We start from the raw sequence: 57,671 nt of genomic DNA, 5'->3' as shown, positions 1-57,671 counted from the left end.
GGCTCACTCATTAAATCCGGTACCTTGTATTTTTGTTTCAGAAAAAGAAGGAGTTAAACTGGATAACGGGATTTTGGCCGATGTGGCTCCAACGCTATTGAATGTGATGGGATTGGAGGTGCCTGCAGATATGACAGGTAAAAATCTTATTAAGTAAGAATAACACCTGATAAAGAATAATAAATGAAGAGCAAGAGGCTTTATTAAAAGGTTCTTGCTCTTGCTTTAAAAAAAAACTTTTTTTGTGTTGCTGTGATTGAGATTGGAAGAACAATAGTAAGTCGCGATGTTTTTGAAAAACATTTTCTTTGCGATATCCTAAAATGTAAGGGAGCGTGCTGTATTGAAGGAGATTCCGGAGCACCTTTGACAGATAGAGAGGCCATGCTTATTGAATCGGAGTACAGCCATTTTGAAAATCTATTGCCTGAAAAACACAAAAAAGAAGTAGAAAAGCAAGGGCACTCGGTAATCGATAGCGATGGTGATCTGGTAACACCACTTGTTGACGACCGTCAGTGTGTTTACTCCTACTACAACAAACAGGGGATATTAAAATGTGCCATTGAGAAAGCCTTTTTTGATGGCAAGACAAAATTTAGAAAACCTATTTCTTGTCATTTATTCCCCATACGAATAACCGAATACAAACGCTTTGATGCCGTAAACTACCAGGAACTGGATATTTGTAAACCGGGCCGAAAATGCGGAGCCGCAGAGAAACTTCCGCTTTATAAATTTTTAAAGGAGCCTTTAATTGCCAAGTATGGTGCCGAATGGTACCAGGAGTTGGAAATAGCAGCAGATTATATCCTTTCGGATAAATAAAACCTCTCTGAACTACTTCAGATTTACTCTACTTTTTTGCTGTCCCAAAATATGTACTTTGTCCCAAGTGTCAAAATAATGTCCCATATAGAGATTGTGTAAATTTGTGGCACGAGTCTTAATTGGCTGTAAATCAATTGCCAAGATGTTTTGGCATTTGTGTTGTTTATGAAAAAGCGTATCCGACCCTAAAGGGTACAAAAGCTTTTTGAAGAAATTACAAACAAATAAACAACACAACATCATGAAAAAAGTAACATTATTTTTAGCAACAATTTTCGTTTTCGGAGTTAGTACTTCAGTTTTGGCACAGGGAGGTGATACAGACAAAGCCAATCACCTGGTAAAAATTACTGTACCTACCGTAAATCTGGTAGATATTGAAAACGCCGAAGGAGAAAATGCCGGTTTGGCAGAGTGGATCTGGACGGAAGACCTGTTTGGGTCGGAAGCCGGTGATTTTAATACAGACCCGCTGGTAATTGAAGAAACTTTTTATTTGCAGTACACTAGTATTCGCAATAAAAACAAAACAAACAAAATTACTGCCGGCTTAACCGTAAATGAATTGCCAGAAGCAATGAGCTTACAGGTAAAAGTTGACAAAGACGCCAATGCAAGCAAAAAAGGTACAACAGGTGATGGTAATGCCAAATTTGAAACCATTCCAACAAGTGGTTCAATTGATGTGGTAACAAAAATAAAAACCTGTTTTACCGGTACCGAGGCAACCAATGGTCATAAGCTAAATTATCAGTTAGTAATTGACCCTACGCATAACAGTTTTGGCGATATGGAAGCTGATGTTTATGATGCAACCATTACTTATACAATTATTGAAGATTAGAGGAGAGGAATATATTAGGACAGATTTGAAAGGGCAGGCCAGAGGGTCTGTCTTTTTTTTTTTTTAAAATTAGGAGCAGCATAAAGGTTGAACCCGGCAACGAGACATTTTTATTATGCTTGCAAGCTATTTAAGTTCGATGGAGGTTTTTAACTGCAAAATAGCACAGGCTTAAGGCGAGACCTGTTTTTGTATATTGTTTCCAGGTTTCCTGATATCCAAATTTTTTAAAAAATGAAATTTATTTCGTTTGTTTATTAGGTGAGCAGAGGTGACTTTTAAACTCATTGTTTGTTAAATACAATCAGGCAAATATTGTAGTGTGCTTGTGATACTTTCTAACAGGCTTTTATGTTAATACATCATCTTGTAGATTTCTATCATAGTTTAATCATGTTTTACAACGGATTAAAGAACTTATGTTTTATTGTCCGGTTTGGGTATTCTGTCCCTTATGTACAATAACTGTCCCGGCGCGGGACACAATATTTTTTATGGCACAACTATAAAGTGCAGTAAAACAGGGCTTTATGATTATTGGCACCGGTATTGCTTATAATAAGGCGTATCTGACCCTAAAGGATACAAAAGCTTTTTGAAGAAATTACAAACAAATAAACAACACAACATCATGAAAAAAGTAACATTTTTATTAGTAGGAATTTTTGTTTTCGGGGTAAGTAACTTGGTTAAGGCGCAGGATAACGACAAAGCCAACCATGCAGTAAAAGTAACTGTACCAACCGTAAATCTGGTTGATATTGAAGATGAGAAAGGAGATAACGCAGGTACAGCCGAGTGGGAATGGACCGACGATATGTTTGGAACTGAAGCCGGTGATTTTAACCTGGAGCCACTGGAGGTTGAGGAAACCTTTTATTTGCAGTACACCAGTATCAGAGCGAAAGGCAAAACAAATAAAATTACAGCAGGATTAACCGTGAACGATATTCCGGCAGCAATTAGCCTGCAGGTAAAAGTTGAAAAAAATGCAAGTGCAAGTAAAAAAGGATCAACAGGTGAAGGTAATGCAGCATTTGAAACCATCCCAACAAGCGGTTCAATTAATGTGGTAACAGGAATAAAAACAGGTTACACCGGAACTGACAAAACAAATGGTCATAAATTGAATTACCAGCTGGTTATTGATCCTACACATAACGACTTTGGCGATATGGAAGCGGATGTTTATGATGCAACCATTACTTATACAATCATTGAAGAATAAAAAATAAGGGTTAACAAAAGATTGAGGCTGTCCGGATTAACGGGCAGCCTTTTTTATGCGAATTTTTCTAAACATTCCAAATTGCTGACAATAAAATCATCTCTTTTTACCCGCTAATTAGGTTTTTTGTATTGACCTGATTAACCAGTGTTTAGGTAGCTTTGGCTATGCAATTAAAAGTTACCATAGTTTTGTTCGTTTTTATAGGGCTTGCCACACGTGTTGTTGTGGGGCAAGAGCAGCAAGCAGAGCACCAGGTAAAAATAGAAGTGCCTGAAGTGGCCTTGCTCGGATTAGTTGCGGAAAATAGTACGGATGTAAACTTACAGGTAAATGTTCCGAATGAAGCCGGAGAAATTGTTAACCTAAATGCGGTAAGCAGCGAAAAAATTTGGGTCAACTATACCTCTGTGATATCAAAAGCAGTTCCTGCTCGCAAAGTGGTGGCTTTTGTTGAGGGTGAACTGCCCGATGGGATTCGTTTGCAAGTAGAAGCATCAAGCTGCAAAGGTTCCGGTAAAGGGCGCATGGGGACTTCTGCCGGTATGGTAACACTCAGCAATCAGCCAACTGACGTTATTGTGGGTATTGGTACCTGTTACACCGGGAAAGGTGCTCAAAACGGTCATTTTTTGAGTTACCGACTGGAGCAAACCGACAACGACAAAGATTTTGCTTTAATCGAAGAACAAAATCTTGCAGTAAATGTGGTTTATACACTTACCGATTACAATTAGTTTTCGTTCATTAATTGCATTTCAATCCAAAGATTAATAATTTTAGCCGACGCTTAAAGTGTGTAAAGCTGCGGTTTGGTTAATAGAAAACCATCAGCAGAGCGCTTAAAAAATTATTAATGGTTTAATTTTGATAAAAACTGAAGTATGAATAAGATCACCCAATTCATTACCTATCTATTCTTTGTTCTCATTTTTTTTGTAACAGAGTCAAATGGATCCATAGTTATATTAAATGGCTTAACCCAAGAGAATAGTGTTGAACCGGGAAGTTCGTATCGGGGAACCATACAACTGCAAAATGTAGGAAAAGCGCAGAAAAATGTAAAAGTATACTTAAAAGATTACTGGTATTCGTATACCGGAGAAAGCAAGCACGATCCGGGAGGAACATTAGCCAGATCCAATGCCAATTGGATTTCCTATAACCCCGAAATTCTAACACTCGACTCGGCAGAGATAGCAACCATTGATTTTGAAGTAACAGTACCGGATAACGATTCGCTAAGGGGTACTTTCTGGAGTGTAATTATGGTTGAAGGAATAGTAGAGGTAGATACCGCTAACCGACAGCAGGGAGTTCGAATTAATACAGCCATCCGTTATGCCATACAGGTTATTTCGAATGTTGGCTCGGAAGGAAACAGCGATTTGCAATTTTTGGGGATGGAATTGGCACGTGAAGATTCAGCCAATATATTAAATGTAGCCATTGAAAATACCGGAGAGTGGATATTGCGACCTGAAATGAGCCTGGAGTTATTTGATGAAACGGGAGCAACGGTGTCGCAAATTAAAGGTGAAAGCCGAAAGACTTTGCCGGGAACCTCGGTAATGTCGTCGTTGGTACTCGAGAATATTCAGGCCGGAAAATATACCGGAGTGCTGGTTGCCGATTGCGGCAACGATCGGTTGTATGGTACAAATCTATCGATCGAAATTGAATAATGTTGGCAAACAGATGGCTTGTTATATTGCTTTTTTTGTTGGTCGTTTTACGAGCGAATACGCATGCACAAACCAATGTTTCATACAGTATAAATATTCTTAAAAAAGAAATAGCTACCCCCCCTGGAAAAGTAGTTAATATTCCATTTTTCATCGTTAATAATTCAAGTGCCGATTCAGAAATCTTACCAAATATTATATTGCCCGAAGGCTGGGAGTTGGTCACAAGTCTGGGACAAGTTCATGTTAAGGCTAAAGAACAAAATTTCCAGATTCTTAGTGTAAAAGTGCCTGCTGCAAGCGTAGTTGGAGATTACAACATTGAAATTGTGGTTGGTGCTGCAAGCCAGGGGAAAGCAGTTGTTCGGGTGCAGGAGGTTGAAAAAATTTCGTTACAATTAATAGAAGCCAAAGAACATGTAATGGCCGGAGAGGAATATCGGGCAGGATTTATTGTTGTAAACGATGGAAACACCGAAAAGACCGTTTTTATTGAAACACAAAAATGCAATGTAGATGGTGAGGTCACAATTAAACTTCAACCGGGCGAGAAAAAACGCTTTGAGGTGGTTGAATTGATATCAAAAGAAATTACCAATACACGAAGAGACTATATTTCGGTTGTGTTGCTTGAAGGGGGCGTTGTAAAAGATCGCATTTTTAAAACCATCATGATTTTTCCGGTAAAAGGTGCTGCCGAGGATTTGTTTTTTCGGTTTCCGGTTAATGCGTCGGTCTCGTATATGGGTGTTAGTCAATATGGTGTTTATCAATCGGCCTATCAATACGAAATTTCAGGAAGTGGTTCGCTTGATCCTGCAGGGAAACATCAACTTGAGTTTGTTGCCCGTGGCCCGGATAATATCGACCTGAGCTATCTGGGTACTTATGATCAGTATTACCTTAATTATTCCAATCAAAACATTGATGTTACGGTAGGTGAAAAAACTTATCAGTTTACCCCCTTAACCGAATCCTCGAGGTATGGGTTCGGGGTGGAGAATAAAATAAATCTGAAAAACGGATTGTTGGCAGGATTTACTTATGTGCGGCCACGTTTTTACGAAGATATTAACTACGAGTTGGCCATTTCTGCCGGTTATGCCAAGCCGGGAATAAGCCGGGTAGAGGGTTTCTTTATCCAGAAGAAAGACAATACCCTGAAAGATATGGTTTGCCTTATGAGTTTAAATACCATGCTAAAGCCTTTTAAAAAAACAACTTTTGAAATGGAGCTCTCGCGTGGTTTTACCGGGGATATTGCCGGGAATGCCTTTCGAGGCAATATCAATTCGCAATTTTCCGTGTTTTCAGTTCGCGGAGAATATTATAATGTTGGGAAAGATTATCCCGGGTATTTTAGTAATTCAAAATTCTATTCGGGTGCCGTTTCTGTTCGGTTAACAAAAAAATTGAATGCCGGGGTTTTTGCCCGCCAGGATTTTACCAATGCGCAATTGGATACTTTTTTTGTAACCGCTCCTTATACACGCTCCTTACAGTATTCGCTTAACTATAATTTGGCACCCAATACAAGTTTGCGAATATATTGGAATGAAAGTGAAAGGAAAGACAGGCTTTCGCAGGAAAAATTCCATTACAACAGCCGTTTGATAAATACGCAGTTTCAACAAAAAATAAATCGTTTTAACTATTCGCTTACAGGCGCTTATGGAAAAACTTCCAACTATTTGCTTTCTGAACTTTCAAGTAAACAAAATACCTATCGCTTTTCTACGGCTTTTGGATTTCAGTTTAACACAAAGTTTTCGGTGCGGGCTTTTGGAAGCTACTCTAATCTAAACAGTATTGTGTCAGAAGATCAGCAGAATTTAATAGCCGGAATTGCCATGAATGGGAAGTTTGCCAATAAGCTAAACGCCAGTTTGTATTTGCAAAACGCCTACGATATTGATGATTATTATCGAAACAGAAACTTGTTACAGTTTAATTTAAGTTACAAGGTAACCCGAAATCACCAGTTGGCCTTTCAAACCTACTACACACTTTTTAGGAATGAAACAGAAAATCCGGAGCTTTATTTATCGGCAAATTACACCTACACTTTTGGTGTGCCTTTAAAACAAGTGACAAAAGCCGGCGATTTAACAGGGCATCTGGTTAATTTAACCGGCGATCCGATGCCCGGAATTCAACTGCAGTTGTTAAATAAAACAGCAATTACCGATAAAAATGGTCGGTTTGCATTTTATGCGGTAGCGCCCGGGGTGCATGTGCTGGGTATCGACCGAGCCAAACTGGAACTTGATGAAATGCCTGACATGCCCGATATAATTCGGGTGGAAATCCTGGAAGATCAGGAAACCGAGCTTGATATTGTTATAACTCGTGGTGTCAAAATTCGGGGAAAAATTCAGCTAATCGATACGCAAAACAATAATTTACCCAGCAAGCAAAATCCCAAACTCGGAAATATTATTGTTGAATTACGTAACGATTTTAAATATTACCGGGTGCTTACCGACGAAAATGGGGTCTTTTCATTCCCTTTGGTTGTGCCGCATTTCTGCACGCTTAAAGTTTACGAAAATTCACTGCCAGAAAATTATGTGCTCCTGAAAAATAATCTGGAAATTAATTTATCGCCCGGAGAGCAAAAAGAGTTCCTGGTTGAGCTTAAGAAAAAAGAACGGAAAATCATCTTTAAATCGCAAGGTTTCTCATTGTCTGGCTCCGGAGCAACAGGCTTCTCAACCATAAAGCCAAAAGAAAAGGAAGTGACTGCACCAAAGTCCAACCCAACAGAGGAAATTTACACCGTGCAGGTAGGAGCATTTTCAAAACAGCTAAGTCCTGATTCGCCATTCTTTAAAGGGCGAGGTTTTGATTTTGAAAAACAAATAGATAACTTTTACAAATATTTTATGGGACGTTTTAAAAACTTAGACGAAGCAAAACGTTTTAAAAAAGAACTGGAAACAGAGTTTCGATCAGCGTATGTTGTAGTGATTAAAGGTGGAAAAGTGTTACAAATTGATGATCATTAAAAAGTAGACCATGAGAGTTTATTGTAAATATATAGTGTTGCTGTTTGTGCTACTGTTGGCAGGCAAGTGGGGGTATGCTCAGTTTCCGAACGAAAAAAAATTAACCGTAAACTATTCGTTTAACCCTATCGCTTTAATCGATATTGAGCCTGATATTAACAATAGTATTCAGTTTGAAGTTATTGCAAATACAAATTCAGGAGGAGAGCCCATAATGACCAACACCAGTTCGGCCTCATTGTGGTTAAATTATACCTCGGTAACAAACAGCGAAACGCGCGATATAAAGGCTCGTATTGAAGGCGGAAATTTACCTGATGGAGTAAAATTATTGCTTTCGGCCTCTGCTTACAAAGGTGCAGGAAAAGGAAAAACCGGGCAGCCGGTTGGCGAAATTGCACTTTCTTCAGAAGACCAGGTTATTATAAGCGGGGTTGGTAATTGTTATACCGGCGATGGAATGCAAAATGGCCATGCGCTTGATTTTGAGTTGGTTTTGGATGACTTTTCTAAACTCTCGGCGGTTAACGAGTCGATTTTGACCATATTGTACACCATTAGCGAGTAAGTTATGACGATGAAGAACAGAATAAAATATTTGGGGATTCTTGCTTTGTTAGTGATAGCCTTGTGCACGAGCGCTCAGGATTTTGAAGTAGAGGTAGTTGGTAATATTGAGTTTAATAACCTGCAGGTAAGTGTTACCGAGGCTGGTTTAAATTATACCTCAGCTGTTGAAAGTACATCCGACGTAATGGTTTCTATTAAAGATGTGGATGCACTTGGGAAAAAAACAAATCCGAATAAAAAGTGGACGCTATCAGTAAGAAAGGAAGAAGCAATTTCTGATGCTTTTACGGTACTGGTTGTTCGAACCGGAAAAGGAAGTAGGGTTGGTAGTAATGGCTCGTCGAATATTAAAGGAGGAGAGGTGTACCAGGAGGTAAGTACTACCAAAACTTATTTTTTCCATGGTATGGGTGAGATTTCCGATATTCCCATACGTTTTAAGCTGGAAGACTTATCAGTGTTATCAGGAGCCGGCAATAACCAATTTGACATAACCATAACCGTTGACGAAGGTTGGAAATAGTAGAAGGAATGATTCGTAAAAACTTGTAGGATAGGTAGTTGTGCGGCAGTAGTTAGTAGCTATAGTTTTTACCGTTTATGATGATTAACTTTATAGATTAAATTGAAGTTCAACCCGTTTGCTGATATGCGAAAAATTATATTCATCTTATTAATCGTAATTGCCAGTGTTGCATGTGAAGATCGAGAGCCGGAGCCCATTGTGGTGCCCAACTGGTTAAAACCACAACTTAGCGAATTGGAAAGCTCTGGCAACTGTGTTGGTTGCAGGGTTCAGCGCTGGACCTACAACGAAGAATATTTCTACCACTTGTATTGCGATTACTGGTCGTGTCTCGACTGCGTGATGTTTCATTACGACGGGACACCCGTTGAATGGGGTGTTACAGTCGATCAGGCTGATTTTTACGACAAAAGACATCGCCCCAAGTTGATTTGGGAATGTGGCGATGAACTTTAAAAATTGCCGCAGATGTGCTTGTTCTTACCAGGCAAAATCAAATTTATAATCATCCGGATTTAGTTCCCATTTCTCAATCAGCCATTTGGCTGCCCGCATGTCGTATTTGTTTCTTGTTTTCGATTCGGCAGTAGCAATCATGTCGATAACTCCTTCCTGAATTTCAGGGCTGTTTTCCTCAATGCAATCAATAACATTCAGAGCATGGCAACGAGCAAACTCATTTTTGTTTTTCAGAACAGCAAGTAGGCCTTCTTTCGCAATTCCTTTTTCACCTAAATTGTAAAGTGCCTCGGCAGCCACGTTAACTACATTAGCCGAGCTGTCTTTTGTGGCCAGCTTTAATTCATCTGTAGCAGAGGCTGCATCTTTGCCCAAAATTAGTAAGCCCGAGGCACCCCAGTAGCGAATTGCTCCATCATCCGATTTTAAGTAGTTTTTAAGTATTTCAATATTTTCAACCTTTCCAAGCGTTGCAATTTCTGCCGCTTCCATAATTTCATCATGGTTAATTTTTCCTGAACGCATAATGTCGAACATGGCAGCTCCCTCTGCTCGTTCTACTCGTTCTGCTTCCGGGATAAATCCTGTGTCCTTAATTCGTGTTACCCATTCTTTATTGGCAGCACGCATCCGCGCCAGCACTTCACTGTAGTTGGGGTCGTTTGCCAGGTTGTTTATTTCCCATGGGTCATTTTCGGTATCATAAAGTTCTTCCACCGGTTTTGTGTTCCAAAATGCACTTTGTGCTTCGTTGCATTGGCCATTTTCAAAAGCTGCTTTCCACGACCGGATTGAAGGTGCCCGAAAAAGGAATTCAAGTCGTTGGCCATAAATGCGATAAGGCATGTAGTTTCGGATGTAACGGAATTTCTGATCGCGCACGGCACGGCACATATCGTACCGTTCGTCCATGCGCCCGCGAAACATGTATGCATACTCAGGGTCGGCTGTTTTTTGTGTTCCCAGAAAAGCGTGTCCTTGCAGGTAGTCGGGTATTGGTGTTCCAATTATGCTTAACAGGGTTGGCACTAAATCAACAAAACTTACCAAACGGTCGATTTTCGAACCTGTATTTTTTTCAGGAAACAGGTGCTTATATTTCTTGGGAATACGAAGGATAAAAGGTACGTGTGTACCGGTTTCGTATACGTACCGTTTGCTTCGGGCCAGCACGCCACCATGGTCGCCATAATAAAAAACAATGGTGTTCTCTGCAAGTCCGGCATCGTCAAGCTCTTGTAGCCATTTGCCAATCTGGGCATCCATATCTTCAACTTTATCGTAATATTGGGCCCAGTCGTGTTTCATTTCCGGAGTTGCCGGATGGTGAGGCGGTATAAAAACATCTTCAGGACTGTGCCGCAGTTCATCATTGGGAATAGACCTGTGGATACTGCTTTCGTGTGAGATTCCTGTGTTAAAAACAGCAAAAAACGGTTGGTCGTTCGGTCGGTTTTTCCAATGGGCTGTTTTGCTGCAATCGTCCCAAATTTCGTTGGGGTTAATGTTGTTTACATTATAATCGGTTTTTGAATTGTTGGTGCAGTAATAACCGGCTTCACGCAAAAAAACCGGGTAGGGTTTTACCACATCTGACTTGGGGTAGTAACTGCGCATGTGTTGATTGCCGTTTGAGCAGGCATACACTCCGGTTAAAATGGTGTTGCGTGCCGGTGCACAAACGGGTGCATTGGCGTAAGCGTGAGTATATAAAAATCCTTCAGAGGCCAGTCTGTCCAGGTTTGGTGTTGTGGCAAAGGTGTCGCCATAACATCCCAGCAGAGGACTGTTGTCTTCGCTGGTAAGCCAAAGTATATTCGGTAGTTCTTCAGGAATAGGGTCAGAACATGAAGAAAAAACGATGCAAATGCCGGAAAATAGAAACAGAGCCCAAAACCGGCTTTGGTAAAAGATTTTCATTTTTGGTTGATTTAGATTAAATCATAAAATTAATGGAAAAGAAGTAACTTTAACAATACAAACTATATTTAAATTGGAAAAGGAATTAATTGTTGCCATATTTTTGGGTGTTGGATTAAGTGCAAGCTGTGGTTTTCGCGTGTTTGTGCCCATGTTGTTGGCCAGCATTGCAGCACGTTTTGGTTATTTGCCTGTAAACGAAAGTTTTGAGTGGTTGTCCAGCGGTTCAGCTATTATTTGTTTTAGCGCTGCCACCGTAGTAGAATTGCTGGCCTATTATATTCCTTTTGTTGATAATTTATTAGATGCCTTAGCAATGCCCTTGGCTATTGGCGCCGGAACTTTGTTAACAGCATCGGTTTTGCCTGTTGAAGAAAATATGCTAAAGTGGGTTCTTGCGCTTATTGTTGGTGGTAGCACAGCTTCTATATTTCAGGGGGCAACATCGGTTTCGCGTTTATCGTCATCTCAGTTTACCGCCGGTTTCGGAAACCCGGTAATTGCAACCGGCGAGAATGCCGTTGCACTCGGCTTGCCTCTGCTGGTAATTGCATTTCCTTTAGCGCTGGGCAGCGTTATATTGTTGGTAATGATTTGGCTTTTACGTAGGTTGTTTATTAAAAAGAAGAAGTATTAAAAAACAGGTGCCGGAACTAAGCCATAATTTCAACCCTGTTTCCATCAGGATCCAATACCACACTTTCATAATAGCCGTCGCCAGTTGTTCGGGGTTCTCCAATAATCTTAAATCCATCTTTTTTCAGGTCCTGCGTAAGGGCATTTACTTTGTCTCTCGTGCCAAGTTTAAAGGCAAAATGCACAAGCCCGGTAAATTGTTTTAAAGGATTATCTTTAGATTTTGGAATTCCCGGCATTTCCATCAATTCAATTCGGCAGTCGCCCTCAAACGACAGGAAATAGGACCGGTATTCTTTGCTGTGGTTGTGGTAAATTTCGCTTGAGGAGGCATCGAAATAATGAATATAAAAACTTCGCATGCCTTCAAGGTTGTATGTCCAGATGGCGATATGTTCTACTTTCATAACAAAATTGTTTTTGGCTGTCGTAAATTTACGAAAGGCAAATGTTAAAAATGCAAACACAAGGCTATTTTTTGCATTCCCATTCTAAAAAAAATTGTGTCAGAAAATCTTCCATGAACAGGTGGCGTTCATTGGCAATTTTTATTGCCGAGTTAGTGTTTAACCGATCTTTTAATAAAAGTAGTTTTTCATAAAAATGATTAATCGTTGGCGCGGTTGTTTTTTTATATTGTTCAAAACTCTCGTGTAATTCTGGCTGAATAGTCGGATCATACAGCAAGCGTCCTTTATTGCCACCATAAGCAAAAGTGCGTGCAATACCTATTGCTCCAATGGCATCCAGTCGGTCGGCATCCTGAACAATTTGCGCTTCAAGCGTATAAGCTTTTGTTTTTTCGCCGGCACCTTTAAACGAAACCTGGTCGATTATTTGCAATATTGTTGTCCCATCACTAGGGTTTATGTTGATTTCATTCAACCATTTTTTCGTTCTTTCATCACTGTTTTTCGATTTTAATTTCCAGTCGTCCAGGTCATGCAGCAATGCTGCCATTTCAATAATAAAAAGGTTGCCTCCTTCGGTTTCCGCCAGGTGCATTGCCATGCTCCGAACCCGGTGAATATGCCACCAATCGTGCCCCGAACTGTCGCCTGCAAAATGTTGTTTTACAAAGCTTTCAGTAGCTTTAATTAGCTTATTTTGTTGAAAATTAGACTCCATAATTCGAATTTTAGTCAGTAAAACTAGGAATATTATTCCTAAAAAACGTTAATTGTTTAGCTGGCTGGTTTTTAAACGCCTGAAAAACAGGTAGATGGTCAATTGGGAAGGATTGACATGGTTACTTATGTCACACTAAAAAATGGAATTTTTACTATTTTTGCCGCGATTGTTTTTAGGGAGGAAAAATTAAAATGATTGACAAAACGAAGTTGACTTTACCCGGATTGTTTTACAGTTCGGTAGAGAAGTTTGCCAATAATACTGCGGTAAAGTTTGTTGGTGAAGAAAACTACACATACCGGCAATTGGGCGAGGAGGTTGAGTTGCTTGCCGAGCTTTTGCTGGAGTTAGGTATTAAGCGAGGAGATAAGGTGGCCATATTGAGTACCAATATGCCAAACTGGGGTAAGGCGTTTTTTGCCACATCGGTTATTGGGGCTATAGCTGTCCCAATTTTACCCGATTTTCATAGCAACGAAATTGAAACAATAATTGAGCACTCGGAGGCAAAACTATTGTTTGTTTCAGAAGGGCTTTATAAATCCATAAATCAAAGAGTTTGTGAGCTTGTAGAGCACATGGTGTTGGTTGATAATCTCGCAATTATCCCCAAGGAAGCTCCATTGGATCATCTGGAACTTTTAACCACATCGGTTCCGCAGGTAAACCGCAAGTTCTTACCCATAAATGTTGATGAAGAAGAATTAGCTTCAATTATTTATACATCGGGAACCACGGGCAGCTCAAAAGGGGTGATGTTAACACATAAAAACCTGGTTTGGACAGCGCGGCAAAGTCGCACTTTGCAGCAAATTAATCCAGATGACAGGTTTCTTTCTATTTTGCCACTGTCGCATACACTCGAAAATACCGTTGGTTTTTTATTGCCAATAATGTACGGAGCTTCTGTTCATTATTTACGCAAGCCGCCTGTTGCTTCTGTTTTAATGCCGGCACTTCAGGAGGTAAAACCTACTGTTTTGCTTTCGGTGCCCTTAATTATTGAAAAAGTTTACCGGGCAAAAATTCAGCCTGAATTTCAAAAAAGTGGCTTAATGAGGGCCTTGTCGGGTTTCGCTCCAACCCGAAAAGTTTTGCATAAGCTGGCAGCAAAAAAACTACATCAATCGTTCGGAGGGGCTTTACGCTTTTTCGGTATTGGCGGTGCAAAACTCGACCCGGCAGTTGAACGATTTTTATATGAAGGTGGATTCCCGTATGCCATTGGTTATGGTTTAACCGAAACAGCCCCATTGCTGGCCGGTGCCGTTGGGAAACATCGAAAAATTGGTTCAACAGGTATTGCCATGAAAGGCGTATCGTTGCGTATTGCCAACCCCGATCCGCAAACAGGAGAAGGTGAAATTCAGGCCAGAGGACTAAATGTAATGAAAGGCTATTACAAAGCACCCGATATAACAAAAGATGTTTTTACCGACGATGGTTGGTTTAGAACCGGCGACAGAGGAATGTTTGATAAAAATAACCTCTTGTACATAAAGGGGCGCATAAAAACAATGATTGTAGGTGCAAGCGGCGAAAATATTTATCCCGAAGAAATAGAATCGGTCATCAACAAAATGCGTTTTGTTTTGGAATCGCTTGTTGTTGAAAAGAAAGGCAAACTGGTGGCAATGATTCACCTGAATATGGAAGAGGTTGAAGAACACTTTAAAAACCTTCGAGCAGAAGCAAAGCATTTTATTTCTGACAAATCGGATGAAGTTTTGCAAGAGATTATGAAGAAGGTAAATCAGGAAGTCAACAAATTCTCGCGAATCAACCAGGTTGTGCTTCATCCAATGCCATTTGAACGTACACCAACAAAGAAAATTAAGCGCTTTTTATACGCGTAACACTAAAATATTTTAAAACAAAGGAAAGGCTTGTAAAGTACTTTCCTTTTTTTGTATGGGTGGGCGGCAAAATGGCACTCAATCTATTAGAAATTGTTACTTTTGTAGCCACAAAAATCACAAAGTAAATGGTAGCGGAATCAAGATATAGCGCGAGGGGCGTTTCGGCGTCGAAAGAAGATGTGCACGAAGCAATTAAGAATGTTGACAAGGGCTTGTTCCCAAAGGCATTCTGCAAAATTGTACCCGACATTTTAGGTGGCGATACAAACTGGTGTAACATTATGCACGCCGATGGTGCCGGAACAAAATCAGCATTAGCCTATATGTATTGGAAAGAAACAGGCGATTTGTCGGTTTGGAAAGGAATTGCACAGGACGCGCTGATTATGAACGTTGACGACCTGCTTTGTGTAGGAGCAACCGATAATATTTTGGTTTCTTCAACCATTGGGCGAAATAAAAATAATATCCCCGGAGAGGTAATTGCTGCCATTATTAATGGAACAGAAGAATTACTGGCCAGTTTGCGCGATATGGGAATAAGTATCTATTCTACAGGAGGCGAAACGGCTGATGTGGGCGATTTGGTACGTACGATTATTGTTGACTCAACAGTTACCTGCCGGATGAAAAAAGAGGATGTGGTTTCGGCCGATAAAATTAGTGCAGGTAATGTTATTGTGGGTTTATCGTCATCGGGTAAAGCCACTTACGAAACCGAGTATAATGGCGGCATGGGCAGCAATGGACTAACCTCGGCCCGACACGATGTTTTTGCCAATTACCTGGCACAAAAATACCCCGAAAGTTTTGATCCTGAAGTGCCGGCAGATTTAGTGTACTCGGGCGGAAAAAAACTTACTGATGCCATTGATGGACTTGATATTGATGCCGGCAAATTGGTGTTGTCGCCAACCCGCACCTACGCTCCGGTAATTAAAAAAGTATTGGATAAATACCGTTCTCAAATCACAGGAATGATCCATTGTTCAGGTGGGGCGCAAACAAAAGTGCTTCATTTTGTCGACGGCGTTCATGTGATTAAGGATAATATGTTCCCGGTTCCTCCGCTGTTTCAGTTAATACAAGAGCAATCCGGAACCGATTGGAAAGAAATGTACAAGGTGTTCAACATGGGGCACCGCTACGAGATTTACTGCAGTGCCGATATTGCCAACGAGATTATTGAAATCTCAAAATCATTCAATATTGATGCACAAATTATTGGGAAAGTTGAACCTTTCGAAGGCAAAAAACTAACAATTAAGTCGGAGAAAGGCGAGTTTATTTATTAAGAAAAGCCATGGCAGAATACGCATTATTAGAAAAATTTGAATCGATAAAACACCGTTTTGAAGAGGTGGAGCAGCAAATAACCGACCCTGAGGTTATTGCTGATATGAAACGCTATGTAAAATTAAACCAGGAATATAAAAACCTGCAAAAGCTGGTGGGTAAATTCCAGGAGTATAAAAATCTGGTTGATAATATTCAAACCGGAAAGGAAATGCTGGCCGAAGAAAGCGATGAGGAAATGCGCGAAATGGCGCGTGAAGAAATCGAGGAGTCGGAGAAACGCATTCCGGAGATTGAACAGCAGGTAAAATTATTGTTGGTACCGGCCGATCCGGAAGATGCCAAAAACGCCGTGCTTGAAATTCGGGCAGGAACAGGAGGCGATGAGGCAAGTATTTTTGCTGGCGATCTTTTTCGCATGTACACTAAATTTTGCGAGAAAAAAGGTTGGCGAATGGAGATTTCTAACGTAAACGAAGGTACTGCCGGCGGTTATAAAGAAATTGTAGCAACAGTATCGGGCGAAGGCGTTTATGGAATTCTGAAATACGAATCCGGAGTTCACCGGGTACAAAGGGTTCCGCAAACCGAAACACAGGGCCGGGTTCATACATCGGCAGCAACAGTTGCGGTATTGCCCGAAGCAGATGAATTTGATGTTGAACTTAAAAACGAAGATATCCGAAGAGATGAATACTGTTCTTCAGGACCAGGTGGGCAGTCGGTAAATACCACCTACTCGGCCATTCGTTTAACACATATTCCAACGGGTATTGTCGTTACTTGTCAGGATCAGAAATCGAAATTAAAAAACCTTGACAAAGCAATGGCGGAACTGCGCACACGTTTGTACAATATGGAATACCAGAAATACATCGACGAAATTTCGTCGAAACGTAAAACTATGGTATCAACCGGCGACCGTTCAGCAAAAATTCGTACCTATAACTGGCCTCAGGGCCGGGTTACCGACCATCGTATAAATTTAACACTCTACAATTTACAAGCAATTATTGGTGGCGAAATCGATGAGGTTATTGAAAAACTAATGATTGAAGAAAACGCTGAAAAATTAAAAGAAGCAGAAATTTAAAAACAACTTTAATGCATGCGTACTTCTTTAAGCAGGTGTCGTATGTATAACTCTTTACCATGAATCAACAACAATTATTTGAGCAAATACAAAAAAAACGCAGTTTCCTTTGCGTTGGTTTAGATACCGATATCCAAAAAATTCCGCAACATCTGCTGGATACATCAGATCCGATTTTCTCGTTCAATAAAGAAATTATTGATGCTACCGCTGAGTTTTCGGTGGCCTACAAGCCCAATCTGGCATTTTATGAAAGCCTGGGCTCAAAAGGCATGGAAAGTCTTGAGAAAACAGTGATGTATGTAAAATCGAAATACCCGGAAATATTTTTAATTGCTGATGCCAAACGCGGAGATATTGGTAACACCTCGAATTTGTATGCACGGGCTTTTTTCGACAAACAGAATTTTGATGCAGTTACCGTTGCCCCCTACATGGGCGAAGATTCAGTAAAGCCATTTATGACTTACCCCGACAAATGGGTAATTCTATTGGCACTTACCTCAAACAAAGGAGCTTTTGATTTTCAATTTCTTAAAAATAAGGAGAGCGGGGATAGGTTGTATGAAACTGTTCTGAAAACTTCGCAGAAATGGGGTACCGAAGAAAATATGATGTATGTGGTTGGGGCAACTAAGGCAGAAAAGCTAAAAGAAATTAGAAAGATTGTACCTAATCATTTTTTATTGGTGCCGGGTGTAGGAGCACAAGGTGGAAGCTTGCAGGAAGTAGCAAAAAATGGAATGAACAGTAAATGTGGCTTATTGGTAAATTCTTCTCGCGGAATTATTTATGCTTCGCAAAATACTGATTTTGCATCGAAGGCGCGTGTTGCCGCCGAAGAAGTTCAGAAAGAAATGGAAACGCTATTGCAGGAAGCCGGATTGATTTAGATCGAAGTTTATGATATAAAAAAAGGGGTGTGATTTTATTTTGGTCACATCCCTTTTTTCTTGAATACTGGTTTTATATCTGCTCCCAGCCGTTACGATAAGTATGCCTGATCCACTCCTCTGCCATTTTTAGTGCCGGTAGTGTTGCGTAATCTTTTTCAAACCTGGGATCCCCATTAACTACATCAAACTGGTCTTTGGTAAGTACACGAATGGTGTCGGATGATCCAATGTTTTTAAAGCGCATATTTGGGCCGTCCCATTCCAGTTTACGTTGCAGGCTTTGCAGGCGCACTGCCAATACGCCCAGCAATACCATTTCGTTCAACGGCCCCGCGTAGGCAAAATTCGACGAAGCCTCAACTCTTGCGTTTTTATCCTCCTTGCAGGCTCTAATCCAATCCTGCTCATGGCCACCATCCATTGCGTTGCTAATTCGCCGAATCATCTTTTTGGGCTGCTGAAAATGCTCCATGTTGGCAGTTGGTAAAAGAGTAGGGTTAGCAGCGTAGGTGCCACACATTATTTTCCCCTGGGTGCCGTAAAAAACACAACCTCCACCATCGTCACCCATTTGCTCTCCATCCTTAAGCTCATCGGGGCGTGGAGGCATAAAACCACCATCGTACCAATGTACGCTTACTTTGGGCATTGCAACTTTTGGAAGGTTGTCGCGTCGGTCAAATTCATATTTTACAAACTCGGCATTAGGCGCCGAATCGTTATTAAACGGTGTTGAACTTCCTTCAACTGATGTGGGGTGTTCAAGCATTAAAGCCTTAAAAACGGGATCAAGAATATGGCATCCCATGTCGCCAAGTGCTCCTGTTCCGAAGTCCCACCAGCCTCTCCAGTTCCACGGATGATAAGTGGGGTGGTATTCGGTAAATTTGGCCGGTCCGATAAATAAATCCCAATCAAGTGTTTTCGGAATACGTTTGCCTTTTTCAGGACGGGTTAAGCCCTGGGGCCAGATTGGCCGATTCGTCCAGGTGTCAACATGGGTAACTTCTCCAATTGTTCCCGACCATATCCATTCACAAATCTGACGTATGCCTTCAGCAGAATTGCCCTGGTTGCCCATTTGTGTTGCTACGCCGTAGCGCTGTGCCGTTTCGCTTAGTATTCGCGATTCGTATACCGAGTGGGTTAATGGTTTTTGCAGAAAAACATGTTTGCCTTCGCGCATGGCCATAAGTGCCGGTAAAGCGTGTGTATGATCAGGTGTTGCAATCATCACCGCATCAATGTCTTTTTGTTCGTCAAACATTACCCTGAAATCTTTGTATTGTTTGGCTCGATACCATCTTTCAAAAGCATTTCTGCCGGCGTAATCCCAGTCAACGTCGCAGAGTGCAACAATGTTCTCCGTTTCCATAAAGCGAAGGTTGGTATAGCCTTTGCCGCCTACGCCAATTCCGGCAATATTTAGTTTGTCGCTGGGGGCTTTATGGCCAAGTCCTGCAATTACATTTGAAGGAACAATTGTAGCCGCGGCCAGGCCTGTAGCTGTTGTCCCAATAAATTTTCTTCGAGATAATTTACCCATATGTTAGCTTTCGTAAAAAGATGTGGCAAAATAGGAAAAATCTAAACCTTAACCTATCATTTTAGCTTTTTGAAGAAAGATTAACAAAATTTTGGGAAACAAAAAAGAAGCGCCTCCGAAGAAACGCTTCCATATATTTTTTCATGGCGTTGTGTGAACTTATATTTATAACTCAATCGGCAGAATTACTGTATCAATTACATGAATAATACCGTTTGATGCTGAGATGTTTACAAAGCCCGGAACCAACATTGCAGTATTTCCCACTGCCCAGATTTTTAAATCTTTATCCACTTTAAAAGTGGCTCCTTCAAGCAATGTTTCAATTGTTTTCGGGTTTTTCTTTGGAACAACACTATTCGCTGCTCTTCGTCCGTCGGTAACATGATACAATAATACGTTTAAAACCACTTCAGCCGGTATATCGCTAATTCCATTCACTTCTGCTCCTAACAAACTTTCAAGTGCTTCGCTGTCATACAAGGCCTGAAATGCATCATTGGTAGGTGCAAAAACGGTATATTGGTCTGTTCCGTTAAGAAACATGTCAACCAACTCTGTTCCTAATTCTTCGTCAACATAAAATAGTGCGCTAACCAGTTCTGTAAAACCTGCTCCAATAGCAATTGCTGCAATTGATTCATCACCCGGAGGAAGAGCTTTTCCTGCTTTCAATGCTGAGTTTTCACTAAATTCATTTTGAGGAATGTAATCATCATTTTCTTTTTCGCAGCTAATAAATGCCATACTTACAATAATTGCTGCAACGAAAGCCAAACTTCTAAAGTTCAACATTTTTTTAAAATTTACTGTTTTCATTTCTGTTGTTTTTAAGTTGTGATTTAAATAACTGTAATGAGAACAGCTTTTCTTGTAATAATGTTTAAATAAAAGACAAAAAAAATAAACAAAATAGAATATAGAGTTTATAGACAAGTGCTAAAGTGCAGTAATATAGGGGATTAAAATCACATGTTAACAAATGTTAAATAATTGTGTGAAGTTTTACCGCCAACAAAAAAGCCGGACAATTATGCCCGGCTTTTTATGGTAATATGATTTTTTTAGCTCGCCTTTAATCTTCTGATTCCGGATTTGTCAATCTGGTTTTCAGCATATTCTTTAGTGATATGGAATTCCGAAATATCCTGAGATGGTGCGTCAAACATAGCATCGTTCATTATGTTTTCGCAAATGGAGCGCAAACCACGTGCTCCAAGTTTAAATTCGATGGCTTTATCAACAATGTATTCCAGCGCATCTTCGTCAAATTTAAGCTCAATTTCATCCAGTTTAAACAGTTTTTTGTACTGTTTAATAACCGAATTTTTAGGTTCAGTGAGTATACTTCTTAAAGTTTCCTTATCCAGCGGGTTTAGGTAGGTAAGCACGGGCAGACGACCAATAATTTCAGGAATTAACCCAAATGATTTTAAATCTTGTGGAGAAACATATTGAAGCAGGTTTTCGCGCTCAATACGGTCGGCGTCTTTTGCCGCACTATAGCCAATTACTTTGGTGTTTAACCGATTGGCAATTTTACGTTCAATTCCGTCGAATGCTCCACCACAAATAAATAGGATGTTCTTGGTGTCAACCGGAATTAACTTTTGTTCCGGATGTTTTCTTCCACCCTGAGGGGGAACGTTAACAATTGATCCTTCCAATAATTTTAATAATCCTTGCTGAACACCTTCACCCGATACGTCTCGTGTAATCGATGGGTTATCGCTTTTGCGTGCAATTTTATCTATTTCATCAACAAAAACAATTCCTCGTTCTGCCGCCTCAACATTGTAGTCGGCTGCCTGAAGCAAACGCGTCAGCAAGCTTTCAATGTCTTCGCCAACATAACCGGCTTCTGTTAAAACGGTGGCATCAACAATGGTAAACGGAACATGCAGCATTTTTGCAATTGTACGTGCCAGCAATGTTTTACCTGTACCTGTTTCGCCAACCAAAATTATATTTGATTTTTCGATTTCGGTTTCATCATCGTCAACGTGTTGTGTTAACCTTTTGTAATGATTGTAAACCGAAACAGAAAGAATGCGTTTGGCTCTGTCCTGTCCAATTACATACTGGTCGAGAAAGTCTTTAATTTCTTTTGGTTTTAACAGTTGCAATCCGTCTAAATCAAAAGAGTTGGTAGTTTTAACTTCTTCCTGGATAATGGAATGAGCCTGCTCGGCACAGCGGTCGCAAATATGCCCGTCAATCCCTGCAATAAGAAGATTTACTTCCTTTTTTTCCCTTCCGCAGAACGAACACTTGTCCATCTTTTCTTTATTTGACATTACTTGTTATTTCGAACTAAAATTTCGTCTATCATGCCGTAATCAACTGCTTCTTTTGCAGTCATCCAGTAATCACGGTCAGAATCTTTTTCGATTTGTTCGAAAGTCTGGCCGGAATGATCTGCTAAGATGGTGTACAGCTCATTTTTAATTTTTTTAATCTCGCGTGCTGTAATTTCGATGTCGGAAGCCTGCCCCTGTGCACCACCCATTGGTTGGTGAATCATAATTCGGGAGTGAGGCAATGCCGAGCGTTTTCCTTTTGCGCCTGCCGTCATTAATACGGCTGCCATTGAGGCTGCCATTCCGGTACAGATGGTCGCCACATCGGCAGAAATGTATTGCATGGTGTCGTAAATTCCCAAACCGGCATAAACCGAGCCTCCGGGCGAATTAAAATAGATTTGAATATCTTTTGTCGGATCAGTCGACTCCAGAAACAGTAATTGTGCCTGAATGATATTGGCTACCGTATCGTCGATTGGTACGCCAAGGAAAATGATACGATCCATCATTAATCTTGAAAATACGTCCATTGATGCTACGTTCAATTGCCGTTCTTCAATAATTGTTGGCGAGATGTAATTGCCGTATACTGATGTGTATTTGTCCATTGTCAGGCTGCTGATTCCGGCATGCCTTGTTGCATATTTTTTAAATTCGTTGTTGTCCATTTTTTTAAGTACTTGTAAAAAAAAACTTTGTAAATACGTGTAATCACGATTTACAAAGTTATAAAAAAGATTTATGCTGATGCACTCAGCAAAATATTTTCGATTAATGTAAGCTTATTGGTTGGCTTGCATTAATTCATTGAATTCTTCTTGAGAAATTTCTTTTTCCTGAAGTGTTACCTTGTCTTTTACAACGGCTACCACTTTATCTTCAAGCAGCTTTTTGAAAATACGGTCTTTTTCTTCCGGCTTCTCCAGCATCATTTTGGCAAACGATTCCAGTTGTTCTTCAGGTACATCGTGAATTCCGTACTGTTGGTATTGTGCCAAAGCCATTTTCTTTGCAAAATCTTCAGCTTCTTCAGCTTCAACTTTTAATTCGTTTTCTTTGGCAATCTGGTCTTTAATCAATTGCCATTTTAAATCAAGAATAAACGCAGGAAATTCATTTTCAATTTGTTCGGCTGTAAGTTCTTTGTTTACAGCAGTAAGCCAGCGTTTCAAGAATTCCTCAGGCAATTCAAGCGCAGTTTTTTCAACCAGGGCATCGCGGGTGTCTAACGAAAATTTATGCTCTGATGAATACTCCAGGTTCTTGGCCAGGTCTTCTTTTATTTTTGCTTTAAAATCTTCAATGGTTTTAATTTCAGTATCCTCACCGTAAAGCTTTTTAAATAAATCTTCATTTAGCTCTGCTTTTTCAAACTGAAGCACTTCGGTAACAGTGTATCTGAATTCGCTTTCCAATGTTTCTGCTTCTTCAGGCTTAATGTTAAGCATGTGAGCAACTTCGTGTTTATTTTCGAAAGCTTTTACCGGATCAAACACAAGAATGTCGTCTTTTTTGCAGCCAACAAATGCGTTTTTAATTTCCTCGTCTTTAATCTTGTCAATGGCCAACAGAACGCCTTCCGGAGCAATTCCTTCTTCAACTTCGCTTCCTTCGGTGTCTAGTTGAACAAAGTTGCCGCGCACTGTGCTGTTGTCTTTAGCTTCTTCGGCAGGTACGTTTTGTCCCAATTGCGAAGCAGCCATATCAACTTGTTGCTGAATCATGTCGTCAGAAACAGCTATGTTGTAATAGTTGTATTTGCTGCGCTTGTCAACCGATACGTTTACTTCGGGTGCCAGTGCAACATCAAAGGCAAACTCAAAAGTTTCATCTTTTTCCCAGTCAATGGGTTTTTGTTTTTCCTCGTTTGGAAGAGGTTCTCCAAGAATAGGAAGTTTTTCATCAATCATGTATTTCGTCAGGTTTTGCGAAATCAGTTTGTTAACTTCTTCCACCAAAACGGCTGTACCAAATCTTTTTTTGATTAATCCTGCCGGAACTTTGCCGGGGCGAAATCCAGGGATTGAAGCTTTTTGACGATAGTCTTTTAAAACATCGGCAACTTGTTTTTCGTAGTCAGTTTTTTCAATGGTAAGATTAATTACCGCATTAACTTGGTCGATGTTTTCTAAATTAATGTTCATGATGATAAATTTTTATAAACCCCTAAAGCAAAAAAACGCCAACCTTTTTGTAAGGTCGGCGGTTTTTTTGAGTGCGGATGAAGGGACTCGAACCCCCACGCCGTATGGCACTAGATCCTAAGTCTAGCGCGTCTACCAATTCCGCCACATCCGCGAATTGCGGCGCAAAGATATATAAAAAATTTATTTTGCAATAGCTTAGCAGAGAAATTTTGAAAATGAAGCTTTAATTAACAGTAAACTTTTCAGTTTTTATGTTTTTTTACCTCCATTCAACAATGGTTCCACGGTTTTCATCCTGCAATTCTTTAGGAACAGATTCTTTCATTTCTCTCCAAAGCAGGTTTATTAATTTGTGTTTTGCAAAATGTCGTGAATACACAAGGCTGACTTCGCGCAGCGGTTTTAGGTTGGTAAAATTCTTTACATTGTACGCCCGCTTTTGCGACATGGTAGCTTTGGCAAGCTCCGGAATAAGTGTCAGGCCTCCTTCCCGGTCAACAATATTCATTAATGTTTCAAGCGAGCCCGCTTCAAAATGAAAGGGGAGCTGGCTATCGGTTGTTCCCAGGTAAGAACAGAGGTTAATTACCTGGTCGCGAAAACAATGCCCATCACTCAGCAACCATATTTCAGGCGTGGCAATGTCTTCAACCGTTATTTTATCCTGTTTATGCAATTTGTGCCCGCTATTGGCATAAATCAGCATCTCTTCGTAAAAAACAGGTTTCTCAATAATTTTTTCTTCATGTAAGGGAGTAACCAAAATTCCTACGTCGATGAGATCTTTCTGCAAAAGCTGAATGATATTTTCGGTAGTGGCCTCAACAACTTTTATAAAAATGTTTGGATACTTTTTTTTGTAATTACCTACAAAAATTGGCAGCAGGTAAGGTGCAAGTGTTGGTATAATGCCAATCCGCAGCATACCGGAAACCTGGTTTTTATGATCTTTTACAATGTTGTTAATTTCATCGGCTTGTTTTAGAACTACCCTGGCCTGCTCTATTATCCGAATACCCACATCGGTGGGAATAAGAGGTTGCTTACTTCTGTCGAAAATAATAATCTCGAGGTCTTCTTCCAGCTTTTTTATTTGCATGGAAAGTGTGGGTTGTGTAATAAAACATGCTTCAGCTGCTTTACCGAAATGACGATACGTGTCAACAGCAGCAATATACTCCAACTGGGTTAGGGTAATCATGGCGTAAGTCGATTTTTGTTTTTAAAGATAGAAAAAATCGATAACTAACGGCGTTTTGCAGGAGTTAATTCTATTTTGTAAAATGTGAGAACAGTGAGAGGTTGTGTTAATGCGCAGTTAGACAGAGGTTTGCTGGCGGTACCATTCAAATGCGGCAACTGCCAATGCATTTGATATATTTAACGATTTGCAGTTGCCCGGCATAGGAATATACACCTTTTTATTGGCCATGGAAATTATTTTTTCGGGTAATCCGTGCGACTCGCTTCCGGCAAGCAAAATGGTTTTTTTAGGTAGTTTTTCGTTAAAAATATTGTTTGCACCGGTGCAGGTTTCTAAAATTGTTAACTTAAACTGTTGGTTTAAAAGTGCTAAAAAATCTCTTTCTGAAATAAAGCGCCAGTTCATTTGGTCGAAAGAAAAGCCGGCTGTTTTTTTGATTTTCGATTCACGGTGATTTTCATTTTCTTTTATGAATAAGGCTTCGGAAGCTCCCAGGTTGTGGGCAAGTCGAATTATTTTTCCAATGTTTTCGGCATTGGCTAAATGCCAGGCTGCCACAATAATTTGCGAACTTTTGGGAAAATTTTCGTTAGCGCGGGAAGTGAAAAATTCTACAGAGTTGGTGTTCATGCTTGTTCAACTACTTTTCTTTGTTCCTATTAAAATACTACTTTTGCACAAAACAATAAAGATGAAGATTTCTGTTCAATACCTGTTCATTTTAGTAATACTATTTTTTGTTTCTTGTGGCCCTTCGGATGAAGATAAGGCACGCATAAAAATTGATATGGCGAAGAACCTGTTACTGAAGAATGATACTGCTGGGGCTATTCGTCAGTTAGATAGTATTCCGAAGTTATTCCCGGAAGCCGTTTATTCGGCCAATGCTGCAAAAAACCTGCTTCAGGAAGTACGTTTTGAACTGATGCAGCGCAAAGAGGCTGAACTCGATTCAGTGAAATTGCAGGTTGCTGAGCTTGAAAAATCGTTTGTAAAAGAAAAGACAGAATTTGACAGGTATACCCAATATATTCATAAACGTCAAACGTTTAAGCGCGCCTGGGACCGGTCGTACATTCAGGTGCATTTAGATGAGCGTGGCGAGTTGTACTTAAGTAGTAATTACCACGGCGAGAACTGGTTAGACCATACCGGGTTGCGTGTTTACGATAGTGGTGATGATGCTAAAACCGAAAAAATTCCGATCGGAACGGTTGATAATCATCGTAGCGATTTTATGGAAGCAAAATGGGAAAAAGTATCGTACCGAAAAGGAAAAGATAATGGAGTAATGGAATTTATTGCTGCCAATGTAGATCGAAATCTTAAAGCTGTTTTTCTGGGAAAAGAGTATTATTATATCCTGCTTGAAACCTACGATAAAGAGGCTGTTCGCGATGCGCTGGCCTTGTCGAAAGCCTTAAAACGGAAAGCAAAACTTGAATCGGAAGTTAAAGCTTTGCAAAAACAACTGGGTATTAGCTAAAGCTGCTAACTTTTCTTTTTAATTTTAAGTTTTTGCCCGATAAATAATCCCCTGTCGTTTTTCAGGTTGTTTAAACGCATAATTTCATCTGCCGAGATTCCGGCATACTTTTGCGCAATATCCCACAGGGTATCACCTTTTCGTACCGTGTAATATTCGTAGGCCGGATCGAGAGGTTTAGTTTCGCGGGCTTTGGTTGGAGTGCTTGATTTGCCTATTGATGCCTGCTTTTGGGCAAAGGTCATGGCGTTAACTTTTTCGTACGTGTCTTTTTCCTTTTCAGGAACATAAATGGCCAGCTTTTGCCCAACACGAATCATGTCGCGATTTATATTATTCCAGTACCTCAGGTCGGATGCCCTTACCTTAAACCACGAAGAGATGTAACCAACATTGTCGCCCGATTTTACGGTGTACACAACTTTTGCTTTTCCTTTAATATCAACTGGAGTAAAATAACTGCTTGTGCTTGTTGTTGGATTTATCAGCGTATTATTCGGGAAATACTTTTCGCGTTCGAAGGCATAAATTGTAGTGTCGAGACCTACAAAATCCAGAATCACATCGTTAGGTAAAACCAATGGATAAGGTTTGCTCTGTTTTGCGGGAATAACATCTCGCCGGTACATTGGATTTAATGCACGAAGCTCTTCTTTTTCAATTTTAACTTTTGCACAAATCTGGTTAAAATGCAGGTAATCGTTAACCATTACCGTATCTGCCGATAGTTCAATCTCGGGGTAGCGTGCAATGAGCTGATGCTCTTTGTGGTATTCAAAAGCATAGGTGGCAGCTATAAATGCCGGCACATAACCTCTTGTTTCCCGGGGCAGTCGGTAATAAATTTCCCAGTAATTGGTTTTCCCGCCCGAGCGACGAATAGCGCGATTAACATTTCCGGGGCCACAGTTGTAGGCCGCAATTGCCAGGTGCCAGTCGCCATAAATATCGTATAGTTTTTGCAGGTACCTTGCTGCGGCGTCAGTTGCTTTTACAGGGTCGCGACGCTCATCAACAAAAGACGTAATTTCCAGTTTCATGTTTTTTGCCGTGACATACATAAATTGCCACAGGCCATTTGCTCCAACACGCGACCGCGCTGTAGGATTGAGTGCGGATTCAATAATGGCCAGGTATTTTATTTCGAGGGGCATGTCGTATTTATCCAGCGTTTCTTCAAAAACAGGAAAGTAGTAGGCCGATAAACCCAGCATCACTTCAACCAGATCGCGGCGTTTTTCGGTATACATTTTTATGTAGTTTTTTACTACCTGGTTGTAGGTGAGGTCAATCACCTGCTCAATATCCTGCAGGCGCTTAAGATATACCGAATCCGGCAAGTTGCGCGGATAGTCAAGTAATTTAACTTCGGATGTGTCAAGATTAAAACGCTTTTGTATATCCCACGATCCCATTAAACTATCCATTTTTTCCGAAAAAATAGCATTCAGTTTGTCGTCGGGTTCCATTGAGAAAAAGTCGGTGGTATCAGCACTGGAAGTAGTGTCGGCACTTACAAACATGGTGTCGGTAACCTGGACAGCTAATGCATCGATATGCTCTTGTGCCCAACTATTGCTGAAAAAAAGTATTGCTGAAAGAGAGAATAGGAATCTGCTTATTTGCTTCATTTTAGAAAGTAAAAGTACAACTTACTCCGTAAACGTACTGGGTTTTATGGTATTGCATTGTAGGTTGCCAGTTAAATGTCAGGTCTTCGCTAATATCAAAATCGAAGAGGTGCGCATCAACACTGGCATCGATAATATTCAGGCCATAAAATCCTACCATGCTTATAATCAGCAGGTCGCGATTTCGCCGGTAGTAACTTTGTTGTTTGCTAAGGCCTGTTTTAAAATTGTTATAATCGGTTGGGTCGTCAAGGTCGTAATATTCAGATGCTTCCAGATCTTCATACGACCGTGTATTCTCATCGCCATCGGTAAGGTCGCTGTAGGCTTGTTTTAGAATTTTGTAATTGTCGTTATTCCAGTGAATAAAGTATCCGATGGTACCAAAGCCCGCGTAAATGATGGGGATTTTCCAGTATTTTTTGTTGTAAGCCTGGCCCATACCGGGCAAAATAGCAGAATAAAGTGTTGCTTTTTTGGGTGAATGTACGTATTCTTCTTCGGCATTTGCCTGAGCCACAACAGCCGAGTCTTGCTCAGTTGTTTGTCCCAGCGCAGCGGTGCCCATAAAAAGCAGAACTGCCGGAATCAATATTTTTAAGAAAAATACGCGTTTAATCACACTAAAAATTTTGCGCAAAAATAGAAAACTCCCTAAGTATTTGTGTGATCCTTAAGTTTTATTTTTGATTTTCAATTATTTTAACAATTCTTTCCAGGTCTTCCTGCGACTTGAACGGAATAGTTATTTTGCCTTTTCCTTTGTCGTTAATGGCAAAATCGATACGTGTATCAAATAGTTTGTCGAGTTGCGTTTTCACCACTTGGTATTCTTTCGGGAATTTTGGCTTTTTCGTGTCGCTTGCTTTCTCACCGTTGGCATTTAAATCGCGTACAAGTTCTTCAACTTTTCGCACCGAGAAACCATGTTTTATAATCTGTTCGAAGATCATAATTTGGGTGTCGGCTTCTTCAATATTAATAATGGCGCGTGCATGGCCCATTGATATTTGTTTGTCGATTAATCCTTTCTGAACGATGGCGGGAAGTTTTAATAAACGCAGGTAATTGGCAATGGTTGAGCGTTTTTTTCCCACACGTCCGCTTAGTTCTTCCTGGGTATATTCCAATTCATCCATCAATCGTTGGTAGCTCAAAGCAATTTCAATGGCATCAAGGTCTTCGCGTTGAATGTTCTCAACCAAAGCCATTTCCAGCATGCCATCGTCTTTGGCTTTACGCACATAGGCCGGTATCTTTTTTAGTCCGGCCAGTTGCGAGGCCCTGAAACGGCGTTCTCCGGCAATAATCTGGTATTTGTCGTCGCTTATTTTCCGTAAGGTAATGGGTTGGATTAAGCCAATTTCTTTAATTGAAGCTGAAAGTTCCTGTAACGCTTCATCGTCAAATTTCGACCGGGGTTGAAAAGGATTTGCTTCTATTTTGCTCAGTTCAATCTCATCCATGCCGGCGCTTTGTTGCATTTTTTCAGCATCATCAATAAGTGCGCCCAGTCCTCTTCCCAATGCATTCCTTTTTACCATCATAGCTTAGTTACAGATATTTAGTTTATAACAACATTGTCTTTGTCTTGCGACATTTTAGTCATCGCATTGCGTTGTAAAATTTCGCGAGCCAGGTTCATGTGGTTAATGGCTCCTTTCGAGCTTGCATCGTACAATACTACTGGTTTGCCGTAACTTGGTGCCTCGCTAAGTTTTACGTTCCGCTGTATAACGGTTTCAAAAACCATTTCCTGGAAATGATGTTTAACCTCCTCGTAAACCTGGTTCGACAGGTTTAAGCGACCATCATACATGGTTAATAAAAAGCCTTCTATTTCCAATTCCGGATTCAGCCTGTTTTGTATGATTTTAATGGTATTCAGCAGTTTTCCAAGTCCTTCCAATGCAAAATATTCGCACTGAACCGGAATGATTACTGAATCAGACGCCGTAAGTGCATTTACCGTAATTAATCCCAATGAGGGGGAACAATCGATAAAGATAAAATCGTAGTTGTCTTTTAACGATTCAAGGGCGGTTTTAAGCACTTTTTCCCGATTAGGTAAGTTCAGCATTTCAATTTCTGCCCCTACCAAATCAATATGAGAAGGTATTAAATCCAGGTTTTCGATATCCGTATTTAGCACGGCCTTTTCGGCCTCTACTTCGTTTACAATACATTCGTAAATACTTGATTGAACATTGCGTAAATCGAAGCCCAGTCCGGATGTGGCATTGGCCTGTGGGTCTGCATCAATAATCAGTACCTTTTGTTCGAGAACAGCCAGGCTGGCAGCCAGGTTTATCGTTGTGGTTGTTTTACCAACTCCTCCTTTCTGATTTGCTAACGAAATTATTTTTCCCATTTATAGCGTCTTTATCATTTATGAGCGGTTTCAAAGTTAATAATTTACCCTAAACCAAAGAGATATTTTTTAGTGGAGGAGGTGGGATTATTTAGTAAGGGCTTGGGTTTGAATACTAAAGCGTTTAAATTTTTTGAGATTTCATCTCTTTCTTGAGCTTGGTTTGGTCAACCGGCACAACTCCAAGCTTCTCGCAAACCAATCCGCCTGCCAGGTTCGACATTAATGCCATTATTTTTGGTGGCAATCCGGCCGCCATGGCTAAACTGGCAACACTGATAACGGTATCGCCGGCACCCGAAACATCGGCAATATCTCTGATAGCAACCGGGTAATATTGTTCTTTTACTCCGTTGCTAATAAATACTCCCAACTCGGAGAGTGTTATAAAAATCAACTTTAATTCTTGTTGATTTTTAAATTCTTCAGCTGCTTTTTTGAGGCTTTCCAAATCACCTTTTACCAAAGGCAAACCGGTACCATCCACAAACTCTTTAAAATTGGGTTTAAACAGCGAAACATTTTTGTAATGCCTGAAATTGCGTCTTTTAGGATCCACAGCAGTTGGAATTCCTTTGGTTTGCGCAAGGTCGTTGATAGTTTTAAAGAGGTTTGGAGTAACTACTCCCTTGTCGTAATCCACAAAAATAATTACATCAACCGGATTCGAATTGATTTCTTCAGTAATGGACTCAATCAGCTTCAATTCCATCTCTTCTGAGATATAGTCTGTTGATTCTTCGTCAACCCGAACAATTTGTTTCCCGGCGCTTATAATTCGGTTTTTTACTGTAGTATTTCGCGAAGAATCGATAAAAATCCCATTGTCAGAAACATTACGTTTTACCAAAAGCTTCTGAAATTCTTTTCCGTTCTCGTCGTCGCCCACCACTGAAAAAAGTACCGGTGTTGCTCCCAATGCCTGCACATTACGCGAAACATTTGCTGCACCTCCCAGGCGGTTTTCGCGCTGAGTTATGGCAACAATCGGAACCGGAGCTTCAGGTGACAGACGATCTACTTTTCCCCACAAATAGGTGTCAACCATTGCGTCGCCAATGATTATGGCACGCATTTTCGAGAATCGTTCGAATATTTGATTTACTTCTGTTTTATCCACAAAACGATGTTAAGGCCACAAATCTATAAAAAAAACAGTGGTAGAAAAATGTCAAAATGCAAATTTTATGATGTTTTTGTGTTTCGATAGTTAGGCCGGATCAACATCGATATTAAAAATGCAATTGCCGTTGGCTGGTAACTGTTTTACCGATTTAACACCCGCAACAATTTCTGCTTTCACCAAATCGAGGTTTAACTTTCGGTTTATTTTTATCCAGATTTCTTTATGGTGCCACAACTGAATACGGCTGATTAACGGATATTCAGGGCCCATAACCAACAGCTGTTTGTGGTTTTTTAGTTGTTGAGCCAATTGATTGGCTGCACGATCAACTGTTTGCACATTTTTATGTTTTACCACAATTTTAATGAGCCGGTAAAATGGGGGATATTTAAACAACTGTCGTTCTTCAAATTGTTCTTTTAGGGTAGCCTGGTAGTTTTGGTCTTTGATTAGTTCGATAAGCAAATGGTCGGGTTGCGAAGTTTGAATAACCACTTTGCCTTGCTTGTGTTTTCGGCCTGCACGGCCGGCCACCTGCGAGATAAGCTGGTAGGCACGTTCGTGTGCTCTGAAGTCGGGGAAATTAATCAGGTTGTCGGCGTTTAAAATACCCACTACGCTTACATGTTCAAAATCGAGCCCTTTGGTAACCATTTGTGTTCCAATCAGAATGTCGGTTTTTCGATCTTCCAGGTTTTTAACAATTTTGGCAAAGGCATTTTTCGATTGTGTTGTATCTAAATCCATACGTGCAATCCGGGCATTGCGAAAAAGGCTTTTTAATTCATCTTCTATTTTTTCGGTACCATAGCCTCGCGTTTTTAATTCAGGCGATCCGCAATTGTCGCAAGTTTCAGGCAACTGGTAACTAAAACCGCAATAGTGGCAGTTTAAGCGTCTTTTGTATTTGTGGTAAGTTAAACTAACATCGCAATTACGGCATTTGGGAATGTGTCCGCAGGTAAAACACTCAACATAAGGCGAGTAGCCACGGCGGTTCTGAAAAAGAATGATTTGCTCTTGTTTTTCAAGCGCTTCTTCCATTAGCTCGTACAATTCGGGCGTTAAAAACGAGCGCATTTGTTTTCGCTTATAGGCGCGTTTTATATCGGAAATAATAATCTCAGGCAGTTCCATTTCCGAGTGCCTTCTCATTAGATTTACTAACCCATACTTGCCTTTTAGGGCGTTGTAATACGATTCGAACGACGGTGTTGCCGAACCCAAAAGTACTTTGGCATCGTTTTGATAGCCCAGTACCACAGCCATGTCGCGGGCGTTGTAACGTGGTGCCGGGTCGAATTGCTTAAACGAATTTTCATGCTCTTCGTCAACAATAACAATTCCCAGTTTTGAGAAGGGCAGAAAAACGGCTGAGCGTGCCCCTAAAATAACCTGATAGCCTTCCTGGGGATTTTCGTTAAAACGTATTACTTTTTCCCAAATCTCTACCTGCTCCTGGCTGTTTAATTTTGAGTGGTAAATACCAACTTTATTGCCAAATACATTTTTCAGGCGTTTTACAATTTGCGTGGTTAAAGCTATTTCGGGTACCAGGTACAAAGCCTGCCGGCCTGTTTTAATAATTTCGTCAATCAGGTGGATGTAGATTTCAGTTTTTCCGCTGGCGGTTATGCCGTGTATTAACGTAACCTGTTGCGACTGAAATGTTTCTTTTATGTGGTTGTAGGCTTTTGCCTGGTGTTTATTTAAAAGGTTTATACTTACCTGCTCGATGGGTTCTTCCTCGAGACGAGATACCTGTTTTTGTGTTTCGGCAAGTATTTTCTTTTTAACTAACTCTTTAACCAGGTTGCCCGAAAAAGAAGTGCCGGCCACTAATTCTTTTTTGGGTATTTCATCAAGCTGATTGTTGGAAAAGGTATTCGTGGCAGCGCAAAAGTGCAAAAGTAACTGTTGCTGTTTTTTTGCACGTTTAAGCAGGTCTATTTTTTCATTCAATGTTTTTTCGGACTGAATGCTGTGGTGCAGCTTTACAAAAGCTTCGGTTTTGGGTTTATACTTGCTACTAATTTTTTCTTCGGCATAAACCACTTTCTTATTAATAAGCGACTTTAAGGCCTGGAACGAAAACTCGGTTCCCAGCTTGTGTTCCAGTTCCGATAACAAAGACACATCTTCCTGCAACTGCCGGATAATCAGTTCTTCTTTTGTGCTTAAGGCCAGGGGTTCATCAATTCCGGTTAAAAATAATTTCGATTTACTTTCAAGTTTAAGGCCGGTTGGCAGAGCGGCTCTAAAAACATCGCCTAAGGTGCAGCAGTAGTATTGGGCCAGCCATTGCCATAATTTAAAGTTAGTTGGAAAAATAATTGGATGCTCATCAAGTATTTCAAGCACTTCTTTCACTTCCAGACCTTCCGGTTTTTTATCCGAAAGAGCGCTGACCAATGCTGCATAAAGTTTCTTTTTACCGAACTGCACAATAACCCGTTTTCCTGCAGCAATGTTTTGCTGCAATGGCAAGGGGACTTTATAAGTATAGCTGTCGTGTAACGAAAGCGGTAATATTACTTGTGCAAAAAGTTCAGGCATAAAAGAAAATGCTTTCTTAAAAGTAAGCTAAAAAATGAAATGTAATGAAAAAATTTATTCGAAGTTGCTGTGAATCCAGGCGGCCACATCATCCATTAGCCATTGTGGAGTGGATGTTGCCCCACAAATTCCAACCGATTTTACTTCATTAAACCATTCTTTTTTTATTTCCTCGATACGGGAAATACGGTGCGATTTAGGATTAACCTCTTTACAAATAGTGTACAGGTATTGCCCGTTTGAGCTTTTTTGGCCTGCAACAAAAAGAATCATGTCAAAACGGCCGGCAAATTTTGTAAGGTAAGGTACCCGGTTTGATACCTGACGGCAAATGGTGTCTTTTATTTCAACCGGAACTCCCGGGTTGGTAGTTTCCTTAACTTTTTTTGCAATTTCATGAAAATCCTCGATACGCTTGGTGGTTTGCGAGTAGAGAGAAACCGGGCGATTTTTATCGATTTTGTCTACATCGGCAATACTTTCGATAATAATGGCATTGTGGCTGGTTTGCCCGTTGAGCCCTTCAATCTCGGCATGTCCTTTTTTGCCGTAAATAACTACCTGCCCATCTTGTGGGGCGTGTTTCGAATACGAACTTTTTACTTTTTCCTGAAGGGTAAGTACAACCGGACAAGTCGCATCAATTAGTTCAATATTGTTGGCTTGGGCATAGGCGTAGGTTTCGGGTGGCTCGCCATGGGCACGTATTAATACTTTACAGTTGCTTAAAGTAAAAAACTCTTCTTTCGAAATGGATTTCAATCCCATTTTTTCGAGCCGTTCAACCTCCATGCCGTTGTGTACAATATCGCCTAAACAGTACAGGCGCTTTGTTTCCTTTAACTCATCCTCTGCTGCTTTAATGGCGTTAATAACCCCAAAGCAAAACCCCGACCTGTTATCTATTTCAACAATCATTTTCTTTTAGTCTTTCTTTTACTTTCTTAACGGCCCAATCGAGTTGTTGTTCGCGGGTAAGTTCACTATTATCAAGAATTATGGCATCGTTGGCTTGTTTTAAAGGGCTAACAGCTCGTGTAGAGTCAATTTTGTCGCGTCCTTCAACATTGGCCAGTATTTCTTCTAAGTTAACCTGTTCCCCTTTTTCGCTTAGTTCAAGGAAACGGCGGCGGGCACGTATTTCCGGCGAGGCGGTCATAAATATTTTTAGTTCAGCATCGGGAAAAACAACGGTGCCAATATCGCGACCATCCATTACTATACCCTTATTTTTGCCGTTTTCGCGCTGCTGGCGAACCATTTCGTGGCGCACTTCGGCAATGGTACTTATGGGGCTTACGTTCTCCGATACTTCCAATTGGCGGATTTCATCTTCAACGTTCTCACCATTCAGAAAAGTAGTGTTTTTTCCTTCTTTTTCATCCCACTTAAAGGTGATTTGAATGTCTTTAAGTCCTTCAATAATTTTTTTTGTAAACGGAATTTTATTTTCAATCCATCCTTTGCGCAGTGCCACCAGCGTAACCACACGGTACATGGCTCCGGTGTCGATGTAAACGTAACCAAGTTGCCGTGCCAGTGCTTTGGCCATGGTGCTTTTTCCACAAGATGAGTGGCCATCTATGGCGATGATAATCTTTTTTTCGTTCATGGTTCTTCAGGAATTTGAAACAAAGATGGGGAAATTTTAATTAAGATTCAATTGTCCGTTTTTAGAATTTGTTATTCAGGTTAATGGATACTGAAAACAGATTGGACGAGCCGGCCAGGTGGAAACGCGATATGGCATAATCGAAATGAAAGCGTTTTATTTTTAAGCCAAATCCGGCTGAAAAACCAACCGTTGATGCTTTGTCGTTGAATTTTAACTCCTGGCGTCGTTGATAGTTATAACCTACCCGCAGGGTGAAATTTTCGGATGGCAAAATTTCTGCACCTAAAACTACATGTCGCATCATTTGTTTGGCAAAACTTTCCTGCCGCTGGTGAATGGTTTCGCCTGTAAAATCCTGTTCTTCTACGGGTGTTGACAGGTCCCAGTGGTTGAGGTGCTGCAGGGTGGCTGAAAAAATGAGCGGGGCATGTTTTAGCCGTTTGCTTAATCCGGCCTGAATATTTAGCGGAATTCGTTCGCGGTCGGCTCCATCGTAATAGGTAGTAATTTGTGTTCCCAGGTTACGTGCCACAAGAGCAACTGTGGTGTATCCGTCTTTGCTTTTAAAACTGGCTCCAATGTCGGCCGCAATACCAAACGACTGGTAACTTTCGAACGACGAAAGAATTGGTTTTAAGTTGACTCCGTAATTCAGGCGTTTGTAGCTGTTGGAGTAAATAAGGTTTAGCGCATATTCAGCCGCGTTAAATGTGGCGCCGGTGAGTTCGCCGGTTTCTGTAGCTTCGTCGAACTGGCCGTAATTGATGTAATGCATTCCAACAGCAAAATTGCCAATGCCCGGGTAAGTTTTGGCGTACGAGGCATAGCCATAGTTTACATCGGCCAGGTAATTTACATAGTTCACCAAAAGCCGATTGTCCATGTCTTTGTGAAGCAGTGCAGGGTTAGCGTAGGGCAGGTTCAGGTCGCCCGAATCGGATAGGGCTACCTGCGTGCCACCCAAAGCGGCAATGCGTGCCGAATTGGTGAGCTCCAGAAACTGGTAGGTATATTCTCCTCCAATTTGTGCCTTTCCGGTTAAAACTACTAGGCTAAGTAAAAGTAATACGTATATTTTTCGCCTCATGCGCGATTGTCATTTTTTCTAAAACGCCAAAGGTATTTATTTATTATTACAGGCGAAACAGATTGAGAAAATTCTGTCTTGGCACGAAGCCTTTCGCTTGCTCGAATTGCGTATTTTATTTTCAGTATGGGCAGCAGGCTATGGGTTGAGTTCCATAACAAGAATTCGTTTAATAAAATACTCGCAGCTCTTATCATAGTTGTGTAAGAGTCCGCTGGCAAGCAAATGCAAAGAGGTATTTCCGGCAATAGCTTTGTAGTCTAAAAAGCTTGATACCAACGAATCGTTGGCGGCAATTGTGCCGAGTGCCGGGTAAAAGGTGCCCGGATGGTTTTCAATACGACGGGGCTCGTTTTTTAATTCATTGGCAAGGGAGTGAATCTCCTTTTTGTCAATAGGAATAATCGATTCCTCAATTTCCGAACCTTCAAAAAGCAGGTTAACAAATCCATCTTCAATCCAAACCGAGTCGGGGTAGATGGAGTCGTAGGTGGCAAAAAGCCGGTTGGGCAGATAGCGGGTATGCAGCTCTTCGCCTGGTTCCCATATATCTTCGGTGCTGCCATCGGATAGTGCTTTTAAGTAGGTTTTTAAGTTAGATGTATTGTTTTTACTACCGTATTTCTTTTCAAGAAAACGTTCAAAATCATACACCATTTCATTGAGGAACGCTGTTTCTGTTTCTCCAAGCGCGGCTTCAAACTGGCTGATATGGTTAGATTTTACCGATTTGTGAGGGCTACATGCGATAAAAAGTGGTAGAATTAAAAAGAAAATGTAACGTTTCATTTTGGTATTGAAATTAGTGTGACTGTTAAAACCAGTTTAGTTTGGGGTTAAAATAAACAAAGAGCAGAACAACTATAAGCAGTCCGGTAATAATACTTAAAACAATAGTGCGATAGCCACTTTTTCGTTCTTCCAGCAATTCGCTTTGTAACTTTTGCTTGTAGCGCTCAGTATAGGTTTTGCTTTTAAGGATAGAGAATTCGCGTTTTTTAATGTGGTAATAACTGCTGACACCAGGGCCGGAAGAGGGCTCTCCGCCACCGCCATCAGGTTTACTGCGTTTGCCTAAATATTTTCTTGGTTTCATTGTTGAAATCCAACGCTGCATTCCGAGGCCATTGTAACCCATGTGTTGGTTTTTCTGTTATGCTATAAAGTTAAAAACTTTCTTGTTTTAGTGCCTCAAAAATTTCTAAAACAACGGGGCAGGTTTCGCAATTTTTGTGTGATAAGTCGAGGATTTGGTAAAAACGTTTTCTATCGGTGTGTGGGTATTCGCGGCAGGCTTTTGGGCGGCTTTCGTAAACCATGCAATAGTTGTCGGGTAACAGAAAAGGGCAGGGGTGTTCTTTAAAAACAAAGTCGCCGTCTTCGTCAATTCTGATGTATTGCTCAATAAAATCGGCCACTTTCATTTTCAGGTGTTTGGCCAGTCGATCCAGATCTTTATCAATAAGGCGTGGGCCTATTGTTTTGCAGCAATTGGCGCAATCAAGGCAGTCAAAATAATCAAATGCTTCGTAATGCAGCGCATGTACAACATCGTCGAGCCGTTTAGGTTTTTTCTTCTTCAGCTTTTTTAGCAAGGCTAAAGTTTCAGGCCTGTTTTTGTCGGCAAGTAATTTTAATTCTGCGGGTGTTTTGTAATTGATATTCATTTGGTGCGCAAGGTATATAAAACTTTTGTTACCCCTTACCCGTTCAGCCGCTCCTGTTGAGCAAAGAGCCGGGTTATTCCAATTGTAGAGGTTTTGCATCAGGGAGTTTTTATGTTTTAAGCGAAAATGTAAACAGGAAAAAGGGTAGGAAAATAACAATGCAACTACTTCCGGTGTACCTCAATCGCTTTTCGCCGTCCATTGCTTTCTCTTCTTTTTAGTTGCGAAAGGAATAGCCCGCTAACAACCACAAGAATTCCGATTATTTTTTGTAGGCCTAATTCATCTTTCAGAATAAAAAACGACAAAACTGCAACAAAAACCGGGATTAGGTTTACAAACGTATTTGAGCGGGTTACCCCCAGTTGCCGAACACTTTGCGTAAAAAATACAAAGGCAAAGGTTGAAGAGAAAACTGCCAGCAAAATAATAGCTCTGAATGCCTGCGGATGAAATGGTGTTTGTATGAAATCTTTTACATCGATTAACAACCAGATGGGCAAAAACAGCATTACTCCAATAATATTTTGGTAGGCAATAATGGTTAATGTATTGTAACGCGCAGCCAGGTTTTTTAAAATAATAGAGTAGGCAATAGCTGAAATAACTGCCATAAACTCGAGGCTTACCCCCAGGGGCGATGCATCAAAACGGAAATTGCCGTTTAACACCACCAGTCCAACTCCTGCAAACGACAAAAGTAAACCGGCAATATTCATGACTTTAATTTTTTCTTTATGAAAATACCAGGCAGCAATAGGCGTAAATAAGGGAATGGTTGCCACAATAACTGCTGCTACTGTAGATGAAACATATTTTAGGCCGTAACTCTCGCCCAGAAAATATAAAAACGGTTCGAAAAACGACATGAAGAAAAAGAGTTTGTAATCGGCTTTAGCGGGTTTTTGCAAACGTTTTAGCAGCAGGGCTATAATTGTTATTAGCACTGCCGAAATGGCCAGCCGGAAAATAACAACTGTAATGGGCTTGTAGGCGATAAAAGCAATTTTAAACCATACAAACGAAAAACTCCAGAAAAAAACGGCGCCAAGGGCCGAAAGTATTGCGGTTAATTCTTTGTTTTTCATTCTGCAAAATTGAAGCAACAAAAGTAGGAATTTTATGTACAGGCAAAAGTGGGAATAATGCAGGAAAAATCACATATTTGTGAGAATTACAATTTGACTACTAAATTATTACCTAAAACCAAGTAAAAATGAGTTTAAAAAAGATGTATTTAAAAACCTCTGCAGCAATTGTTTTTGCAGCTTTGTTACTGCCCTCATTCTCTGGCTGTACTTCTGCAACTAAAAAAGCCGACGAGAAAAGTGTAGAAACAGAAAAAGAGCTCTTTATCGGGCTACAGTTATGGTCGGTAAAAGATGCAATGAAAGCCGATGTTGCCCGAACCTTAAAAGCAGTTGGCGAAATGGGCTATAAGTTTGTGGAAACGGCCGGCTATGCCGATGGTAAAATTTACAACCTTGATCCGCTTGAATTTAAAAAGTTGTGCGAAAGCAATGGCTTACAATTTTTAGGAGCACATACCGGACAAGAAGTACCTGGCGAAGAAAACTGGGATGAAACCATGGCCTGGTGGGACACCTGTATTGCTGCGCACAAGGCTGCCGGTGTAAAATGGATTGTTCAGCCCTGGATGGGAGGATCGGCCTACGAAAGCTTTGACGGTTTAAAAGCCTATTGTAAATATTTTGACGCTGTAGGCGAAAAATGCAATGCTGCCGGAATTCGGTTTGGCTACCACAACCACGACAAAGAATTTACCACCGAATACGAAGGAAAACCGCTTTACGACTGGATGCTGGAATTAACCACAGCAGAAAATGTGATGTTTCAGCTGGATTTATATTGGATACATGAAGGAGGAAAAAATGCCCTGGATTATTTTGAAAATTACCCCGGGCGGTTTGAACTTTGGCACATAAAAGACGAAAAAGAACTGGGCGAAAGTGGAAATATGGACTTTGCAGCCCCGTTTGCACAGCGCGAAAAGTCGGGCGCCCAATACGGGATTGTAGAAGTGGAGCGGTATAACTTTGAACCGCTTGAAAGTTGCAAAAAAAGCCTGGATTATTTAAAAGCGCAGGATTTTGTAGATTTTTACGAGTAGTATTAATTCAAATCAGCAAAAAAAAAGCGCTTGCCGGATAAAAATGGCAAGCGCTTTTTTGATGTTGAGCCGCTTAAAACTTCCCAAATTTGAAGGTCATTCCAACATTAAACCCGCGCAATACATCGGCACCGGTGTCGTATAATTTAATATCCGAAGTTAAGCGGTAGCTTCCAAACGCCGCAATTCTGAAAAAACGGGTAAGGTTAACTTCCAGTTCAACACCGGGTTCGAATACAAAAAACAAGTCGGTATCGTATTCATGGGTGTAGTTCCAGTCCCAATCCCAACGGTTGTGTTCTATCAGCGATATGCCTCCCATACCCACAAGTATCGGAAACGAAACATGTACCGGCTTTGTGCCACCAACAATGGGCTCAAAAAACAAACCGCCGTAGCCACCTGCTAAAAAAAAGCGCTCTTCCGGATTGGGGCGATAATCGTAATGTTCTAAATCGTTTACAAAACCATAGCCGGCCAATCCAATGGCAAACGAATGGTCGAAAATAAATGCACCACGGGCACCGGCAACCATGGCATCGCGCCCGTCAATTTGTGTATATCCAACGCTAAATGCCCCGTAACCGCCGTTGCTTTTTCGGTTCGAGAAAATGGTTTCCACCTGGTCGTTGTAATAGTCGTCCTGGGCATAGGCCAAACCTGTGGCCAAAATAAAAGCCAATAAAATTGTTAATTGTTTCATGTGTTTAATATTGTTTATTTCCTATGGTAACAAATGGAACTCCCGATGAATTTTAATTTTTCTGGATTGTGGAATTTAGACTACTAAAAATCATGGTTGTTTCCTGTGTTTTCTGAAATTGATTAAGTAATTGTTTTTTAGCTAAAAAAGATATTTGATGGTAAAAGCAAAATCGAATAGCTCCAGGTTGAAGAAATCGCGGCCAAGCACATCAACATAGGGTTTTACCTCGAAGCCCACCGAGAGCGGTACCTCGTAAAAAAGGTATTCAACACCAACCAGAGCATCAACTCCGGCCAGCAGTGCTGTGCGCTCTTCGTACCAGCTGGTGTTGTTTTGCACATAGTATTTATCCCACTGCTCGTAACCAAAATGTACTCCAAGCCCGTAAAAGAGCGATAATTGTTCTGAAAAAGCGAAAAGATCATACTGGTGAAATTCTTTAAAAGCATGCAGCTGAATTCCGTCGTCGCGTGTAGCCAGCAGGAATTTGTAAGAGTTGGCATCATCAGTATAAAAGCGGTATTCAAACCCCGATGAAAGCCCGCCACGTATGCCAACAGCCTTGTTAAAAGTTTGAGCAGAAAGGGCTAAGGGAAAACTTAAAAGAAGAATAACGAAGAGACGTTTCATAGCCAATGGGATTTTAGTTATTACTGATTACGCTTCCCGAACCGGAGATACTCGTTTTTACTTCAGGACTTCCGTAATAAAATACATTGCCGCTGCCCGAAATTCTGGAATCGAGGTAATGGTCAACATTTACCCACATATCGCCCGAGCCAGAGGTGGTTGTTTTGCAGTTATAAAGGTCAAAAGAATAGCCATTAATAGTTCCCGAGCCGCTAACAAGAAAACTGGCATTGTCGGCAGCACCGGTTAGCTCCATACTTCCCGATCCTGAAAGCAAAGCATCAATTTCATTGGCTTCAAAAGCAGCAATTAATCTTCCCGAGCCGGAAAGAACAAGGTCCATTTTGTTGGTGTAAAAATAGTTGGTAGTTATGGTGCCCGATCCACTGAGTTTTATTCCTTTCAGTTCCGGCGTTACAACATAAACTTCCATAGGGAGGGTGTTTTTTAGGTTTCGTATTCCTTTTACTTCAATCTGCAAAGCATCACCTTTAACAAAGGTTTCAATGTATTGCAACAGGTTTTCATCGGCGGTAACAAGTACATCGTTTTTGGTGCCTTCGGTAATGTGAACCCTAAAATTACCTGACGAATGAACACGGTCGAAGTTCGAAGTTATTCTGCTCTCTGAGGCCTCTATTCCATTGCCTTTCACCGTAATGTCTTCAATACAACTGCTTGTGGAAAAAATTATGGCAAGGCCATAAATGAAAAATTTAATTGTTTTCATGACTAAATAGTTTTCTGTCGGGAAAGTTTGCTTAATTGTTTTCATGGCTTTGGCAAATTATTCCCGGGTGGTTAATAATTGTTTGCTTTCTGTTTTTAATGACAGGTGTTTTTTGAAAGGGTTGCAAAATGTGTGCTAAAAAATTTAATCGAACAGATTTTAATAGGCTGCTCGAATATTTATATTCCCTGAATTGGCATTTATTCTGAGCTTTTCAGGGCTTTCTGCCTGCTTGCCAAAATACCCGGTTATAAGCATTTCTTTTTCTTTTTCATCGAGCATTTCTTCTTTTACGATAATAAAATCAGGGCCTAAATCAACTTCTGCTTTTGTATTTTTTAAGTTGTACGAAAAAGCCGATTCCCGGCTAAAATAGAGGTTAATGTCAGTTGATTTTGATTCGATGTTAACGTTGCTGAAATCGGCTGCTGTTTTTTCCAATTCAATATCGCCGTACTCGGCCTGAATTTTAATGCGGTCGGCCAACTCGTTTATTCTGAATGATGTAAAACTGCTGCGTGCATCCAGTAATTCTATCTGACGAATTCTGAATTTGTCGCGTCGCGAGTTGGCTGAAAGGTTTTCAACTTTCTGCAGCTCAAATTCGGTTGATTTACTTTGAATACGCACTGTTCCCATATTCCTTACAAAGAGTTCACTAAAGTTGCAGTCTAAGCGTCCTTTGCTGATGCTGTTCACCGATGCATCGGCAAAATTAAGGGTAAGGTTTAGGGTGTTTATAAAGTTATGCGCTTTTAAATTACCATTTGACAGGGTAATATCTGCTTCGCCTTTGTAGTCGCCAATATAAATATCGCCAAATTTATTGTCAACTTTCAGGCGGTTCGAGTCGGGCATCCAAACGGTATAGTCTACCTGTACGTTTCCATCAGAGCTTAACAGTGTTTCTTTAAATTTTTTAATTTCACGTCCCAGGGTGCTTCTGTTCTTTTCAACAGCAGTGCGAACAATCAGGTAATGCTCGCTATTGGTAATGTCAAAATCAATTCCATCAATCGATTCTTCGAGTTTCGACAATTTTTTTTCTTCAACACGTATGCTTATCCGAAACCTTACCGAATCTTTGTCCCAGTTTTTAATATCAATTTTGCCGTATTTGTTTGATATTTCTATTTGCGTTTCAGGCGTAATGCGGTAGGTTTTTGTTATTTCACGGGTGTCGGTAAATTGGGCACTAACGCAAAATGGCACCATTATAACGATAAGCACGGTAACTATTTTCCATTTTATTCTTCTCATTTTTCCCCCTTCTCTAGCATTTTATCTGGTCAAGTACATCATCGCAAAGCTGAAGCCTGTATCGGTTGTTCTCAATCATGGCCTCAATAACGCTCTTGTTCGAAATATTTTCTTCAAGGTCGTTTTTTAGCAGCAGGTACATACTTTCCAACTCGTTTAAATCAGTTTCAATATCTTCCTTTAATTCCGGAAAAGTATAGTAGCATTTCTGTATTTCCTTAAGTTTCTGATTTACCTGGTGCGAGTAAAATGCTTCGGCCTCAATTAGTTCCATTAGCTCAGGGTCAGCATTTTCTGCCATGCTTTTCGTGTTTAAAAAGCTGCCTTGCCAAATAACCAGGGTAGTTACTACCAATACAACGGCCACAACCGCTATTCTTGAAAGATAGCGACGCAAAGGAATTACTTTTGGTTTTTGGGTGCTTGCTTCAATTTTGGCCCACACATCAGGCGATGGGGCACGAAAATCAAATTCTTCGCGATTGGTTTTTACAAAATCTTCTAATTTATTTGTTTTCATAAGGCTTATGAATTATCCATAGCATCCCCATGGGTTTGTTTTAATGTTTCAACAATACGGCGCTTTGCGCGCATAAACTGGCTTTTCGATGTGGATTCGGTAATGCCTAAAATCTGTGAGATTTCGGCATGGTCGTATCCTTCAAGTAAATACAGCGAAAAAACCATTCTTCCTCCTTCCGGTAGTTTTTCCATGGCCTTTGTAATGTTTGCTACGGTATATTCCGGTTCATAATCGTTACTTTCCTCTGTTGCATCATAGTCGTATATTTCTTCGCAATAAGTTAGTTCTACTTTCTTTTTATTTATAGCGTTAATGCAGGTGTTTACCACAATTCGTTTTAACCAGGCTCCAAAGTTCGACTCGTATCTAAACGATTCCAGTTTTAAAAAGGCCTGGGTAAAGGCTTCCTGCAACATATCTTCTGCTTCTTCACGGTTGTTCATCATCCGGTAACTAATGTTGAACATGGCTTTTGAGTAGAGCGCATACAACTCGTAACGAGACCGGTTGTCCCCCTGTTTACAGGCTTCAATAATTTTTTTATGTATGTGCTCTTTTTCTCTCAATTGTTCAACTTTCAATTTTAATGACAAGAATATCAATGGGAGGTTGCAATTTAAGGATGTGTTTTTACAAAATATCAAAAGTGTATTCAAAAAAAAGCATTCAAAAAGTATTTTTTTTGAGTACTAAAAGAATAAAATATTTATATTTGCACCCGCAAAACAAATGGTGGATGTAGTTCAGTTGGTTAGAACGCTGGATTGTGGTTCCAGAGGTCGCCGGTTCAAATCCGGTCTTCCACCCTTTTAAAACCCCAGTTTTACTGGGGTTTTTTTATATTCCTCTTTTTGAAGACGATTGATCAGGATACAAAGTCCCGGTGAAGCGGGACTTCTTTTTCTTCTTCTCTAATCATTATTTTTTTTAGACACAAACCGCCAAAGGTTTGCTGCCACAGGTATAACATTTTTGTTGAACCTGTATTTTGTTAACTGATAATATGGAGAAGAATGACGATAGACAAAGTTGTAACGTTTCTTTCACGATTTATACCTTTCCCCGAAATTGGAGAAGTACAGGTTTTTGCCGAATGGAAAAATAAGGTGCTGATAATTATGCTGGGGGCATTTGTTTTAATTGGCCCCATTGCGTTTATTCCGGGTGTTGCCTTTGGTATAAAAGAAGGCGTTTGGGGGCTTGTAATTTCCAATACGTTTATTTACAGCGTTTTTGTAATTGTAGCTTTTTCAAAAAAAATTGGAGCACAGGTAAAAGTAATAATCAGCACCCTGATGTTTTTTTTACTCGGAATTACTGTCTTCCTGCTAATTGGTACCCGAGGGTCTGCTTTTAACTGGATGTTTATTTTTGTTCTTCTATCGTGTTTTTTTTATGGCTACAAGGGATTAATCTATTCCGAAATTCTTTCCACTGTAGCTTTTTTACTGCTTTATGTTCCTATTCATTTTAATTCGCCATATACGGTTGATTTAAATGCCTACGGAAAATTCGGATGGGCTGTAAATGTGATTCTGTTTCTTTGTGTAACAGTGTTTTTCTCTATTTTGCTTAACGAAATGCTTCGCAATCTCGATCAATCGCTAAAAAAGGAAAAAAACGTTTCTGCTTTATTGCGCGAAAACAAGTTGATAATGGAGGCAGAACGCAACAGAGCGAAAGAAGCTGATATGCTAAAATCGCAGTTTTTGGCGAATATGAGTCACGAAATCCGAACCCCAATGAACGCTTTGCTTGGATTTTCGAATATGCTTGGTGAACCGGGATTGCCAAAGGAAATGATTGACAGGTACCGGAATATAATTACCGTTTCGGGCGAGCAGTTGTTGCGAATTATTGACGACATTATTGATGTTTCGAAAATTGAGTCGAACCAAATGAAAATTGAGTTGTCAAGGGTGAATGTGATTAAAAGTTTATACGAAGCCCTGGATATTGGTACCAACAAAATTCAGGTGCAGAATAAGAAGTTAAGTATTGAATTGCAAATCCCGGAAAAAAACGCTGATTTTCATATTGTAACGGATGAAATACGCTTCAAACAGATATTAACCAATTTGATTGATAACGCTATTAAATATTCTGATAGTGGAACCATAAAAATTGGTTACAACCTAAAAAGGCAGGAAAAAAGGGTGGAGTTTTTTGTGAGCGATGAAGGACCCGGAATTCCGGAAGCTGAGCAAAAGCTGATTTTTGACCGGTTTTCACAGGCATCGAATATTGAGTTTAAAAAAGGAACCGGACTTGGTTTAACCATTGTGAGTGGACTGTTACAACTGCTCGGTGGTAAAATATGGTTAACATCTGAACCCGAAAAAGGGAGTACTTTTTTTGTGATGCTTCCGCTTGAAGAGCAGCTGGAAGAAGAACACAATGCCACACCGCAAACTGATGTGTCTTTACTGCCCAATCTGTTGGGAAAAAATATATTTATTGCTGAAGACGATGACAGCTCCTACCTTTTAATCAATCACAGCGTGAAATTAACCGGCGCTGCTACAAAACGTGCTCAAAATGGTATTGAACTGCTGCAAATGATGGCGCATGAACTTCCTGATTTGGTATTGCTCGATATTAATATGCCCGAAATGAATGGCCTGGATGCTTTGGTGAAACTGCGAAGAAACTGGCCACATCTGCCTGTTATTGCTCAAACAGCTTATGCCATGCCCGAAGAACGAAAAAAATGCCTCGACTATGGCTGCAGCGCTTATATTGCCAAACCCATTAAACAAAAGCAACTGTTTGATTTATTACGTTCTTATCTGCAATAAAACTAACTTTAGACTTTAATTTGAAATGCATGAACAGTTCAGCAATTATTTTAGCCGGTGGAAAAAGTAAACGCATGGGCACCGACAAAGCCTTGCTCGGGTTTGGCGGGAAAACCTTGCTCGAGCGGGCAATAAATCTGTGTAAATCGTTCTCTTCAGAATTGTTGATCAGTTCAAATCACCAATCGCACTCTAATTTTGGCTACCATGTTGTGGCAGACGAGGTAAAAAATTGTGGGCCAATGGGTGGAATATATTCCTGTTTAAAACAATCTGAAACAGACTGGAACCTGGTGCTTAGTGTTGATGCTGCTTTTGTGGATAGCGATTTTTTAACATTTCTTATAAGCCAAACCGGAAACTTCGATGCGGTAGTGCCTACTTCTGCCTCAGGTGCTGAGCCACTTATTGCCCTATACCATAAAAGCAGTCTTCCCATTCTTGAAAATATGTTGCAATGCGGCGATTACAAGATGCATAATTTTATTAATAAGCTGAATACAAATTGGGTGGATGCAACTGCACAGCTGAAGCGAAATAAAAAGTTGTTTACCAATCTTAACCGGCCTGAAGACTTGTAATTAACCAAACTCAGAAATACTTTGCAATCGTTTTTTGTCGGCAATTAAAATATCTTTCCCAAAAATTTTAATGATTTTGTCTTTTCGGAATTCCGACAATGTACGGATAACATTCTCGGTTGTCATTCCAATATATTCGGCAATTTCGCGCCGCGATATCGGAAGTTCAAATTCATCTTTTTTATAAATGTAATCAGAAAAGTAGAGCAACACATGGGCAATTCGTCCTTTCAGGTGTTTGCGCTTAATATCAAGGTTGTCGAGAATAATTTTATCAGTCATCTGGCTAATGTGCATCATCAAATCCATGGAAAACATGGCGTTTTCCTGCGCATATTTTTTAACCATATCAAGTTGTAATATACACACGGTGGTTTCTTCAATGGCGGTAACCGAGTATTTGTATTTGTTCGACGAAAATACCGACAGGAGGCTTACAAAGTCAAATGGTTTTGAAAAGCTGATAATCTGATCTTTGCCATGCAACGTCGCTTTTGAAAGTTTTACCAGGCCTTCCTTCATGTAAAGAAATTCGTCAATGGGGTCGCCTTCGTTTATAATTATTTCTCCTTTCGAATATTGCCTTTCCACTTTCAGGTCGCATATATTTGTCAGTTCCTCGCTGTTTACATGAGCAAAGAAAATACTTCTCAACTGGCAATTTTCACAAGTACACATCGTGTCGCCCATAATCCTGATTTTTCGCATTTCGTTAATCTGCAATGTACCAATTTCTTATGATATTTATTACACACTGATAATTATCATAACAGGTTATACAGCATGCCGCCGGCTGAGCGGTAAATTTAAAACGCAGATAAACCAATAGAACGAATTGAAATGAAGAAATTAGTTATCCTGGGTGCCGGAACTGCCGGTACAATGATGGCCAACAAGTTGAGGAAAGCACTGGAGCGGGAAGAATGGTCGATTACTATTGTTGACCAGTTTAAAACCCATTATTATCAGCCCGGTTTTTTATTTATTCCATTTGGTATATACCAAAAAGAAGATGTGATAAAACCAAAGTCTGATTTTATTCCGGCAGGAGTAAATATGGTTTATTCGGCAATAGACCGCATTGAGGCCGACACCAATAAAGTACATTTGGAGGGAGGGAAAATACTGAATTACGACTTTCTTATTGTAGCAACGGGCACGAAAACTTTTCCGGAAGAAACTCCCGGGTTAAAAGATAAACTTTGGTATGAAGAAATTTTTGATTTTTACACTGTTGAAGGGGCCATGGCACTGCAAAAGTATTTTAAAGGCTGGGAGGGTGGAAAACTGGTGATGGCCATTACCGAATTGCCTTATAAATGCCCGGTGGCTCCACTTGAGTTTGTTTTTTTAGCCGATGCCTTTTTTACCGAATTGGGTATACGTGAGAAAGTGGACATATCGTATGTTACTCCTATGCCCGGTGCTTTCACAAAACCGGTGGCAACAAAAATGCTGTCCGAGCTTCTGGCTGAAAAAAATATTGAAGTGATTCCTGACTTCTATATCGAGCGGGTAGATAATGACGCGAAAAAACTGATTTCATACGACGAAAAAGAAATTGATTTTGATGTGCTTACGGTGGTTCCGGTAAATATGGGCGACGAAATGATTGAACGAAGCGGATTGGGCGACGATATGAATTTTATACCTACCAATAAGCATACGCTGCAATCGGTCGCACATGAAAATATTTTTGTTTTAGGCGATGCTTCCAATATCCCAACATCAAAGGCAGGGTCAGTAGCTCATTTTGCTGCCGAAATTCTTTTCGAGAATTTGTTGAGTGCCATTGAAGGTAGGCCTTTACTGGCAAAATTCGACGGCCATGCCAATTGCTACATCGAAACCGGTTTTGGAAAAGGTGCACTTATCGATTTTAACTACGATACCGAGCCGCTTCCGGGTACATTTCCGTTACCGGGTATCGGGCCTTTTGGCTTGCTGAAAAATACCAAAATCAATCACTATGGCAAGGTGATGTTTCGGTGGATTTACTGGCACATCTTACTTAAAGGAAAAGAATTGCCCGTAGAACCACTGATGACCATGGCCGGTAAAAAGAAGGTGAATTAAGGAAGGGAACCCGAAATGGAAGAGAAAGTATTACAATTACAAATAGCGGAGCTAAACCAGAAGGTTGACTTGTTGCTGGAGTATGTTAACCAACAGCGCTTGAAAACCAATCAGTTGGAAGACCTGGTTGCCGACTTGTCGATAGTTGGCAAAGATATGTACGATACAGCCGTTGAGGAACTGGATAACCGTATGGTAAATCTTGATTTGGATGAGGTAAAGGGATTAATGTTGCGCATACTCAGAAATATCGATAACATGAACCGTTTTCTGGAAATGTTTGAAAGCATTACTGATTTGATAAAAGATGCTTCGCCAATACTAAACGAAGTAATTATTGATTTTTCGAAGAAGATGAATGAACTGGACCAAAAAGGCTATTTCGAGTTTTTTGCCGGTGCAGGGCAAATATTTGACAACATTATTTCGCACTACAAACCTGAGGATGTTAGAGATTTGGCAGACAATATTGTAACCATAATGGATACCGTACGTTCGGCCACTCAGCCCGAAATGATGACAGCCATGAACAATGGCCTGCGGATTTACGCGAGTATGGAAATGGACAATGTGCCAGAGTACAGCCTGGTGAAAGTATTCCGCGAAATGTATAAACCGGAAATGAAACGGGCGCTCGGATTCTTTGTAACATTTATGAAGAATATGGCAGCCGAAACCAATAAAAACAACAATTAAAAATAGAATTATGGCAGAAAAGACATTTGCAGGAAAAACAGTTGAGGTAACCGCAGAAGGTTACCTGGTGAACAAAGGTGACTGGAGTAGGGAAGTTGCCGCAGAAATGGCAAAAGAAGATGGAATTGAGCTTAGCGATAAACACTTTGCTGTGCTTGATTATTTGCGCGAGCAGGAAGCTGCCGGTGCCGCTTTAACAATCAGAAGAGTCGGAAAATCGGGAATTGTGGATATTAAAGGCTTGTACCAGCTATTTCCGGGTGGGCCACTGAAATTATCATCAAAATATGCCGGCATTGCAAAACCGGCCAGTTGTGTATAAAACTTAAAACCTGAAATTATGACTGAAGTAAAAGAAATACCTTTAAAAAAGGTGATGATTATTGTTGCCAAAGCCAATATTGAGGATGTTTATGCCGGTTTAATAATGGCAAACGGAGCAGTCATGGAAGGCATTGAAGCCAAGTTGTTTTTTACCTTTTTTGGTTTGGATGCCATTACCAAAAAACGAATGAACAAACTGCACACGGGTACCGTGGGAAATCCCGGAATGCGTATGCCAAACGGATGGCCTTTCCCAACCTTGCTTGGAGCCTTGCCGGGGGTAGAAGCCGGCGTTTCGGCAATGATGAAAAAACAAATGGATGAGTTGGATGTGCCGCCGGTTGACGAATTTTTAGATATGATAACTGCCGGTGGTGGCGAGGTTTACGCATGCAAAATGGCTGCCGATATGTTTAAACTTACCATGGACGACCTGTGTGAGCACGTAAAAGATATTATTACTGTAGGAGACCTTTATGCAATGTCGGGAGGCGAAGGAACACAGATAATATTTACATAGCTTATTTTTTTATTTTGGGAGCTGGGCGCCATCTGTAATCAGGTGGCGTTTTTTTGTTAAACGAGCCAGGTTGCTTAATTCCAATCAGGAATAATACACTTTGCTGTGCGTTGCTGCAATTGTGCTTCAAAGTTTGTCAGGCTTACTTTCATTACTGCGGAGTTGTCATCATGACAAGTGAGGCAGGCACCAACTGTTAACATACTTTTTTGCTGTTCAACATTTAGTGGAGAAACGTTGGAGCGTGTAGCCACCTTCCCGGTTCGGGTTTGCAGAAAATCTATCCAGGCATCGGCCGGTAAGCCGTCGTTTTCATCGCGCTGGTAAAGTGGCGAAAAAGTCCATTTGCCTTTTCCGTCTGTAATTTTGTATTCTAATTTTCCTTCGCCATAGCCCAATGCCAGCGAACTGTTATGGCAGCTTTTACAATCGCGTCCTTCTTTGGTGGTGGTGTGTGGTGCTACCGGTGCGTATAAACGATGAAAAATTGTGGACTTATCGGTGTCGTTCGTGTACGTGCTTTTGTCGATTGTTAAAATCATTCCCGGGGCAACAGGAATTATTTCTGTTTTATCGCCATCGGTACGCATTCCAAGCGAAGGAAGTTTTGCCTGGTATTCTCCAAAAAATTCTACCCAGCCTCCGGTTTGTTCTTTGTTGGCCACCATGTTGTACGATGGTTCGTGTGGGTCGTATTCGTTATGGCAGCCAATGCAGGTAGGTACCCACGACGAGTGACAGCTTGAACAGGCCAGTTTGGAGTGGGCATTGTTGCGCGAACAAAACTCCGCCGGAGGACTTAAGGCCATTTTTATACCGCTGTTTTTGGTTTGTAAAAAGGCTGTGTCGTTTTCAATAAATGTATTTACAAGTGCATGCTTGCGTTTTTCGGTTAGCAAAAATTGCTTATCCGAGCTGTTTTTCAGCCTTAATGCTGCAATAATGGCCGATTCATTGTCAAGGTTTTCAGCACGAATAGTTCTTGCTTTTCCCAAAAAATGACAATCGGAGCATTGAACATCTGCCTGATCTTCCTGGTGCGCATATAAATTGCCATCGCCCATTACTTCGTAAGAATGGTGGCAGTCGATACATTCCATGCCTAATTGGTGGTGCACATCGGCTTGTTTCTTAACAAATACCCGTTCGCCTTCGATAAGCCGGTAATTTTTTTCTTGAGGCATTTCTTCGGCCAAAAGGGTCGTTTCATGCCAGCCTTCGAAACTGGTTGATATTCTGCCTGAGCGACTGTGGCAGCCAAAGCAGTGATTGTTACTAATGGCCAGGCTTATTGATGGGTGGGCGTTAATAATGGTGTCGCCAGCCATGGCTAGAGCGGCTTCTGCTTCGTGGCTGTAATTTAAATGGCAGGCCAGGCAGCCTCCTCCACGGCTGCTTTCGTTAATTGGGCCATATTCCGTTTTGGGATTTCCCAAATGGCAACGTACACATAAATTGCGCAGGTGTTCGTCGGCAGCAGAGTTGCCCAGGCTGTGTACGTTGGTAAGTATATCAGGACTATCTTGTTCGTTAAAAACAAAACGGTCAACACTAATCATGCCGCTAAGAGTAGCCATAAGACCGGTAGGTACACGTTCAACAATTTCGGGGTGGCATTGTGTGGTTCCGCACGATTGCCAGGCAGTTGCCAGGTTGCCCGGAATTAATATCATGTTCTGGTGTGCCTGTTTTTTTGCAGTGGCAAAGGGATTGCCTCCATGGCACGATACACAGCCTATGGCCTCTGGCGAATGCGAATCGACCAACCCATGGGTTTCGGTGTGGCAGGCCAGGCAAGCTTCTTTTCGCCCCTGAATTAAGGGTGATGCCATTGCTGTTTCCAGTTCAAATTCGGGTGAGATTAGCACCCGGGGCGCTTTAAAATTGTTGAGCACCTCGTAATTGTATCCGTTTTGCCACGGGTATTTCCATTGCCAGCGCTCTCCTCTGAAGAACAAGCCAATTACAGTTAAAACAAAGTAAAAAGCAGTAAAAAGCAGTAAGCTGCGTTTACTAAAAAACATGGTTTTCCCCGACAGTGAATTAACAAGGAAAATTAGAATAAGTAAGGCCAAAAATAGCAGCAGTGACCATTCGGGTTGGCTCAGCCAATGCAAAATTTCCTGGAAGCCAACAAAATACCAGGGGCCTTTTACGGCCGGGTTCAGGTTGTCGTGCAGTGGAGCACTGAAAAAATAGCTAAACGCCAGTACTCCGATTACTGAAATTACAAAATCAAATAAAGGTGGCCAGTATTTTTTTCGGCTGTGCTCAATTATTATTACGGCAATAAATACAGTAAATGTGGCAATATGATGAACGTAGATCAGCTGATAACTTTCGGGATGGCCCAGTAAGGAAAACGCCAGGCTTTCTCCAATCAGCGGTACACGCTCTGCAAGGGTATGTAAAATCTGGCGGGCTTGTTCGCTGTCGGCATCGCCTTTTAATAAAAAGCCGGTAATCATGGCCAGAAAAATAATTAAAACCCCGATACTTAAACGAAAGGCCATGCCTGCCTTTAGCCCTATTTTATCTTTTTTATGAAAATGATCGTACAGATGTACAAGGCTGAAAATCAGGAAAAACTGTGAACTCCAGTAATGAAAGTTGCGAATAAATGCCCCCCACGGATTGGTAACAGCAATGGTACTAACACTCTGGTAAGGCGATTCTACATTAAACGGAACAGCAAGCAAAACGCCTGATAAAATTACCAGCCAGAACATGGCTACTGCCAGAGTTCCAAAAGTTGTTTTATCTTTTTTATTACCCATTTATCCGTTTACAATAATGTTTTTGCCGTCTGCAGTTGTGGTGTAGTTTACTTTTTTAAGGTCTTTATATGCCGGACCTTTAATTACAGTTCCGTCGAGTTTATATTCCGAGCCATGGCAGGGGCATACTAATTTTTTATTTTCCACCTTGTTGATTTTACATCCCAGGTGGCTGCAATAAGATGAAAATACTGTTGTCCCTTTTTCACTGTTAACCACAATATATTGGTCGAAAAACTGCACCTCTTTGTTTTTGTTAAGCGGCAAGGTGCTTGTTTTGTTTTCGGAGGTTTTAATGTGCTGAAGCGTTAGTTTATTCCAGATGTATACAAAAAAGGCAAGCAATCCTGCCGTTGCAAATTTTAAAAATGCCCGTCGGTTTTTTGTTGTCATCTGAATACTATTTGTGGCAAATGTAATAAATTGAAAAAATACCTGCCTGAAAATAGCACGCAATAAAAATGCTAACTCTGGTTTTGGTAATCTCTTGTAGTCGGTTTACATCAAACAGTTCGCCAAAATGAATCAAAGAAATTTTTACGTATTTGTAGGGGGTACATGTTAAAGAACCTATTTTCTGATTATGGAAGCCTGCTATTTATCCGTACTTTTAATTTTTCTTTTTACAGCGTTTAATAAGTTGTAAATAAGAATTATAGCGCGTTCTTGACAGGCATGAAAATGGTCCGAAAACAGGCTTATTTTTATCAGTTTCAAATTAGAAGCTGAAAGCACCGAACTACAAAATCCTTTATATATTTGCCCGGTATCTATAAATGTAAATAGGTATATATGAGAAAATATAGAACGGTAATTATTAAAAGGGCGCAGGGTTTGGTTAAAGGTAAATGAGGAAGCATGAACAGCTGAAAAATGTCATGTTTAGCGTGGATAAAGGTGAGATAAGTAAGAACGAAAACTGTAAAAAGGAGTACAATCGTCAGTTTAAAATGGGATTAAAATAGCGCTCTGGCTACTGTAACAAAAAACGAATTGTAATAATTGAATAAACGAGCCAAATAAAATTCTTTTAAAGACACAGGATAATGATTAGGCGAGTTAAATAAGTTACCGATAAAAACAAACAATAATAAACGAATGAAGACAAGACGGGATTTTATCAAAATTTCAACTGCCGGTGCCGGTGCTGCTGCAATAAGCGTAAAGGCATTTGGATCAAAGGGCTTCGGATTCTTTGAACCAAAAACTGAAGGTCCGGTAAGTGATGAGGATCTTACTCCGTATCCAACCTATTGCGAAGTGTGTTTTTGGAAATGTGCTGCCTGGGCTTATGTTGATAAGAACGGCAAAATTAGAAAAGTACTGGGTAATAAAAACGATCCGCACTGTAACGGACGTTTATGTCCGAGAGGTACAGGTGGGGTAGGTATGGTTTACGATGAAGATCGTTTAAAAACACCACTTATCCGGGATACACGCAAAGATGGCAGCCAGTATTTTCGCGAAGCATCGTGGGACGAAGCGCTAGATCTGGTAGCCGCTAAAATGAAAGAAGTAAAGGAGAAACATGGTCCTGAAGCATTTGGCTTGTTTAATCACGGAACTCCTGGCGGACAGTTTCATCATTTGTTGCGTGCCTATGGTTCTGAAAGTAATGCTGAACCTGCATTTGCCAACTGCAGGGGGCCACGCTCGTCGGCCTATTTCTCAACTTTTGGAGCTTATGTTGGTTCGCCCGAATGTACCGACATAAGAGATACCAAATGTCTTGTTTTAATTGGTTCGCACCTGGGCGAAAACATGCATAATTCGCAGGTACAGGAAATGTCGGATGCTATTGACAAGGGGGCAACAATCATTACTGTCGATCCAAGGTTTTCAACAGCAGCTGCGCACTCAAGCCACTGGCTGCCCATTAAGCCGGCAACGGATATTGCCCTGTTAATGGCCTGGATTCATGTTTTGGTTTACGAAGGATTATACGATAAAGATTACGTAGAACAATATACATTCGGACTCGATTACCTCAAGGATCATGTAAAACACATGACTCCGGAGTGGGCTTACGGTATTACTACCATCGAACCCGAAGAAATTAGAAAAACAGCGCGGGCTATGGCTGGTGCTGCTCCGGCAGTGGTTATTCACCCCGGACGCCACGTGGTGTGGTACGGCGACGATACCCAACGCGGAAGAGCAATGGCTATTTTAACCGCTTTGTTGGGCTCGTGGGGAAAACGCGGCGGATTTTATTTTCCCGAAGGCGTTTCTGTTCCTCATTATCCCCATCCGCATTTTCCGGAACCAAAATGGACCTGGAAAGACTGGAATGATGGAAAATATCCGCTGGCAACAATGGGTATTACTACCGAATTGTTAAAAGCATCCATTCCGCGATACAATTATAAACATCAGGTAAAAGCCTGGCTGGTAGCTGGTACTAACCTGCCACTATCAATGCCCGATAAACCTTTGTTTAAAGAGGCAGCTGATGCAGTAGAGTTTATTGCTGTTATGGATACCATGCCAATGGATATTACCGGTTATGCCGATGTGGTGTTTCCTGAGGCTACTTACCTGGAACGCTACGATGTGTTGCGTGCATCGCCAAATCGCGAGCCAAATATTGCATTGCGCATGCCGGCTATCGAGCCGAAATACGACTCGAAACCGGGCTGGTGGATTGCCAAACAACTTGGCGAACGACTGGGTTTGCACGAGTTTTTTAACTACAATGATTACGCTGAGGTAATTGACTGGCAATTAAAACAATTGGGTACCTCTTTAGAGGAAATGAAGAAAGTTGGAATTAAGAAATTCCCGAGAAAGAGTGGCCCGTTGTACCTTGGCGAAGGTGAAGCATTTGATTTCAATACCACAACCGGTAAAATAGAATTATACTCTGTTGATTTTGCTGATTATGGTTTTGATGCCATTCCAAATTATACCAAACACCCCGAGCCTCCGCAAGATTTCTACCGTTTAATATACGGACGTGCACCAATGCATACTTTTAGCCGTACTTCAAACAATCCGAATCTTTCAGATTTAATGAGCGAAAACAGTGTGTGGGTGAACCCAAAAGTTGCCGACTTATGGGAGCTTAAAAACGGACAGGAAGTATGGTTGAAAAACCAGGATGGAGCAATTACTTCCTTCCCCGTAAAAGTGCGGATAACAGAACGTATTCGTTGGGATTCGGTGTATATGGTTCACGGATTTGGACATAAAAACAAA

The 57,671-nt window shown here is 40.7% G+C and carries 56 protein-coding genes and 2 tRNA genes (2 of these 58 cut by a window edge); 25 read left to right on the top strand and 33 right to left on the bottom strand.

Going from position 1 to position 57,671, the window contains the following annotated elements:
* The 10 genes from gpmI to QZ574_RS08050 all read left to right on the top strand — a co-directional run.
* Positions 1-157: the 3' portion of a 2,3-bisphosphoglycerate-independent phosphoglycerate mutase gene (gene gpmI / locus QZ574_RS08095; protein WP_297088653.1), read on the top strand. Its footprint begins 1,373 nt before the window's first position; only the last 157 of its 1,530 coding nucleotides appear in the window; the start codon falls outside the window, past its left edge; it ends in the stop codon at positions 155-157.
* A gap of 95 nt (positions 158-252) precedes the next feature.
* A complete protein-coding gene (locus tag QZ574_RS08090) occupies positions 253-828 on the top strand; it encodes a DUF3109 family protein (RefSeq protein WP_297088651.1) in 576 nt (191 codons plus the stop codon).
* A 244-nt stretch (positions 829-1,072) separates the two neighbouring features.
* A complete protein-coding gene (locus tag QZ574_RS08085; RefSeq protein ID WP_297088649.1) occupies positions 1,073-1,675 on the top strand; it encodes a hypothetical protein in 603 nt (200 codons plus the stop codon).
* Between the two features lie 631 nt (positions 1,676-2,306).
* Positions 2,307-2,903, top strand: a complete 597-nt coding sequence (locus tag QZ574_RS08080) for a hypothetical protein (protein WP_297088648.1) — start codon at positions 2,307-2,309, stop codon at positions 2,901-2,903.
* Positions 2,904-3,070: 167 nt separating this feature from the next.
* The gene (locus QZ574_RS08075) at positions 3,071-3,640 is read left to right on the top strand and encodes a hypothetical protein (RefSeq protein WP_297088646.1); all 570 of its coding nucleotides are present in this window, start codon (positions 3,071-3,073) and stop codon (positions 3,638-3,640) included.
* Between the two features lie 147 nt (positions 3,641-3,787).
* Positions 3,788-4,588, top strand: coding sequence for a hypothetical protein (locus QZ574_RS08070; RefSeq protein ID WP_297088644.1), 801 nt, complete (start codon positions 3,788-3,790; stop codon positions 4,586-4,588).
* On the top strand, positions 4,588-7,596 hold the full coding sequence (locus tag QZ574_RS08065; RefSeq protein WP_297088642.1) for a hypothetical protein: 3,009 nt from the start codon (positions 4,588-4,590) through the stop codon (positions 7,594-7,596). The genes QZ574_RS08070 and QZ574_RS08065 overlap by 1 nt, the downstream gene beginning before the upstream one ends.
* A 10-nt stretch (positions 7,597-7,606) precedes the next feature.
* Positions 7,607-8,164: a hypothetical protein gene (locus QZ574_RS08060; protein ID WP_297088640.1), complete on the top strand. Its 558-nt coding sequence runs from the start codon at positions 7,607-7,609 to the stop codon at positions 8,162-8,164.
* A 9-nt stretch (positions 8,165-8,173) separates the two neighbouring features.
* Positions 8,174-8,689 carry a hypothetical protein gene (locus QZ574_RS08055; protein ID WP_297088638.1) on the top strand — a complete coding sequence of 172 codons (516 nt, stop codon included), beginning with the start codon at positions 8,174-8,176 and terminating at the stop codon, positions 8,687-8,689.
* A 126-nt stretch (positions 8,690-8,815) separates the two neighbouring features.
* Positions 8,816-9,148, top strand: a complete 333-nt coding sequence (locus QZ574_RS08050) for a hypothetical protein (protein WP_297088636.1) — start codon at positions 8,816-8,818, stop codon at positions 9,146-9,148.
* Positions 9,149-9,172: 24 nt separating this feature from the next.
* Here QZ574_RS08050 and QZ574_RS08045 read toward each other — a convergent pair whose 3' ends face one another.
* Positions 9,173-11,071, bottom strand: a complete 1,899-nt coding sequence (locus QZ574_RS08045) for a sulfatase-like hydrolase/transferase (protein ID WP_297088634.1) — start codon at positions 11,069-11,071, stop codon at positions 9,173-9,175.
* 73 nt (positions 11,072-11,144) lie between these two features.
* On the opposite strand from QZ574_RS08045, the gene QZ574_RS08040 reads away from it, so the two are divergent.
* Positions 11,145-11,708, top strand: a complete 564-nt coding sequence (locus tag QZ574_RS08040; RefSeq protein ID WP_297088632.1) for a DUF4126 domain-containing protein — start codon at positions 11,145-11,147, stop codon at positions 11,706-11,708.
* 16 nt (positions 11,709-11,724) lie between these two features.
* On the opposite strand, the gene QZ574_RS08035 is transcribed toward QZ574_RS08040, so the two are convergent.
* Both QZ574_RS08035 and QZ574_RS08030 read right to left on the bottom strand, forming a co-directional pair.
* Positions 11,725-12,114 (bottom strand): VOC family protein, encoded by a 390-nt coding sequence (locus tag QZ574_RS08035; protein WP_297088630.1) that lies wholly within the window; start codon positions 12,112-12,114, stop codon positions 11,725-11,727.
* 64 nt (positions 12,115-12,178) lie between these two features.
* Positions 12,179-12,835 carry an HD domain-containing protein gene (locus QZ574_RS08030; RefSeq protein WP_297088629.1) on the bottom strand — a complete coding sequence of 219 codons (657 nt, stop codon included), beginning with the start codon at positions 12,833-12,835 and terminating at the stop codon, positions 12,179-12,181.
* A gap of 194 nt (positions 12,836-13,029) precedes the next feature.
* Between QZ574_RS08030 and QZ574_RS08025 the strand changes: the two genes are divergently transcribed.
* The 4 genes from QZ574_RS08025 (at position 13,030) to pyrF (ending at position 17,979) form a co-directional block, all read left to right on the top strand.
* On the top strand, positions 13,030-14,694 hold the full coding sequence (locus QZ574_RS08025) for an AMP-binding protein (protein ID WP_297088627.1): 1,665 nt from the start codon (positions 13,030-13,032) through the stop codon (positions 14,692-14,694).
* A gap of 128 nt (positions 14,695-14,822) precedes the next feature.
* The gene (locus tag QZ574_RS08020; RefSeq protein WP_297088625.1) at positions 14,823-15,992 is read left to right on the top strand and encodes an AIR synthase related protein; all 1,170 of its coding nucleotides are present in this window, start codon (positions 14,823-14,825) and stop codon (positions 15,990-15,992) included.
* Between the two features lie 8 nt (positions 15,993-16,000).
* Positions 16,001-17,086, top strand: a complete 1,086-nt coding sequence (prfA, locus tag QZ574_RS08015; protein ID WP_297088623.1) for a peptide chain release factor 1 — start codon at positions 16,001-16,003, stop codon at positions 17,084-17,086.
* A gap of 59 nt (positions 17,087-17,145) precedes the next feature.
* Positions 17,146-17,979, top strand: a complete 834-nt coding sequence (pyrF, locus tag QZ574_RS08010; protein ID WP_297088620.1) for an orotidine-5'-phosphate decarboxylase — start codon at positions 17,146-17,148, stop codon at positions 17,977-17,979.
* A 73-nt stretch (positions 17,980-18,052) separates the two neighbouring features.
* On the opposite strand, the gene QZ574_RS08005 is transcribed toward pyrF, so the two are convergent.
* From QZ574_RS08005 to QZ574_RS07970, 8 genes are all read right to left on the bottom strand, one after another.
* Positions 18,053-19,528 carry a Gfo/Idh/MocA family oxidoreductase gene (locus tag QZ574_RS08005; RefSeq protein ID WP_297088617.1) on the bottom strand — a complete coding sequence of 492 codons (1,476 nt, stop codon included), beginning with the start codon at positions 19,526-19,528 and terminating at the stop codon, positions 18,053-18,055.
* Between the two features lie 165 nt (positions 19,529-19,693).
* Entirely contained in the window at positions 19,694-20,347 is a 654-nt protein-coding gene (locus QZ574_RS08000) for a fasciclin domain-containing protein (RefSeq protein ID WP_297088615.1), read from the bottom strand.
* Positions 20,348-20,592: 245 nt separating this feature from the next.
* Positions 20,593-21,825 (bottom strand): ATP-dependent Clp protease ATP-binding subunit ClpX, encoded by a 1,233-nt coding sequence (clpX, locus tag QZ574_RS07995; RefSeq protein ID WP_297088612.1) that lies wholly within the window; start codon positions 21,823-21,825, stop codon positions 20,593-20,595.
* Positions 21,825-22,499: an ATP-dependent Clp endopeptidase proteolytic subunit ClpP gene (gene clpP / locus QZ574_RS07990; protein ID WP_297088610.1), complete on the bottom strand. Its 675-nt coding sequence runs from the start codon at positions 22,497-22,499 to the stop codon at positions 21,825-21,827. The genes clpX and clpP overlap by 1 nt, the downstream gene beginning before the upstream one ends.
* Before the next feature lie 114 nt (positions 22,500-22,613).
* On the bottom strand, positions 22,614-23,975 hold the full coding sequence (gene tig / locus QZ574_RS07985) for a trigger factor (RefSeq protein ID WP_297088608.1): 1,362 nt from the start codon (positions 23,973-23,975) through the stop codon (positions 22,614-22,616).
* Between the two features lie 72 nt (positions 23,976-24,047).
* Positions 24,048-24,129 (bottom strand) — tRNA-Leu (locus QZ574_RS07980).
* A gap of 108 nt (positions 24,130-24,237) precedes the next feature.
* On the bottom strand, positions 24,238-25,179 hold the full coding sequence (locus QZ574_RS07975; protein ID WP_297088606.1) for a LysR substrate-binding domain-containing protein: 942 nt from the start codon (positions 25,177-25,179) through the stop codon (positions 24,238-24,240).
* 117 nt (positions 25,180-25,296) lie between these two features.
* Positions 25,297-25,812, bottom strand: a complete 516-nt coding sequence (locus QZ574_RS07970) for a TrmH family RNA methyltransferase (RefSeq protein WP_297088604.1) — start codon at positions 25,810-25,812, stop codon at positions 25,297-25,299.
* Positions 25,813-25,873: 61 nt separating this feature from the next.
* Between QZ574_RS07970 and QZ574_RS07965 the strand changes: the two genes are divergently transcribed.
* Positions 25,874-26,668 carry a hypothetical protein gene (locus tag QZ574_RS07965; RefSeq protein ID WP_297088602.1) on the top strand — a complete coding sequence of 265 codons (795 nt, stop codon included), beginning with the start codon at positions 25,874-25,876 and terminating at the stop codon, positions 26,666-26,668.
* A gap of 5 nt (positions 26,669-26,673) precedes the next feature.
* Here the strand turns inward: QZ574_RS07965 and QZ574_RS07960 are convergent, their stop codons facing one another.
* The 13 genes from QZ574_RS07960 to QZ574_RS07900 form a co-directional block, all read right to left on the bottom strand.
* Complete coding sequence (locus tag QZ574_RS07960) at positions 26,674-28,299, bottom strand: lytic transglycosylase domain-containing protein (protein WP_297088600.1); 1,626 nt, start codon at positions 28,297-28,299, stop codon at positions 26,674-26,676.
* A 1-nt stretch (position 28,300) separates the two neighbouring features.
* The gene (locus QZ574_RS07955; RefSeq protein WP_297088598.1) at positions 28,301-28,921 is read right to left on the bottom strand and encodes a DUF5683 domain-containing protein; all 621 of its coding nucleotides are present in this window, start codon (positions 28,919-28,921) and stop codon (positions 28,301-28,303) included.
* Between the two features lie 58 nt (positions 28,922-28,979).
* Entirely contained in the window at positions 28,980-29,846 is an 867-nt protein-coding gene (locus QZ574_RS07950; RefSeq protein WP_297088596.1) for a ParB/RepB/Spo0J family partition protein, read from the bottom strand.
* 17 nt (positions 29,847-29,863) lie between these two features.
* Positions 29,864-30,670: an AAA family ATPase gene (locus QZ574_RS07945; protein ID WP_297088594.1), complete on the bottom strand. Its 807-nt coding sequence runs from the start codon at positions 30,668-30,670 to the stop codon at positions 29,864-29,866.
* 124 nt (positions 30,671-30,794) lie between these two features.
* Positions 30,795-31,790, bottom strand: a complete 996-nt coding sequence (locus tag QZ574_RS07940; protein WP_297088592.1) for a bifunctional ADP-heptose synthase — start codon at positions 31,788-31,790, stop codon at positions 30,795-30,797.
* A gap of 90 nt (positions 31,791-31,880) precedes the next feature.
* Positions 31,881-34,352 carry a primosomal protein N' gene (gene priA / locus QZ574_RS07935; RefSeq protein ID WP_297088590.1) on the bottom strand — a complete coding sequence of 824 codons (2,472 nt, stop codon included), beginning with the start codon at positions 34,350-34,352 and terminating at the stop codon, positions 31,881-31,883.
* Between the two features lie 54 nt (positions 34,353-34,406).
* Complete coding sequence (locus QZ574_RS07930) at positions 34,407-35,270, bottom strand: 4-hydroxy-3-methylbut-2-enyl diphosphate reductase (RefSeq protein ID WP_297088588.1); 864 nt, start codon at positions 35,268-35,270, stop codon at positions 34,407-34,409.
* Complete coding sequence (gene cmk, locus QZ574_RS07925; protein ID WP_297088587.1) at positions 35,260-35,964, bottom strand: (d)CMP kinase; 705 nt, start codon at positions 35,962-35,964, stop codon at positions 35,260-35,262. Before cmk ends, QZ574_RS07930 begins: the two co-directional genes overlap by 11 nt.
* Before the next feature lie 61 nt (positions 35,965-36,025).
* On the bottom strand, positions 36,026-37,054 hold the full coding sequence (porQ, locus tag QZ574_RS07920) for a type IX secretion system protein PorQ (RefSeq protein WP_297088585.1): 1,029 nt from the start codon (positions 37,052-37,054) through the stop codon (positions 36,026-36,028).
* Between the two features lie 138 nt (positions 37,055-37,192).
* Entirely contained in the window at positions 37,193-37,843 is a 651-nt protein-coding gene (locus QZ574_RS07915) for a hypothetical protein (protein WP_297088583.1), read from the bottom strand.
* Between the two features lie 25 nt (positions 37,844-37,868).
* Positions 37,869-38,192, bottom strand: coding sequence for a hypothetical protein (locus QZ574_RS07910; RefSeq protein ID WP_297088581.1), 324 nt, complete (start codon positions 38,190-38,192; stop codon positions 37,869-37,871).
* 28 nt (positions 38,193-38,220) lie between these two features.
* Positions 38,221-38,820, bottom strand: coding sequence for a YkgJ family cysteine cluster protein (locus tag QZ574_RS07905; protein ID WP_297088579.1), 600 nt, complete (start codon positions 38,818-38,820; stop codon positions 38,221-38,223).
* Between the two features lie 65 nt (positions 38,821-38,885).
* On the bottom strand, positions 38,886-39,809 hold the full coding sequence (locus QZ574_RS07900; protein ID WP_297088577.1) for a DMT family transporter: 924 nt from the start codon (positions 39,807-39,809) through the stop codon (positions 38,886-38,888).
* Between the two features lie 128 nt (positions 39,810-39,937).
* Between QZ574_RS07900 and QZ574_RS07895 the strand changes: the two genes are divergently transcribed.
* Entirely contained in the window at positions 39,938-40,852 is a 915-nt protein-coding gene (locus QZ574_RS07895; protein ID WP_297088575.1) for a TIM barrel protein, read from the top strand.
* A 73-nt stretch (positions 40,853-40,925) separates the two neighbouring features.
* On the opposite strand, the gene QZ574_RS07890 is transcribed toward QZ574_RS07895, so the two are convergent.
* The 6 genes from QZ574_RS07890 to QZ574_RS07865 all read right to left on the bottom strand — a co-directional run bounded on the left by QZ574_RS07890 (position 40,926) and on the right by QZ574_RS07865 (position 45,282).
* On the bottom strand, positions 40,926-41,555 hold the full coding sequence (locus tag QZ574_RS07890) for a hypothetical protein (protein WP_297088573.1): 630 nt from the start codon (positions 41,553-41,555) through the stop codon (positions 40,926-40,928).
* A 141-nt stretch (positions 41,556-41,696) separates the two neighbouring features.
* Entirely contained in the window at positions 41,697-42,188 is a 492-nt protein-coding gene (locus QZ574_RS07885; RefSeq protein ID WP_297088571.1) for a hypothetical protein, read from the bottom strand.
* A 13-nt stretch (positions 42,189-42,201) separates the two neighbouring features.
* Positions 42,202-42,918, bottom strand: a complete 717-nt coding sequence (locus tag QZ574_RS07880; RefSeq protein ID WP_297088569.1) for a head GIN domain-containing protein — start codon at positions 42,916-42,918, stop codon at positions 42,202-42,204.
* A 159-nt stretch (positions 42,919-43,077) separates the two neighbouring features.
* Positions 43,078-44,178: a DUF4097 family beta strand repeat-containing protein gene (locus QZ574_RS07875; RefSeq protein ID WP_297088567.1), complete on the bottom strand. Its 1,101-nt coding sequence runs from the start codon at positions 44,176-44,178 to the stop codon at positions 43,078-43,080.
* Between the two features lie 13 nt (positions 44,179-44,191).
* Positions 44,192-44,698, bottom strand: a complete 507-nt coding sequence (locus tag QZ574_RS07870) for a hypothetical protein (RefSeq protein WP_297088565.1) — start codon at positions 44,696-44,698, stop codon at positions 44,192-44,194.
* Between the two features lie 5 nt (positions 44,699-44,703).
* Positions 44,704-45,282 (bottom strand): RNA polymerase sigma factor, encoded by a 579-nt coding sequence (locus tag QZ574_RS07865; RefSeq protein WP_297088563.1) that lies wholly within the window; start codon positions 45,280-45,282, stop codon positions 44,704-44,706.
* A 150-nt stretch (positions 45,283-45,432) separates the two neighbouring features.
* Here QZ574_RS07865 and QZ574_RS07860 point away from each other — a divergent pair.
* The 3 genes from QZ574_RS07860 to QZ574_RS07850 all read left to right on the top strand — a co-directional run bounded on the left by QZ574_RS07860 (position 45,433) and on the right by QZ574_RS07850 (position 48,080).
* Positions 45,433-45,508, top strand: a tRNA-His gene (locus tag QZ574_RS07860).
* A gap of 206 nt (positions 45,509-45,714) precedes the next feature.
* Positions 45,715-47,499, top strand: a complete 1,785-nt coding sequence (locus QZ574_RS07855) for an ATP-binding protein (protein WP_297088561.1) — start codon at positions 45,715-45,717, stop codon at positions 47,497-47,499.
* 29 nt (positions 47,500-47,528) lie between these two features.
* A complete protein-coding gene (locus QZ574_RS07850; RefSeq protein ID WP_297088559.1) occupies positions 47,529-48,080 on the top strand; it encodes a molybdenum cofactor guanylyltransferase in 552 nt (183 codons plus the stop codon).
* On the opposite strand, the gene QZ574_RS07845 is transcribed toward QZ574_RS07850, so the two are convergent.
* Positions 48,081-48,734, bottom strand: coding sequence for a Crp/Fnr family transcriptional regulator (locus QZ574_RS07845; RefSeq protein ID WP_297088557.1), 654 nt, complete (start codon positions 48,732-48,734; stop codon positions 48,081-48,083). It lies immediately after the preceding gene.
* A gap of 186 nt (positions 48,735-48,920) precedes the next feature.
* Between QZ574_RS07845 and QZ574_RS07840 the strand changes: the two genes are divergently transcribed.
* From QZ574_RS07840 to QZ574_RS07825, 4 genes are read left to right on the top strand one after another with little or no spacing between them, the layout of a single operon-like run.
* Positions 48,921-50,156 (top strand): FAD/NAD(P)-binding oxidoreductase, encoded by a 1,236-nt coding sequence (locus QZ574_RS07840; protein ID WP_297088555.1) that lies wholly within the window; start codon positions 48,921-48,923, stop codon positions 50,154-50,156.
* A gap of 15 nt (positions 50,157-50,171) precedes the next feature.
* The gene (locus QZ574_RS07835; protein WP_297088553.1) at positions 50,172-50,852 is read left to right on the top strand and encodes a DUF1641 domain-containing protein; all 681 of its coding nucleotides are present in this window, start codon (positions 50,172-50,174) and stop codon (positions 50,850-50,852) included.
* Between the two features lie 10 nt (positions 50,853-50,862).
* Positions 50,863-51,174, top strand: a complete 312-nt coding sequence (locus QZ574_RS07830) for a TusE/DsrC/DsvC family sulfur relay protein (protein ID WP_297088550.1) — start codon at positions 50,863-50,865, stop codon at positions 51,172-51,174.
* A gap of 18 nt (positions 51,175-51,192) precedes the next feature.
* Positions 51,193-51,696 carry a DsrE/DsrF/DrsH-like family protein gene (locus tag QZ574_RS07825; protein ID WP_297088549.1) on the top strand — a complete coding sequence of 168 codons (504 nt, stop codon included), beginning with the start codon at positions 51,193-51,195 and terminating at the stop codon, positions 51,694-51,696.
* 74 nt (positions 51,697-51,770) lie between these two features.
* Here the strand turns inward: QZ574_RS07825 and QZ574_RS07820 are convergent, their stop codons facing one another.
* Together QZ574_RS07820 and QZ574_RS07815 are read right to left on the bottom strand one after the other, a co-directional pair.
* A complete protein-coding gene (locus tag QZ574_RS07820; protein WP_297088547.1) occupies positions 51,771-54,473 on the bottom strand; it encodes a cytochrome b N-terminal domain-containing protein in 2,703 nt (900 codons plus the stop codon).
* Complete coding sequence (locus QZ574_RS07815; RefSeq protein ID WP_297088545.1) at positions 54,474-54,866, bottom strand: Rieske (2Fe-2S) protein; 393 nt, start codon at positions 54,864-54,866, stop codon at positions 54,474-54,476.
* Between the two features lie 705 nt (positions 54,867-55,571).
* Between QZ574_RS07815 and QZ574_RS07810 the strand changes: the two genes are divergently transcribed.
* Positions 55,572-57,671: the 5' portion of a molybdopterin-dependent oxidoreductase gene (locus QZ574_RS07810; RefSeq protein ID WP_297088543.1), read on the top strand. 156 nt of this gene lie beyond the right edge of the window; only the first 2,100 of its 2,256 coding nucleotides appear in the window; it begins with the start codon at positions 55,572-55,574; its stop codon lies off the right edge, out of view.

It is taken from the genome of uncultured Draconibacterium sp., assembly GCF_913063105.1.
Taxonomy (GTDB): domain Bacteria; phylum Bacteroidota; class Bacteroidia; order Bacteroidales; family Prolixibacteraceae; genus Draconibacterium.
The sequence above is the reverse complement of the archived record's forward strand: the minus strand, read 5'-3'. Positions and strand labels throughout refer to the sequence as shown.

What these genes read in the sequence shown, in the direction of transcription:
- QZ574_RS07885 (WP_297088571.1), bottom strand. Translation starts at nt 42,188, where the DNA reads ATGAAACGTCTCTTCGTTATTCTTCTTTTAAGTTTTCCCTTAGCCCTT.
- porQ (WP_297088585.1), bottom strand. Translation starts at nt 37,054, where the DNA reads ATGAGGCGAAAAATATACGTATTACTTTTACTTAGCCTAGTAGTTTTA.
- QZ574_RS07825 (WP_297088549.1), top strand. Translation starts at nt 51,193, where the DNA reads ATGACTGAAGTAAAAGAAATACCTTTAAAAAAGGTGATGATTATTGTT.
- QZ574_RS07895 (WP_297088575.1), top strand. Translation starts at nt 39,938, where the DNA reads ATGAGTTTAAAAAAGATGTATTTAAAAACCTCTGCAGCAATTGTTTTT.
- clpX (WP_297088612.1), bottom strand. Translation starts at nt 21,825, where the DNA reads ATGTCAAATAAAGAAAAGATGGACAAGTGTTCGTTCTGCGGAAGGGAA.
- QZ574_RS07830 (WP_297088550.1), top strand. Translation starts at nt 50,863, where the DNA reads ATGGCAGAAAAGACATTTGCAGGAAAAACAGTTGAGGTAACCGCAGAA.
- QZ574_RS07890 (WP_297088573.1), bottom strand. Translation starts at nt 41,555, where the DNA reads ATGAAACAATTAACAATTTTATTGGCTTTTATTTTGGCCACAGGTTTG.
- QZ574_RS07820 (WP_297088547.1), bottom strand. Translation starts at nt 54,473, where the DNA reads ATGGGTAATAAAAAAGATAAAACAACTTTTGGAACTCTGGCAGTAGCC.
- QZ574_RS08000 (WP_297088615.1), bottom strand. Translation starts at nt 20,347, where the DNA reads ATGAAAACAGTAAATTTTAAAAAAATGTTGAACTTTAGAAGTTTGGCT.
- pyrF (WP_297088620.1), top strand. Translation starts at nt 17,146, where the DNA reads ATGAATCAACAACAATTATTTGAGCAAATACAAAAAAAACGCAGTTTC.
- QZ574_RS07950 (WP_297088596.1), bottom strand. Translation starts at nt 29,846, where the DNA reads ATGATGGTAAAAAGGAATGCATTGGGAAGAGGACTGGGCGCACTTATT.
- QZ574_RS08005 (WP_297088617.1), bottom strand. Translation starts at nt 19,528, where the DNA reads ATGGGTAAATTATCTCGAAGAAAATTTATTGGGACAACAGCTACAGGC.
- QZ574_RS08025 (WP_297088627.1), top strand. Translation starts at nt 13,030, where the DNA reads ATGATTGACAAAACGAAGTTGACTTTACCCGGATTGTTTTACAGTTCG.
- QZ574_RS08045 (WP_297088634.1), bottom strand. Translation starts at nt 11,071, where the DNA reads ATGAAAATCTTTTACCAAAGCCGGTTTTGGGCTCTGTTTCTATTTTCC.
- QZ574_RS07960 (WP_297088600.1), bottom strand. Translation starts at nt 28,299, where the DNA reads ATGAAGCAAATAAGCAGATTCCTATTCTCTCTTTCAGCAATACTTTTT.
- QZ574_RS07915 (WP_297088583.1), bottom strand. Translation starts at nt 37,843, where the DNA reads ATGAAACGTTACATTTTCTTTTTAATTCTACCACTTTTTATCGCATGT.
- clpP (WP_297088610.1), bottom strand. Translation starts at nt 22,499, where the DNA reads ATGGACAACAACGAATTTAAAAAATATGCAACAAGGCATGCCGGAATC.
- QZ574_RS07880 (WP_297088569.1), bottom strand. Translation starts at nt 42,918, where the DNA reads ATGAAAACAATTAAATTTTTCATTTATGGCCTTGCCATAATTTTTTCC.
- QZ574_RS07835 (WP_297088553.1), top strand. Translation starts at nt 50,172, where the DNA reads ATGGAAGAGAAAGTATTACAATTACAAATAGCGGAGCTAAACCAGAAG.
- cmk (WP_297088587.1), bottom strand. Translation starts at nt 35,964, where the DNA reads ATGAACGAAAAAAAGATTATCATCGCCATAGATGGCCACTCATCTTGT.
- QZ574_RS08020 (WP_297088625.1), top strand. Translation starts at nt 14,823, where the DNA reads ATGGTAGCGGAATCAAGATATAGCGCGAGGGGCGTTTCGGCGTCGAAA.
- QZ574_RS07970 (WP_297088604.1), bottom strand. Translation starts at nt 25,812, where the DNA reads ATGAACACCAACTCTGTAGAATTTTTCACTTCCCGCGCTAACGAAAAT.
- QZ574_RS07855 (WP_297088561.1), top strand. Translation starts at nt 45,715, where the DNA reads ATGACGATAGACAAAGTTGTAACGTTTCTTTCACGATTTATACCTTTC.
- QZ574_RS08065 (WP_297088642.1), top strand. Translation starts at nt 4,588, where the DNA reads ATGTTGGCAAACAGATGGCTTGTTATATTGCTTTTTTTGTTGGTCGTT.
- QZ574_RS08050 (WP_297088636.1), top strand. Translation starts at nt 8,816, where the DNA reads ATGCGAAAAATTATATTCATCTTATTAATCGTAATTGCCAGTGTTGCA.
- tig (WP_297088608.1), bottom strand. Translation starts at nt 23,975, where the DNA reads ATGAACATTAATTTAGAAAACATCGACCAAGTTAATGCGGTAATTAAT.
- QZ574_RS07850 (WP_297088559.1), top strand. Translation starts at nt 47,529, where the DNA reads ATGAACAGTTCAGCAATTATTTTAGCCGGTGGAAAAAGTAAACGCATG.
- QZ574_RS07870 (WP_297088565.1), bottom strand. Translation starts at nt 44,698, where the DNA reads ATGAAAACAAATAAATTAGAAGATTTTGTAAAAACCAATCGCGAAGAA.
- QZ574_RS08055 (WP_297088638.1), top strand. Translation starts at nt 8,174, where the DNA reads ATGAAGAACAGAATAAAATATTTGGGGATTCTTGCTTTGTTAGTGATA.
- QZ574_RS07910 (WP_297088581.1), bottom strand. Translation starts at nt 38,192, where the DNA reads ATGGGTTACAATGGCCTCGGAATGCAGCGTTGGATTTCAACAATGAAA.
- QZ574_RS07875 (WP_297088567.1), bottom strand. Translation starts at nt 44,178, where the DNA reads ATGAGAAGAATAAAATGGAAAATAGTTACCGTGCTTATCGTTATAATG.
- QZ574_RS08080 (WP_297088648.1), top strand. Translation starts at nt 2,307, where the DNA reads ATGAAAAAAGTAACATTTTTATTAGTAGGAATTTTTGTTTTCGGGGTA.
- QZ574_RS07900 (WP_297088577.1), bottom strand. Translation starts at nt 39,809, where the DNA reads ATGAAAAACAAAGAATTAACCGCAATACTTTCGGCCCTTGGCGCCGTT.
- QZ574_RS08085 (WP_297088649.1), top strand. Translation starts at nt 1,073, where the DNA reads ATGAAAAAAGTAACATTATTTTTAGCAACAATTTTCGTTTTCGGAGTT.
- QZ574_RS08060 (WP_297088640.1), top strand. Translation starts at nt 7,607, where the DNA reads ATGAGAGTTTATTGTAAATATATAGTGTTGCTGTTTGTGCTACTGTTG.
- QZ574_RS07975 (WP_297088606.1), bottom strand. Translation starts at nt 25,179, where the DNA reads ATGATTACCCTAACCCAGTTGGAGTATATTGCTGCTGTTGACACGTAT.
- QZ574_RS07815 (WP_297088545.1), bottom strand. Translation starts at nt 54,866, where the DNA reads ATGACAACAAAAAACCGACGGGCATTTTTAAAATTTGCAACGGCAGGA.
- QZ574_RS07905 (WP_297088579.1), bottom strand. Translation starts at nt 38,820, where the DNA reads ATGCAAAACCTCTACAATTGGAATAACCCGGCTCTTTGCTCAACAGGA.
- QZ574_RS08075 (WP_297088646.1), top strand. Translation starts at nt 3,071, where the DNA reads ATGCAATTAAAAGTTACCATAGTTTTGTTCGTTTTTATAGGGCTTGCC.
- QZ574_RS07965 (WP_297088602.1), top strand. Translation starts at nt 25,874, where the DNA reads ATGAAGATTTCTGTTCAATACCTGTTCATTTTAGTAATACTATTTTTT.
- QZ574_RS07930 (WP_297088588.1), bottom strand. Translation starts at nt 35,270, where the DNA reads ATGATTGTTGAAATAGATAACAGGTCGGGGTTTTGCTTTGGGGTTATT.
- QZ574_RS08030 (WP_297088629.1), bottom strand. Translation starts at nt 12,835, where the DNA reads ATGGAGTCTAATTTTCAACAAAATAAGCTAATTAAAGCTACTGAAAGC.
- QZ574_RS07840 (WP_297088555.1), top strand. Translation starts at nt 48,921, where the DNA reads ATGAAGAAATTAGTTATCCTGGGTGCCGGAACTGCCGGTACAATGATG.
- prfA (WP_297088623.1), top strand. Translation starts at nt 16,001, where the DNA reads ATGGCAGAATACGCATTATTAGAAAAATTTGAATCGATAAAACACCGT.
- priA (WP_297088590.1), bottom strand. Translation starts at nt 34,352, where the DNA reads ATGCCTGAACTTTTTGCACAAGTAATATTACCGCTTTCGTTACACGAC.
- QZ574_RS08035 (WP_297088630.1), bottom strand. Translation starts at nt 12,114, where the DNA reads ATGAAAGTAGAACATATCGCCATCTGGACATACAACCTTGAAGGCATG.
- QZ574_RS08070 (WP_297088644.1), top strand. Translation starts at nt 3,788, where the DNA reads ATGAATAAGATCACCCAATTCATTACCTATCTATTCTTTGTTCTCATT.
- QZ574_RS07945 (WP_297088594.1), bottom strand. Translation starts at nt 30,670, where the DNA reads ATGGGAAAAATAATTTCGTTAGCAAATCAGAAAGGAGGAGTTGGTAAA.